54 protein-coding genes (1 of these 54 running past the window's edge) are annotated in these 56510 nt (G+C 74.9%); 31 read left to right on the forward strand and 23 right to left on the reverse strand.

Translation table 11 applies throughout. The features are described 5' to 3' along the window. Window positions 1-513: 513 nt before the first annotated feature. From ACI789_RS15100 to ACI789_RS15125, 6 genes are all read left to right on the forward strand, one after another. The gene (locus tag ACI789_RS15100; protein WP_457010198.1) at window positions 514-1338 is read left to right on the forward strand and encodes a glycerophosphodiester phosphodiesterase; all 825 of its coding nucleotides are present in this window, start codon (window positions 514-516) and stop codon (window positions 1336-1338) included. Between the two features lie 134 nt (window positions 1339-1472). Next, the gene (locus ACI789_RS15105) at window positions 1473-2858 is read left to right on the forward strand and encodes a cytochrome ubiquinol oxidase subunit I (RefSeq protein WP_457010199.1); all 1386 of its coding nucleotides are present in this window, start codon (window positions 1473-1475) and stop codon (window positions 2856-2858) included. After that, window positions 2855-3898: a cytochrome d ubiquinol oxidase subunit II gene (locus ACI789_RS15110; RefSeq protein WP_457010200.1), complete on the forward strand. Its 1044-nt coding sequence runs from the start codon at window positions 2855-2857 to the stop codon at window positions 3896-3898. Before ACI789_RS15105 ends, ACI789_RS15110 begins: the two co-directional genes overlap by 4 nt. A gap of 118 nt (window positions 3899-4016) precedes the next feature. Next, complete coding sequence (locus ACI789_RS15115; protein WP_457010201.1) at window positions 4017-5165, forward strand: zinc-dependent alcohol dehydrogenase; 1149 nt, start codon at window positions 4017-4019, stop codon at window positions 5163-5165. A gap of 13 nt (window positions 5166-5178) precedes the next feature. Further along, window positions 5179-5766: a hypothetical protein gene (locus ACI789_RS15120; protein WP_457010202.1), complete on the forward strand. Its 588-nt coding sequence runs from the start codon at window positions 5179-5181 to the stop codon at window positions 5764-5766. Between the two features lie 122 nt (window positions 5767-5888). Further along, the gene (locus ACI789_RS15125) at window positions 5889-6755 is read left to right on the forward strand and encodes an oxygenase MpaB family protein (RefSeq protein ID WP_457010203.1); all 867 of its coding nucleotides are present in this window, start codon (window positions 5889-5891) and stop codon (window positions 6753-6755) included. Here the strand turns inward: ACI789_RS15125 and ACI789_RS15130 are convergent. Continuing rightward, the gene (locus ACI789_RS15130; RefSeq protein ID WP_457010204.1) at window positions 6739-7782 is read right to left on the reverse strand and encodes an AAA-type ATPase lid domain-containing protein; all 1044 of its coding nucleotides are present in this window, start codon (window positions 7780-7782) and stop codon (window positions 6739-6741) included. The two genes, ACI789_RS15125 and ACI789_RS15130, sit on opposite strands and share 17 nt — an antisense overlap. Further along, a complete protein-coding gene (locus ACI789_RS15135) occupies window positions 7698-8201 on the reverse strand; it encodes a hypothetical protein (protein ID WP_457010205.1) in 504 nt (167 codons plus the stop codon). Before ACI789_RS15135 ends, ACI789_RS15130 begins: the two co-directional genes overlap by 85 nt. 179 nt (window positions 8202-8380) lie before the next feature. Here ACI789_RS15135 and ACI789_RS15140 point away from each other — a divergent pair, with 179 nt between their 5' ends. From ACI789_RS15140 to ACI789_RS15150, 3 genes are read left to right on the forward strand one after another with little or no spacing between them, the layout of a single operon-like run. Then, window positions 8381-9424 carry an amidohydrolase family protein gene (locus tag ACI789_RS15140; RefSeq protein WP_457010206.1) on the forward strand — a complete coding sequence of 348 codons (1044 nt, stop codon included), beginning with the start codon at window positions 8381-8383 and terminating at the stop codon, window positions 9422-9424. A gap of 10 nt (window positions 9425-9434) precedes the next feature. Next, on the forward strand, window positions 9435-10202 hold the full coding sequence (locus ACI789_RS15145) for an iron-sulfur cluster assembly protein (RefSeq protein WP_457010207.1): 768 nt from the start codon (window positions 9435-9437) through the stop codon (window positions 10200-10202). Then, on the forward strand, window positions 10199-11224 hold the full coding sequence (locus ACI789_RS15150) for an NAD(P)-dependent alcohol dehydrogenase (RefSeq protein ID WP_457010208.1): 1026 nt from the start codon (window positions 10199-10201) through the stop codon (window positions 11222-11224). The genes ACI789_RS15145 and ACI789_RS15150 overlap by 4 nt, the downstream gene beginning before the upstream one ends. 44 nt (window positions 11225-11268) lie before the next feature. On the opposite strand, the gene ACI789_RS15155 is transcribed toward ACI789_RS15150, so the two are convergent. Both ACI789_RS15155 and ACI789_RS15160 read right to left on the reverse strand, forming a co-directional pair. After that, a complete protein-coding gene (locus ACI789_RS15155) occupies window positions 11269-11685 on the reverse strand; it encodes a GlcG/HbpS family heme-binding protein (protein WP_457010209.1) in 417 nt (138 codons plus the stop codon). 53 nt (window positions 11686-11738) lie between these two features. Beyond that, window positions 11739-12695, reverse strand: coding sequence for an alpha/beta hydrolase (locus ACI789_RS15160; protein ID WP_457010210.1), 957 nt, complete (start codon window positions 12693-12695; stop codon window positions 11739-11741). A gap of 188 nt (window positions 12696-12883) precedes the next feature. Here ACI789_RS15160 and ACI789_RS15165 point away from each other — a divergent pair, with 188 nt between their 5' ends. The 12 genes from ACI789_RS15165 to ACI789_RS15220 all read left to right on the forward strand — a co-directional run bounded on the left by ACI789_RS15165 (window position 12884) and on the right by ACI789_RS15220 (window position 26352). After that, complete coding sequence (locus ACI789_RS15165; protein ID WP_457010211.1) at window positions 12884-13540, forward strand: GntR family transcriptional regulator; 657 nt, start codon at window positions 12884-12886, stop codon at window positions 13538-13540. A gap of 381 nt (window positions 13541-13921) precedes the next feature. After that, on the forward strand, window positions 13922-15352 hold the full coding sequence (locus ACI789_RS15170) for an MFS transporter (protein ID WP_457010212.1): 1431 nt from the start codon (window positions 13922-13924) through the stop codon (window positions 15350-15352). A 24-nt stretch (window positions 15353-15376) separates the two neighbouring features. Beyond that, the gene (locus tag ACI789_RS15175) at window positions 15377-16252 is read left to right on the forward strand and encodes a transketolase (RefSeq protein ID WP_457010213.1); all 876 of its coding nucleotides are present in this window, start codon (window positions 15377-15379) and stop codon (window positions 16250-16252) included. Continuing rightward, window positions 16249-17292 (forward strand): transketolase family protein, encoded by a 1044-nt coding sequence (locus tag ACI789_RS15180; RefSeq protein WP_456920060.1) that lies wholly within the window; start codon window positions 16249-16251, stop codon window positions 17290-17292. Before ACI789_RS15175 ends, ACI789_RS15180 begins: the two co-directional genes overlap by 4 nt. A gap of 35 nt (window positions 17293-17327) precedes the next feature. Beyond that, window positions 17328-18089 carry an SDR family NAD(P)-dependent oxidoreductase gene (locus ACI789_RS15185; protein ID WP_457010214.1) on the forward strand — a complete coding sequence of 254 codons (762 nt, stop codon included), beginning with the start codon at window positions 17328-17330 and terminating at the stop codon, window positions 18087-18089. A gap of 199 nt (window positions 18090-18288) precedes the next feature. Further along, window positions 18289-21663: a pyruvate carboxylase gene (locus ACI789_RS15190; RefSeq protein WP_457010215.1), complete on the forward strand. Its 3375-nt coding sequence runs from the start codon at window positions 18289-18291 to the stop codon at window positions 21661-21663. 115 nt (window positions 21664-21778) lie between these two features. Next, a complete protein-coding gene (locus tag ACI789_RS15195) occupies window positions 21779-22765 on the forward strand; it encodes an intradiol ring-cleavage dioxygenase (protein ID WP_457010216.1) in 987 nt (328 codons plus the stop codon). A 77-nt stretch (window positions 22766-22842) separates the two neighbouring features. Further along, entirely contained in the window at window positions 22843-23199 is a 357-nt protein-coding gene (locus ACI789_RS15200; RefSeq protein ID WP_456920064.1) for a thioredoxin family protein, read from the forward strand. Between the two features lie 99 nt (window positions 23200-23298). After that, window positions 23299-23997 (forward strand): HdeD family acid-resistance protein, encoded by a 699-nt coding sequence (locus ACI789_RS15205; RefSeq protein ID WP_457010217.1) that lies wholly within the window; start codon window positions 23299-23301, stop codon window positions 23995-23997. 209 nt (window positions 23998-24206) lie between these two features. After that, window positions 24207-24575 carry an STAS domain-containing protein gene (locus tag ACI789_RS15210; protein ID WP_457010218.1) on the forward strand — a complete coding sequence of 123 codons (369 nt, stop codon included), beginning with the start codon at window positions 24207-24209 and terminating at the stop codon, window positions 24573-24575. Between the two features lie 82 nt (window positions 24576-24657). Beyond that, window positions 24658-25884 carry an MFS transporter gene (locus ACI789_RS15215; RefSeq protein ID WP_457010219.1) on the forward strand — a complete coding sequence of 409 codons (1227 nt, stop codon included), beginning with the start codon at window positions 24658-24660 and terminating at the stop codon, window positions 25882-25884. Window positions 25885-25929: 45 nt separating this feature from the next. Continuing rightward, a complete protein-coding gene (locus ACI789_RS15220; protein WP_457010220.1) occupies window positions 25930-26352 on the forward strand; it encodes a nuclear transport factor 2 family protein in 423 nt (140 codons plus the stop codon). A gap of 48 nt (window positions 26353-26400) precedes the next feature. Here ACI789_RS15220 and ACI789_RS15225 read toward each other — a convergent pair whose 3' ends face one another. The 3 genes from ACI789_RS15225 to ACI789_RS15235 all read right to left on the reverse strand — a co-directional run bounded on the left by ACI789_RS15225 (window position 26401) and on the right by ACI789_RS15235 (window position 30398). Continuing rightward, a complete protein-coding gene (locus ACI789_RS15225; protein ID WP_457010221.1) occupies window positions 26401-28065 on the reverse strand; it encodes an MDR family MFS transporter in 1665 nt (554 codons plus the stop codon). Continuing rightward, window positions 28062-28700 carry a TetR/AcrR family transcriptional regulator gene (locus ACI789_RS15230; RefSeq protein WP_457010222.1) on the reverse strand — a complete coding sequence of 213 codons (639 nt, stop codon included), beginning with the start codon at window positions 28698-28700 and terminating at the stop codon, window positions 28062-28064. Before ACI789_RS15230 ends, ACI789_RS15225 begins: the two co-directional genes overlap by 4 nt. A gap of 66 nt (window positions 28701-28766) precedes the next feature. After that, window positions 28767-30398: a glycoside hydrolase family 13 protein gene (locus ACI789_RS15235; protein WP_456920071.1), complete on the reverse strand. Its 1632-nt coding sequence runs from the start codon at window positions 30396-30398 to the stop codon at window positions 28767-28769. A gap of 187 nt (window positions 30399-30585) precedes the next feature. Between ACI789_RS15235 and ACI789_RS15240 the strand changes: the two genes are divergently transcribed. Next, the gene (locus ACI789_RS15240; protein ID WP_456920072.1) at window positions 30586-30807 is read left to right on the forward strand and encodes a hypothetical protein; all 222 of its coding nucleotides are present in this window, start codon (window positions 30586-30588) and stop codon (window positions 30805-30807) included. Between the two features lie 36 nt (window positions 30808-30843). Here ACI789_RS15240 and ACI789_RS15245 read toward each other — a convergent pair whose 3' ends face one another. The 4 genes from ACI789_RS15245 to zwf all read right to left on the reverse strand — a co-directional run bounded on the left by ACI789_RS15245 (window position 30844) and on the right by zwf (window position 36134). Next, entirely contained in the window at window positions 30844-31659 is an 816-nt protein-coding gene (locus tag ACI789_RS15245) for a succinate dehydrogenase/fumarate reductase iron-sulfur subunit (protein WP_457010223.1), read from the reverse strand. 150 nt (window positions 31660-31809) lie between these two features. Beyond that, window positions 31810-33606: a fumarate reductase/succinate dehydrogenase flavoprotein subunit gene (locus ACI789_RS15250; RefSeq protein ID WP_457010224.1), complete on the reverse strand. Its 1797-nt coding sequence runs from the start codon at window positions 33604-33606 to the stop codon at window positions 31810-31812. Continuing rightward, window positions 33606-34436 carry a hypothetical protein gene (locus ACI789_RS15255; RefSeq protein WP_457010225.1) on the reverse strand — a complete coding sequence of 277 codons (831 nt, stop codon included), beginning with the start codon at window positions 34434-34436 and terminating at the stop codon, window positions 33606-33608. The genes ACI789_RS15250 and ACI789_RS15255 overlap by 1 nt, the downstream gene beginning before the upstream one ends. A 207-nt stretch (window positions 34437-34643) precedes the next feature. Then, on the reverse strand, window positions 34644-36134 hold the full coding sequence (gene zwf, locus ACI789_RS15260) for a glucose-6-phosphate dehydrogenase (protein WP_457010226.1): 1491 nt from the start codon (window positions 36132-36134) through the stop codon (window positions 34644-34646). Window positions 36135-36272: 138 nt separating this feature from the next. Between zwf and ACI789_RS15265 the strand changes: the two genes are divergently transcribed. Further along, window positions 36273-37001: a glutamine amidotransferase gene (locus tag ACI789_RS15265; protein ID WP_457010227.1), complete on the forward strand. Its 729-nt coding sequence runs from the start codon at window positions 36273-36275 to the stop codon at window positions 36999-37001. A gap of 278 nt (window positions 37002-37279) precedes the next feature. On the opposite strand, the gene ACI789_RS15270 is transcribed toward ACI789_RS15265, so the two are convergent. Together ACI789_RS15270 and ACI789_RS15275 are read right to left on the reverse strand one after the other, a co-directional pair. After that, the gene (locus tag ACI789_RS15270; protein WP_457010228.1) at window positions 37280-38512 is read right to left on the reverse strand and encodes a DUF222 domain-containing protein; all 1233 of its coding nucleotides are present in this window, start codon (window positions 38510-38512) and stop codon (window positions 37280-37282) included. Between the two features lie 142 nt (window positions 38513-38654). Then, on the reverse strand, window positions 38655-39110 hold the full coding sequence (locus ACI789_RS15275; RefSeq protein ID WP_457010229.1) for a DUF1707 SHOCT-like domain-containing protein: 456 nt from the start codon (window positions 39108-39110) through the stop codon (window positions 38655-38657). 149 nt (window positions 39111-39259) lie between these two features. Here ACI789_RS15275 and ACI789_RS15280 point away from each other — a divergent pair, with 149 nt between their 5' ends. The 3 genes from ACI789_RS15280 (at window position 39260) to nhaA (ending at window position 45006) form a co-directional block, all read left to right on the forward strand. Further along, window positions 39260-40762: a sensor histidine kinase gene (locus ACI789_RS15280; RefSeq protein WP_457010230.1), complete on the forward strand. Its 1503-nt coding sequence runs from the start codon at window positions 39260-39262 to the stop codon at window positions 40760-40762. 111 nt (window positions 40763-40873) lie between these two features. Continuing rightward, window positions 40874-42379 (forward strand): MFS transporter, encoded by a 1506-nt coding sequence (locus ACI789_RS15285; protein ID WP_457010231.1) that lies wholly within the window; start codon window positions 40874-40876, stop codon window positions 42377-42379. Then, window positions 42376-45006, forward strand: coding sequence for a Na+/H+ antiporter NhaA (gene nhaA / locus ACI789_RS15290; protein ID WP_457010232.1), 2631 nt, complete (start codon window positions 42376-42378; stop codon window positions 45004-45006). Before ACI789_RS15285 ends, nhaA begins: the two co-directional genes overlap by 4 nt. A 310-nt stretch (window positions 45007-45316) precedes the next feature. Here nhaA and ACI789_RS15295 read toward each other — a convergent pair whose 3' ends face one another. The 3 genes from ACI789_RS15295 to ACI789_RS15305 form a co-directional block, all read right to left on the reverse strand. Next, entirely contained in the window at window positions 45317-46345 is a 1029-nt protein-coding gene (locus ACI789_RS15295) for an acetamidase/formamidase family protein (protein WP_457010233.1), read from the reverse strand. Further along, complete coding sequence (locus ACI789_RS15300) at window positions 46342-47799, reverse strand: APC family permease (RefSeq protein WP_457010234.1); 1458 nt, start codon at window positions 47797-47799, stop codon at window positions 46342-46344. Before ACI789_RS15300 ends, ACI789_RS15295 begins: the two co-directional genes overlap by 4 nt. 79 nt (window positions 47800-47878) lie before the next feature. Continuing rightward, entirely contained in the window at window positions 47879-48952 is a 1074-nt protein-coding gene (locus tag ACI789_RS15305; protein ID WP_457010235.1) for an ABC transporter substrate-binding protein, read from the reverse strand. 20 nt (window positions 48953-48972) lie between these two features. Here ACI789_RS15305 and ACI789_RS15310 point away from each other — a divergent pair, with 20 nt between their 5' ends. Beyond that, complete coding sequence (locus tag ACI789_RS15310; RefSeq protein ID WP_457010236.1) at window positions 48973-49425, forward strand: MarR family winged helix-turn-helix transcriptional regulator; 453 nt, start codon at window positions 48973-48975, stop codon at window positions 49423-49425. A gap of 3 nt (window positions 49426-49428) precedes the next feature. Here the strand turns inward: ACI789_RS15310 and ACI789_RS15315 are convergent, their stop codons facing one another. Together ACI789_RS15315 and ACI789_RS15320 are read right to left on the reverse strand one after the other, a co-directional pair. Then, window positions 49429-49737, reverse strand: coding sequence for a hypothetical protein (locus ACI789_RS15315; RefSeq protein ID WP_457010237.1), 309 nt, complete (start codon window positions 49735-49737; stop codon window positions 49429-49431). Between the two features lie 63 nt (window positions 49738-49800). Then, complete coding sequence (locus tag ACI789_RS15320) at window positions 49801-50385, reverse strand: hemerythrin domain-containing protein (protein ID WP_457010238.1); 585 nt, start codon at window positions 50383-50385, stop codon at window positions 49801-49803. Between the two features lie 129 nt (window positions 50386-50514). Here ACI789_RS15320 and ACI789_RS15325 point away from each other — a divergent pair, with 129 nt between their 5' ends. Next, the gene (locus tag ACI789_RS15325) at window positions 50515-50778 is read left to right on the forward strand and encodes a hypothetical protein (RefSeq protein WP_457010239.1); all 264 of its coding nucleotides are present in this window, start codon (window positions 50515-50517) and stop codon (window positions 50776-50778) included. Window positions 50779-50787: 9 nt separating this feature from the next. On the opposite strand, the gene ACI789_RS15330 is transcribed toward ACI789_RS15325, so the two are convergent. The 3 genes from ACI789_RS15330 to ACI789_RS15340 form a co-directional block, all read right to left on the reverse strand. Next, window positions 50788-51969: an acyl-CoA dehydrogenase family protein gene (locus tag ACI789_RS15330; protein WP_457010240.1), complete on the reverse strand. Its 1182-nt coding sequence runs from the start codon at window positions 51967-51969 to the stop codon at window positions 50788-50790. 40 nt (window positions 51970-52009) lie between these two features. Beyond that, window positions 52010-52516, reverse strand: coding sequence for a mycothiol transferase (locus tag ACI789_RS15335; protein WP_457010241.1), 507 nt, complete (start codon window positions 52514-52516; stop codon window positions 52010-52012). A gap of 158 nt (window positions 52517-52674) precedes the next feature. After that, window positions 52675-53883, reverse strand: a complete 1209-nt coding sequence (locus tag ACI789_RS15340; protein WP_457010242.1) for a serine/threonine-protein kinase — start codon at window positions 53881-53883, stop codon at window positions 52675-52677. Between the two features lie 184 nt (window positions 53884-54067). Between ACI789_RS15340 and ACI789_RS15345 the strand changes: the two genes are divergently transcribed. Further along, window positions 54068-54592 (forward strand): universal stress protein, encoded by a 525-nt coding sequence (locus ACI789_RS15345; protein WP_457010243.1) that lies wholly within the window; start codon window positions 54068-54070, stop codon window positions 54590-54592. Between the two features lie 53 nt (window positions 54593-54645). Then, window positions 54646-55059 carry an N-acetyltransferase family protein gene (locus ACI789_RS15350; protein ID WP_457010244.1) on the forward strand — a complete coding sequence of 138 codons (414 nt, stop codon included), beginning with the start codon at window positions 54646-54648 and terminating at the stop codon, window positions 55057-55059. A gap of 7 nt (window positions 55060-55066) precedes the next feature. On the opposite strand, the gene ACI789_RS15355 is transcribed toward ACI789_RS15350, so the two are convergent. After that, the gene (locus ACI789_RS15355) at window positions 55067-55570 is read right to left on the reverse strand and encodes a DUF2505 domain-containing protein (protein ID WP_457010245.1); all 504 of its coding nucleotides are present in this window, start codon (window positions 55568-55570) and stop codon (window positions 55067-55069) included. 63 nt (window positions 55571-55633) lie between these two features. Continuing rightward, on the reverse strand, window positions 55634-56242 hold the full coding sequence (locus ACI789_RS15360; RefSeq protein ID WP_457010246.1) for a hypothetical protein: 609 nt from the start codon (window positions 56240-56242) through the stop codon (window positions 55634-55636). 172 nt (window positions 56243-56414) lie between these two features. Between ACI789_RS15360 and ACI789_RS15365 the strand changes: the two genes are divergently transcribed. Next, on the forward strand, window positions 56415-56510 hold the 5' end (the start) of the coding sequence (locus tag ACI789_RS15365) for a thioredoxin family protein (protein WP_457010247.1). 942 nt of this gene lie beyond the right edge of the window; the window shows 96 of its 1038 coding nt (coding positions 1-96); it begins with the start codon at window positions 56415-56417; the stop codon falls past the right edge of the window.

A 56510-nucleotide genomic window follows, 5' to 3' on the forward strand; every position in this document is an offset into this window, starting at 1 on the left:
CCCCCCCCCCCCCCCCCCCCCCCCCCCCCCCCCCCCCCCCCCCCCCCCCCCCCCCCCCCCCCCCCCCCCCCCCCCCCCCCCCCCCCCCCCCTCGGCGTCTCCACGCTCGCCACGAGCGTGCGAGTGGTGAGGAGGACGGCGTCCTTCCTCAGTCGCAGTCGCCGTCGTGGCAGTTGCAGCCGCACTCGCCGGTGCAGAAGGTGTGGTTGCCGTGGTCGCACGGGGTCATCGAGAGGGCTCCTCGGGCGTCGTTGCCGGTGGGTGCGCGCCGGCACCTCCGGCGAACGGAGTGTGGCGGCCGCCACACCGTACGTGCCGGACCGGCGTTCCGCCTGACGAGCGGACCGAGTCCCGGTGGCGTGTCGCGGGCCCTGCCATCGCCGCCGGTCGTCGACCAGACTGGAGGGGCGACGAGCGGAGGCGACGCTCATGACGCGTCCGTCGAACCGAGGACCAGGAGGCCCCGCACGCGCGGGCCGGCCACCGAGGGGATGGCCGCCGGGTCGGAGCGCGGTGTTCTCCGACGGCCCGGTCGTCATCGGCCACCGGGGCCTCGGGTGCGGCGTCGTGTCGGGGCTCCGCGAGAACACGCTGGCGTCGTTCGCCTCCGCGGCCGCGCTCGGGATGGCCTGGGTGGAGGCCGACGTCCGCCGGACCCGGGACGACGTCCTCGTCGTCGAGCACGACGAGGCGTACCCGGACGGCACCCGGCTGGCCGACGTCCCGGCGGCCGAGACCGACCGGCGCGGGACCCTGCGGCTGCAGGCGCTGCTGGACGGGCTGCCCGCAGGGGTGGGGCTGGACCTGGACCTCAAGTCCTGCATCGAGGACGGCCTCCGGGAGCCGGCCCGCACCACCGCGGGGCTGCTCGGGCCGGTCGTGGCCGCCGCGGCCGACCGGCGCAGCCTCGTCGTATCCTCGTTCGACCCCGCCGCGCTGACCCGGCTGCGCGCGGTGGCACCGCGGGTCCCGCTGGCCTGGCTGACCTGGCGATCGTTCCCGCTCGGGGCGGCGGTCGCCGGGTGCGCGCACATGGACGTCGACGTCCTGGGGTTGCACGTGGGGTCCCTGGGCGGGGACCCGGGCAGCGGTGCGGTCGACCCCACCGCGGTGGCGCGCGCGGTGGAGTACGTGCACGGGGCCCGGCGCCGGCTCATGGTCTGGTGTCCGGCGGTCGCGCCGGCGCGCGCTCTCGTGGCGGCCGGCGTCGACGCGGTCGTCGTGGACGCGGTGCCCGGCGCTCTCGACGTGCTCAGCGCCGACGTCCTCAGCGCCCACGTCCTCAGCGCCCACGTCCGCCGGTCCACGGGGACGCGCCCGGACGCGCGGTCGGCATAGCGCGGTCGGCGCAGCGCGGTCGGCACAGCGCGGTCGGCGCAGCGGGGCCAGCACAGCGCGGTCGCGCCGCGCGCCGTTGCGGGCGCTCGCGGCCCGGCCCATGCTGCTGCCACCCGGCTCGAGCGGAGACCCGCGTGGACGCTGTCGACGTGCTCGCCGACGCGGTGGAGAACCTCTACCCCGCGCGGATGCAGATGGCGCTGTCACTGGGCTGGCACATCATCTTCTCCTGCTTCGGGATCGCCTTCCCGCTGCTCACGGTGTTCGTGGAGTGGCGCGGCCACCGGCGCGGCGACGAGGTGCTGCTCGGCCTGGCGCGCACCTGGTCGAAGGCGATGGGCGTGCTGTTCGCCGCGGGGGCGGTGTCCGGGACGCTGCTCTCCTTCGAGATGGGCATCCTCTGGCCCGGCCTGATGGACCGCTTCGGGGAGGTCTACGGCTTCCCCTTCGTGCTCGAGGGGTTCGCCTTCTTCATCGAGGCGATCTTCGTCGGCGTCTACCTGTTCGGCTGGAACCGGCTGTCCCCGCGGGCGCACGTGCTCAGCGCGCTGCCGATGATCGTCTCGGGCATGGCCGGGGCGTTCTTCGTCGTCGCGGCGAACGCGTGGATGAACAACCCCACCGGCTTCCGGCTCGACGCGCAGGGGCGGGTGGTCGACGCCGAGCCCTGGGCGGCCATGTTCGGCCCCTCGACCTGGCCGCAGGTCGTGCACATGCTGCTGGCCGCGTACATGGTCACCGGCTTCACCGTGGCATCGGTCTACGCCGTGGGCATGCTCCGCGGCCGCCGCGACCGGCGGCACCGGCTGGGGCTGCTCGTACCGCTGGCGATGGGCGCCGTGGCCGCTCCGGTGCAGCTCGTCGTCGGTGACTGGATCGCCGCGACCGTGGCCGAGAACCAGCCGGCCAAGCTCGCCGCCATGGAGGGGCTCTACGAGACCACCGCCGGCGCTCCGCTCACCATCGGCGGCTGGTTCTCCGACGACCGGATGCGCTGGGGCCTGGAGATCCCGAACGGGCTGTCGCTGCTGGTGCACCGCGACCCCGACGGGGTCGTTCCCGGCCTGGCGGAGTTCCCGCCCGACGAGCGGCCGCCGGTCAACGTCGTCCACCTGGCCTTCGACACGATGGTCGGCCTCGGGTCCGCGCTGCTGCTGCTGTCCCTCTGGTTCGGCTGGGTGTGGTGGCGGCGACGCCGGATCCCGGACACCCCGTGGTTCCTGCGGGCGGTCGCGGTCTCCGGCGTCGCGGCGGTCGTGGCGCTGGAGGCGGGGTGGGTCACCACCGAGGTGGGCCGCCAGCCGTGGATCGTCTACGGCATCCAGCGCACCGCCGACGCGGTCAGCCCCGCCCCCGGGCTGTACCTCGGCTTTTACGCGGTGGTGGTCGTCTACCTCGCGCTGACCGCCCTCACCGTGTACGTGCTGCGGCGGCTGGCCCTCAGCGCCGACACCCCCGCGCCGCAGGAGGTGGGCGCCCGGCCACCCGATCCGCACAGCGGCGAGGTGGCGGTCCGATGACGCTGGCCGACGTGGTGCTCAGCGTCATGTTCGTCGGGCTGGTGGCCTACGGGCTCTTCGGCGGCGCGGACTTCGGCGCCGGCATCTGGGACCTGCTGGCCGGCGGGACCCGCCACGGCGCCCGCCAGCGGGAGCTCATCGAGCGGTCCATCGCCCCGGTGTGGGAGGCCAACCACGTCTGGCTGATCTTCGTCCTCGTCGTCCTGTGGACGGCGTTCTCCGGGGCGTTCGCCGCCGTGGTGACCACCCTCTACGTCCCGCTCACCCTCGCCGCCTTCGGGATGATCGCCCGGGGGGCGGCGTTCGCCTTCCGCAAGAGCATCAGCACCCTGGGCATGCGCCGGTTCCTCGGTGCCGGCTTCGCGCTCTCGTCGCTGCTCACCCCGTTCTTCCTGGGTGCCGTGGTGGGCGGGGTCGCCTCCGGCCGCGTACCGCCCGGCATCGCGGCCGGCGACGTGGTCACCAGCTGGCTGAACCCGACGTCCGTGCTCGGCGGGGTCCTCGCCGTCCTGGTCTGCGCGTACCTCGCCGCGGTCTTCCTCTGCGCGGACGCCCGGCGCGAGGGCGCCGACGACCTGGTCGCCCAGTTCCGCACCCGCGCCCTGGGGACGGCGGCGGTCACCGGCGCCGTCGGCATCGCCGGCCTCTTCGTCCTGCGCGCCGACGCGCCGCAGCTGTTCGAGGGCCTCACCGGGCGGGCGCTGCCCGTGGTGCTGCTGTCGGTGGTCGCCGGCCTGGCCGCGCTGGTGTTGCTCTGGACGCGGCGGTACGTGCCCGCGCGGGCGGCCTCCGGAGTCGCCGTGGCGGCGATCATGTGCGGCTGGGCGGTCGCCCAGTACCCCTACGTCCTGGTCCCGGACCTGACCATCGAGCAGGCCGCCACCGGCCGGGCGACGCTGGTCGCGATGCTCGTCGCGCTGGTCGTGGGCTCGCTGGTCCTGCTCCCGGCGCTGGTCTACCTGTACTGGCTCTTCCAGCACTCCGAGCGCCGCGGCGGCGAGGCCGGGCGGGCGCCGGCCGTGCGGACCGGCGCCTCCTGAGGCCGGGTCCCCGGTCCTCCGCAGCGGACGCGGGGTCTCCGGGCGGACGCGGGGTTTCCGGCCCCGCCCGTCCGGGGCAGACCCCGGCCGTCGGGACGGCTCGGCGAGAGGAGGCCCGATGCGGGCGATGGTGTACCGGGGGCCCTACAAGGTGCGCGTCGAGGAGAAGGACGTCCCGGCGATCGAGCACCCGAACGACGCGATCGTGCGGGTCACGCTGGCCGCGATCTGCGGCTCGGACCTGCACCTCTACCACGGGCTGATGCCCGACACCCGGATCGGGCACACGTTCGGCCACGAGTTCATCGGCGTGGTGGAGCGGGTCGGGTCCTCGGTGCAGAACCTGCAGGTCGGGGACCGGGTGATGGTGCCGTTCAACATCTTCTGCGGCTCGTGCTGGTTCTGCACCCGCGGGCTCTACAGCAACTGCCACAACGTCAACCCGAACGCGACCGCGGTCGGCGGTATCTACGGCTACTCGCACACCACCGGCGGCTACGACGGCGGGCAGTCGCAGTACGTCCGCGTGCCCTTCGCCGACGTCGGCCCCACGCGCATCCCCGACTGGATGCACGACGAGGACGCCGTCCTGCTGACCGACGCCGCCGCGACCGGGTACTTCGGCGCGCAGCTCGGCGAGATCGCCGAGGGCGACACCGTCGTCGTCCTCGGCGCCGGGCCGGTCGGCCTGATCGCCGCCCAGTCCTCGTGGCTGATGGGGGCCGGCCGGGTCATCGTCGTCGACCACCTGCCGGAGCGGCTGGAGAAGGCGCGGACCATGGCGCACGCCGAGACCCTCGACTACGACGAGTACGACGACATCGTGGTCGAGCTCAAGAAGCAGACCGACTTCCTCGGCGCCGACGTCGTCATCGAGGCCGTGGGGGCCGAGGCCGACGGCAACCTCCTGCAGCACGTCACCGGCACCAAGCTCAAGCTGCAGGGCGGGTCACCGGTGGCGTTGAACTGGGCCATCGACGGGGTGCGCAAGGGCGGCACGGTCTCGGTCGTCGGGGCCTACGGGCCGATCCCCAACGCGGTGAAGTTCGGCGACGCGCTCAACAAGGGGCTCACCCTGCGGATGAACCAGACGCCGGTGAAGCGCCAGTGGCCGCGGATGTTCGAGCACGTGCGCAACGGTCACCTCACCCCGCGGGCGATGGTCACCCACCGGTTCCCGCTGGAGCACATCGCCGAGGCCTACCACGTGTTCTCGGCCAAGCTCGACGGCTGCATCAAGCCGCTGGTCCTGCCCGACGCGGCCTGAGGGAGAGCTCTCGATGACCGACCCCGACATCCCCAGTGCCTACGTCCGGGACAAGCGCGCCCCGCGCGAGACCCCCGAGCAGCTGCGCGCCCGGATCCCCGGCTGGGGAGCCGACCTCGACCCGGCCGACCGGCCGTCGTACCCGAAGCTGCAGTACCCGGCCGACACCGGGGCGCACTGGGACTTCCCGGACCGACAGCCGGAGACGCGGCCGCGGGAGCGCTCGATCGAGCACGCCTTCGTGACCCCGGTGTTCGGCACCGCGCAGCCGCTGCGCGGGGTGTCCGGGGCGATCCGCGGGCTGGCCTACCGGCGCTTCAGCGAGGGCCGGCTGGCCCACTGGCTGCTGCTGATCGTCGGCGACCGGGTCGACGCCTGGGGCAGCCACCTGCGCTCGTTCGGCACGCTGCGCCCTGACAACCCGGTGACCGAGACCGGTGTGCGCAGCGAGCTCACCTCCGGCGGGCTGCGCTCGCGGCGGGGGCGCAGCGACGCCCGGCACCACGTCCTGGACCCGGTCGTCGTCGCCGGACCGTGGGTCCTCGCCGGGGTCGGCGCCTGGGCCGGGCTGCGGCGACTCGCGCGGGCCGTGCGGGGGTGAGCCCGCTCCCCGGCCGCGGGGTGTTGTCCGCCTGGCACCGTGCGGGCGGAAGCTCGCTGACCGGCCTGCCCGAGGCCGTGCGGACCCGGTTCCGGGCACGGGTCTCCGGCGACCCCACCGGCGTGCCCGGCTGGGTCCGCGACATCGGGCGGGTGGGGGAGGGGCCCGGCTGGTTCGAGCCCGGCGGCGTCGTCTGGTGGGTCCACGGCGACCTCTCCACGCTCGTCGGCGGGATCGCGGCGCTGCTCGGGCAGGCCGCGCACCCGCTGGCCCTGGCCGGGGTGCGCCGCCACTCGGCCTACCTGGCCGACCCGTGGGCGCGGCTGGCCGGCACCGCCCGCTGGCTGGTGGTCACGACGTTCGGGTCGGCGGAGCTGGCCGAGCGGGAGGCCGCCCGGGTCCGCGGCCTGCACGCGCGGGTGCGGGGCCGGGCCGAGGACGGCCGGGCCTACTCCGCCGGGGACCCGGAGCTGCTGCGCTGGGTGCACCTGGCGTTCACCGACGCCTTCCTCGCCGCGCAGCGGGCCGTCGGCCGACCGCCGGAGGGGCGCTTCGGCCGTCGCTGGCCCGACACCTACGTGCGCGAGTGGGCCGCCAGCGCGCAGGCCCTGGGCGCCGGCGACCTGCCGGGGACCGAGGCGGAGCTGGCCGAGGCGCTGGCGGCCCTCCGGCCGGCACTGGAGCCGGTGCCGGCCGAGCTGCGGGCGTTCCTCACCGCGCCGCCCGGGCTGGCCCCGGCCGAGCAGGTCTTCTACCAGGGGCTGGCCTCCGCCGCGGGCCTGGTCGTGTCGCCGGCGCTCGCGCCGTTCGCCGGGGTGCCAGGGCGGGGGAGCGGCGTCGTGCGGCTGCCGGTGACCCGCGCGCAGCTGCGGGCGCTGCAGGTGCTGCTCGGGCCGCGCAGCCCCTCGGAGGAGGCGGCGCGCTGGCGGCTGGGGACGGGTCCGGCGCCGGCGTGGGCCGCCGACCGCGCGGTCAGCGCGGCAGGGTGATCTTGTACTGCGCCATCTTGCGGTAGAGGGTGGCGCGGCCGATGCCGAGCTCCTCGGCGGCCCGGGTGATCGTCGTCCCGGGTTCGGTCAGGCAGCGGACGATCTCGTCGCGCTCGAGCCGCTCGAGCCGGGTGAGCGACCGGCCGCCGGCGTCGAGCACCTCCGGCGGCAGGTGGTGGACGTCGACGAGGTCGGCGCGGGCCGCCGCGTCCCGGACCACCCGCCGCAGCTGGCGCACGTTGCCCGGCCAGGAGCAGGCGGTCAGCGCGCGCTCGGCGCGGTCGGTGAAGCCGACGGCGCGGTGCCGCTCCTGCTCGGCGAACCAGCGGGCCAGCGGCACCACGTCGTCGGTGCGGTGCCGCAGCGCGGGCACCTCGACGACGGTGTCGACCAGCGTGGCCAGCTGACCGGGCACCGCGGTGAAGTCGGCCGCGGTGAGCACGAACGGCTGCGGCCGGCCGGTGCGGCGGACCGCGCCCAGGATCTGCCCCAGCTCGTCGGCGGCCCAGGCCGGCAGGTGCGGCAGCCCGGAGACGACGACGAGGGTGTCGGGGTCGCGCAGCTCCGGCGTCCACAGCTCCAGCCAGGCCGCGACGTCCCCGCCCTCCGGCGCCCGGGCGTGCAGGACCCGCTGCCGGGGCGCGACCCGCCGGCGGGCCAGGGCGGCCAGCGCCGCCTTGCCCGCACCCGGCTCGCCGACGACCGCGGTGACCCGGTCGGCCGCCGCGGCGGCGTCGGCCAGCGCCGTCCGCCAGCCGGCCGACACGCACGGGTCGCCGGTCTCGGCGGCGCGGTGCCTGCCGACGACGTGGAAGACCTCGCCGCGCGGGGCCGGCCGCACCGTCCGCCCGCCGGCGCGGACCAGCATCAGCGCGCTGGTGGCGCTCGCCGCCGCCTGCGCCAGGCCGAGCAGCAACTCGGAGGAGGAGTCCGACCAGGTGGTCAGGTTGATGCTGCCGGCGAGGTCCCGCTGACCGGGTCCACGACCGGCACCGCGGCGCAGGTGAACCCGCGCAGCTCGGCGCACCAGTGGTCCTCGGCCCGGACCAGCGAGGGGGCGCGGTCGGCGAGGGACAGGCCCAGCCCGTTGGTGCCGGCGTTGCGCTCGGCGTAGGAGAACCCCGGCGCGAGGTGCACCCGGTCCAGCGACCGCAGGATGCCCGCGTCGCTGCACAGCCGGGCGAGCACCAGCCCGTCGGCGTCGGCGACCATGAGGCTGACCGGCTCGTTCGGGATGGTCGCCTGCAGGTCGGTGAGCACCCGGTGGGCGCACTCGTACAGCAGCGAACCGGTGTCCAGGGAGCCGGTGAAGACCGGGACCACCTCGTCGGGGGTGACCCCGTAGCCCTGGCTGCGGCGCCACGAGGCCCGCAGCCGGGACGGCGCCGGCCGGGCTGCCAGCCCGGGGTCGGCCAGGGGACCGGGGGCGGCCCGGGGCACCTCCACGGGACACCTCCTGGGCGGGACGAGAACCGGTCGTTGTGGCCCGCGCCACAGCAATGTATCCCCGCAGGGCGCCGTCCGGGGGGCGTTCCAAAGTGAGACACCGACCGGCTTCTGCCGCCGTCCGGCGCTGCCTAGCGTCGCTGGCACCAGCGTGACCGGCGCCACAGAGAGGACCGGAGATGTACACCAAGGACGGCGAGAAGTACTACGTGGTCGACGCCCACATCGCGCTGTGGGACGGGCGCCCGGAGAACCAGCGCAACATCCACGGCAAGCAGTTCATCGACTGCTTCTACGACTACCACCGCAACCTCAGCCCCGAGTCGGAGGTCTGGGGGTACGAGGAGTACCTCTACCAGGGCGGCGAGCGGCTGATGCGGGACGTGTTCGTCGACGGGATCGTCGACCACGCGATCTTCCAGCCGGCCCGGCTGGCCGAGTTCTACCACCGGGGCTTCGGCCAGACCGACGAGGCGTTCGCCCTGACCCAGGCCCACCCGGACAAGCTGACCTACAACCACTACTGGGACTCCCGCGACGGCGAGAACGGCCTGAGGCAGCTGCGGGCCGACGCCGAGCGATTCGGCCTCAAGGGCGTGAAGCTCTACACCGCCGACTGGCACGGGGAGTCCCGCGGCTGGAAGCTCGACGACCCGATGGCCTACCGGTACTTCGAGCTGTGCCGCGAGCTCGGGATCACCAACATCCACATCCACAAGGGCCCGACGATCCGGCCGCTGGACCGCGACGCCTTCGACGTCGCCGACGTCGACCACGTGGCCAGCGACTTCCCCGACCTGACCTTCGTCGTGGAGCACTGCGGCCTGCCGCGGCTGGAGGACTTCTGCTGGATCGCCACCCAGGAGCCCAACGTCCACGCGGGCCTGGCCGTCGCGATGCCGTTCATCCACACCCGGCCGCGGTACTTCGCGCAGATCATCGGCGAGCTCGTCTACTGGATCGGCGAGGACCGCATCCTCTTCTCCAGCGACTACGCGCTGTGGACGCCGAAGTGGCTGGTCGAGCGCTTCGTGGACTTCCAGATCCCCGAGGACATGACCGAGTACGCGCCGCTGACCACCGCGGTGAAGAAGAAGGTGCTCGGCCTCAACGCGGCGCGGCTCTACGACCTGCCGGTGCCGCAGGAGCTGCAGCTGCCCGAGGCGGGGGAGCCCGCGACCGGCCCGCGCGAGCCCGGTGCCGCCGACCTGGCGATGGCCTGAGGGCGGCGCGATGACCGCGGTCCTGCCCGACCTCGCCGTTGAGGTCCGCAGTGCGCTCGGCGCCGTCGTCGACCCCGAGCTCGACGAGCCGATCACCGACCTCGGCTTCGTCCGCTCGGTGTCGGTGGACGGGGCCGACGTCGAGGTGCACCTGCGCCTGCCGACGTCGTTCTGCGCGCCCAACTTCGCCTGGCTGATGGTCTCCGACGCCCGGGAGGCGGTTGCCGCCGTCCCCGGGGTCGCGCGGGTCGTGGTGGCCCTCGACGACCACTCCGACTCCGACCTCATCAACCGCGGGCTGGCGGCGGGCGCCGACTACCGGACCACCTTCGCCCACGAGGCGGAGGAGTCCCTCGACGAGCTGCGGGCCACCTTCACCCGCAAGGCGCACACCGCGGCGATGGAGCGGGCGCTCACCGCGCTGCTGCGCGCCGACCCGTCGCGCTCCGAGGCCGACGTCGCCGGCGTCACCCTCGCCGACCTGCCGGCCGACGCCCCCACCACCGCGGCGCTGCTGCGCCGCCGGGCCGCCCTCGGGCTGCCGGTGGACGGCGACGCTCCGGTGCTGGTCGGCGAGGACGGCAGCCGCCCGGACCCCGCGCAGGCGCCCCTGGTCCTGCGCCGGGCGCGGTCGGTGCGCATCTCCGTCGACGGCAACGCGCACTTCTGCCGCGGCCTGCTGGCCACCCGCTACCCGGGCGCGGAGGCCGACCAGGTGCCCCGCCCCGAGGACCGCCCCCTGCTCCCGCTCACCGTCTCGAAGGGAACCCGCCCGTGAAGGCCGTCCGCGTGCACGAGTACCACGCCGACCCCACGATCGACGACATCCCCGAACCGCAGATCCAGGGCCCGCTCGACGTCATCGTCAAGGTCGGCGGCGCCGGGGTGTGCCGGACCGACCTGCACATCCTCGAGGGCCAGTGGGCCGATCTGCAGAACCCGGACCTGCCCTACGTGATCGGGCACGAGAACGCCGGGTGGGTGCACGCGGTCGGGGAGGGGGTCACCAACGTCGCCGTCGGTGACACGGTGATCCTGCACCCCCAGCCCAGCTGCGGCCTGTGCACCGCCTGTCGCGCCGGCCGGGACATGCAGTGCGACAACGCCTTCTTCCCCGGGCTGTCGAACAACGACGGCGGCATGGCCGAGTACCTGCGCACCACCGCCCGCGCGTGCGTGAAGCTCGACCCGTCCACCAACCCCGCCGACGTCGCCGCACTCGCCGACGCCGGCATCACCGCCTACCACGCCGTGCGCAAGGCCCTGCCGCTGCTGCACCCGGGCACGACGGCGGTCGTGCAGGGCGCGGGCGGCCTCGGCCACATCGGCGTCCAGTGCCTGGCCGCCCTGTCGGGCACCCGGATCATCGTCGTCGACCGCAACCCCGACGCCCTGGAGCTCGCCCGGCAGATCGGCGCGGACGAGACGGTGGTCGCCGACGGCAACCAGGTGCAGGCCGTCCAGGACCTGACCGGCGGGGGTGCCAACGTCGTCCTCGACTTCGTCGCCGAGCAGGGGGCGGAGATGGACGGCTGGCACATGACCGGCCCGGCCGGCTCGTACTTCGTCATCGGCTACGGCGGCGAGCTGCGCATCCCGACGCTGGACTTCGTCGCCGGCGAGAAGAACATCGTCGGCAACATCGTCGGCACGTACACCGACCTGGCCGAGCTGATGGTGCTCGCGCAGGCCGGCAAGGTCACCCTGCACACCCAGCAGTACCCGCTCGACCGGGCCGTGGACGCGCTCCGCGACCTCGACGCCGGGAAGGTCCGGGGCCGGGCGATCCTCGTCCCCTGACGAAGGGACCTCCCTGCCCCTGTGCTCGCCCGGGCCGGCCTTCGTCAGGCCCGGGCGAGCACGGCCACGGCGGCCTCGGCGCAGGTGGTGTCCTCCTGCGGCGTCGCGCCGCTCACGCCGACGCCGCCGACGACCTCGCCGTCGCGCAGGACCGGCAGGCCGCCGCCCAGCGTGGTCGGGCGGAAGCCCAGGTGCTCCCCGGCGGCGAGCAGCACCTCCGGGCGGCGCTCGGCCACCTCGGCCAGCTCCCAGGAGGGACGGCGGAACGCGGCGGCCGTGGCCGCCTTGGACCGGGCGATCCCCGGCGTGAACCCGGGGGTGCCGTCGCCGCGCGCGACGGCGACCTCGTGGCCGGCGAGGTCGACCACGGCGACGCTCACCCGCACCCCGATCTCGGCCGCGCGCGCCAGCGCGGCCTCCGCGGCCGCCCGTGCCTCCTCGTACCGCATGCCCTGTCCCATCCCCGTGCTCCTCGTCTCGGTCGTCCGGAGGCCCACCCTGCCCGACGCCGGTCTCAGGTGCGCCGGGCCAGGGCGGCCGACTGTTCCGCGCAGAGCTCGGACAGGGCCTGCGGCGCGGCGCGGCAGACCCGCGGGAAGCTCAGGTAACCGTGCGGCATCGCGACGTACCCGGTCAGGCGGACCGGGACGCCGGCCCGGCGCAGCGCGGCGGCGTAGCGCAGGCCGTCGTCGCGGATCGGGTCGTGCTCGGCCACCTGGACCAGTGCCGGCGGCAGCCCGGAGAGGTCGTCGGCGAACAGCGGCGAGGCGTAGGGGTGGGTCGGGTCCTGGCCGCCGAGGTAGTGGTCGCGGAACGACAGGCAGTCGGCCTTCGTGAGGATCGGCGCGTGCGCGTTCTCCTCGATCGAGGGGCTGCTCATGGTGAGGTCGACCGCCGGGTAGACCAGTCCCTGGTGGGCGATCCGCGGACCGGAGCGGTCGCGGGCCATCAGGCTGACCACGGCGGCCAGGTTGCCCCCCGCGCTGTCACCCATGACCGCGACGCGGCCGGGGTCGGCGCCGAGCTCCGCCGCCCGGTCCACCACGTCGACGAGGGCGCCGTAGCAGTCCTCGGCGGCCGCGGGCCAGCGGTGCCCGGGCGCCAGCCGGTAGTCCACCGAGACGACCACGGCGCCGGTGGTCACCGACACGTGGCTGCACAGCCAGTCCGCCATGTCGAGCGAGCCGATCGTCCAGCCTCCGCCGTGGAAGTTGACGACGAGCGGCAGCCGTCGGTCGGCGGCGCGGGTGGGGCGGTAGACCCGGATCGGCACCGGCCCGACCTCACCCTTCGCCGTCCCGTCCTCGAGGGACACCCCGCCGGCGACGGCGCCGAACAGCAGGTCGGTGACCGGGTTGTGGCCCATGTGCTGCTGCTGCGCCCGCCGCAGCCGGTCGTCGTCCATCGAGGCGACCGAGGCCAGTCCGGCCAGCCGGCCGAGCAGCCGCACGCGCAGGTCCATCCGGGTCATGCGGCCATCCTCTCCCTGCGGGGCGCAGCACGCTGACCAGCGGGTCCGTCGGCGTGCGCGACGGGTACGTCACCGGATTGCCGCCCGCGCCGGGACCGAGGGGCCTGCTCCCGTGGGGTGGTTGTCGACTGTCGCCACCCCGATGTCGACAGCCGCCGGATACCATGCGGCGGACGAGGAGGTGCACGGTGGACGTCGAGCCCCTGGCCAGCCTGGACCGCAGCACGCTGCGGGAGCGCGCCCTGGAGGTGCTCCGGTCGGCCGTCCTCTCCGGCCGCTACCGCCCCGGCGACCACCTCGGCGAGGTCGAGCTCGCGTCGTCGCTCGGGGTCAGTCGCGGCACCGTGCGCGAGGCCCTGCGCCACCTCCAGCAGGAGGGCCTGGTGACCGCCGGCAACCGGGGGATGCTGCGGGTCAACAGCCTCACCCCCACGGAGGTCCGCGAGCTCTTCCAGGTCCGTGCGGCGCTGGAGGGCCTGGCGGTGCGGGACATCATCGGCTCGCCCCGGCGGGAGGACGCCGTGACGGCGCTCCGGGCGGCCCTCGAGCAGCTGTCCGACGAGGAGGACCCGGCCGCGCGGATGGCCGCGGACCTGGCCTTCCACCTGCTGCTGTGCCGGCTGTCGGGCAACTCCATGCTGGTGGAGGCGTGGCAGCGGCTGGAGGGCCGCATGCGGGTCGCCATCCTCAACGGCGCGTCCTGGCAGGCGCCCATGATGGCGCGCGACCGGCACGCCCCGATCGTCGACGCCATCGAGCGCGGCGACGTCGACGCGGCCGTCGAGGTGGTCGACGAGCACATGGCCGCGGCCGCGGAGCACTTCGCCCAGGCCACGTCCGCCTGACCTCCCCGCGCAGGCGGGCTACGTGCGCCTGACGTCCCGACCGGCGACGGCCGCACCGGGCTGACCGGCCCCCCTGACGTCCCCACCGGGGCTGATCCGCCCCCCCGACGGCAGTCGCACCGGCCTGACCGGCCACCGACGGCAGCCGCACCGGCGGCCCCGACCCGCGCGGCCGGCGCCGCCGTCGAGGGCCGCGCGACCCCGGAGCCCTCCGCCACGGCTCCTTCCTGGCTCGTACTGGGCCGGCGCGCGCAGCTCGTCAGCCGGCTCAGAAGTGACCCTTGACACCGTGACGCACGCCACCCACACTCGGTCGGGAGTTGACTGTTAACAGTCAACGGAGAACGGGGAACACGGCCCATCGCTCACCCGGAGACGACCATGACCGAACGGCACCCACCCGTCCGCGACCCGCACCTCGAGGAGGTCGCCGCCTGGCACCCGATCGAGGGCACCCCGACCAAGAAGAGGGTCGCGGTCGGCTGCTCCGTCGGGGCGACGATCGAGACCTACGACTTCATCGGCTTCGGCATCGCGGCGGCGCTCTACTTCAACACCGCCTTCTTCCCCGCAGATGACCCGCTGTCGGGCACGCTGCTCTCCTTCGCCACGTTGGGCATCGGCTTCGCGGTGCGCCCCCTCGGCGGGATCATCGGCGGCTACCTCGGCGACCGCATCGGCCGCAAGCCGGTCCTCGTCGGCTCCCTGCTGCTCATGGGGATCGCGACGGTGCTCATCGGCTGCCTGCCCACCTACCAGCAGGTCGGCGTCTGGGCCGGGGTCCTGCTGGTCGTCGTCCGGGTCGTGCAGGGGCTCGCGTTCGGCGCGGAGTGGGGCGGGGCCATCCTCATGTGCTTCGAACACGCCCCGTGGCGCAAGAAGGGGCTCTACACCGGCGTCACCCAGGCCGGCTTCCCGGTCGGGCTGCTGCTGGCCAACCTCGCCTTCCTGGCCAGCGTCCCGCTGGGCGGGTCGTGGGCCTGGCGGGTGCCGTTCCTGCTCAGCGCCGTCCTGATCGTCGTGGGCATCGTGATCCGGCTGAAGGTCGAGGAGTCGCCCGAGTTCGAGGAGCTCAAGGAGGAGGGCGAGATCTCGAGGAACCCGCTCCTCGAGGTGCTGCGCGACGACTGGCGCAACATCCTGCGCGCCTTCTGCCTGCGGATCACCGAGACCGCCGGCTACGCGGTGTCGGTCACGTTCATGCTGTCCTACGTCGCCGCGGAGGGACTGGCCGACCGCTCGGTCACCCTCACCGCGACGATGATCGCCGCCGGCATCGGCATCTTCGCGACCACGTACTGGGGCGCGCTCACCGACCGCGTCGGGCGGCGCCCGGTGTACCTGCTGGGCACGGCGCTCCACCTGCTGTGGGGCATCCCGCTGTTCCTCGTGGTCAACACCGGCGCGGCGGTGGCGATCGTGTTCGCGTTCGTCATCAGCTACGCGGTCCTGCAGAACTGCCTGGCCGGGGTGCAGGGCGCCTGGTTCTCGGAGCTGTTCGCGACCAAGACCCGCACCACCGGCGCGTCGCTGGCCTACCAGATGTCGGCCGTCGTGTCCGGGTTCACCCCGCTCATCACCACCGCGCTCTACGCCGGCTACGGCTGGATCGGCCCGGCGCTGCTCTTCAGCGGCTACGGCCTGCTCGGCCTGGTCGCCGCGCTGCTGACCCGCGAGACCTGGGGGCGGGCCGAGCGCGACGAGGTCGCCGCCCTCGAGCGCAGCCTCCGGACGCCGGCTCCCGACGGGGTCCCCGCGCCCCGCACCCGGCTGGACGCCACCCGGCCGACGGCCGACTCGGCCACCGACTGACCCGACGACGAGGAGGAACACGTCATGACCTCGCTGACCACACCCCGACCGGCCGGGACCCCGGTCGACCGCACCGAGCGGATCACCCGCATCCGCCAGGCCGCGTACCGGATCCGCCGCAACGCCCTCGACATGGGGGAGGTGCAGGGCCAGGGCTACATCGGGCAGGCGCTCGGCGTCGCCGACGTGCTCGCCGCCGTCTACACCGACCAGCTGCGGTACCGGCCCGAGGACCCGCACTGGGCCGACCGCGACCGCTTCCTGCTCTCCATCGGCCACTACGCCATCGCCCTCTACGCGGCGCTGGCCGAGGCCGGGACCATCCCGCTGGAGGAGCTGGAGACCTACGGCTCGGACGACTCCCGGCTGCCGATGTCGGGGATGGCCTCCTACACCCCCGGCATGGAGATCTCCGGCGGCTCCCTGGGCCACGGCCTGGCGGTGGCCACCGGGATGGCCCTGGGGCTGCGGCACCTCGGCAACCCCGCCCGGGTGTTCAACCTGCTCTCCGACGGCGAGCTGGACGAGGGCTCGACCTGGGAGGCCGCCATGGCCTGCGCCCACCACGGCCTCGACAACGTCACCGCGATCGTCGACGTCAACGCCCTGCAGGCCGACGGCCCCACGGTCGGCGTCCTGCGGACCGAGCCGGTCACCGAGAAGTGGCAGGCGTTCGGCTGGCACGCCCTGCGCGTGGACGGCAACGACGTCGGGGCGCTCGTCGACGCCCTCGACGAGATCCGGGAGCACCGCGGCTCGCCCTCGGTGCTCATCTGCGACACCCGCATCGGGCGCGGGGTGCCGCTGCTCGAGAACCGGGAGAAGGCCCACTTCATGCGGGTCGAGGAGCACGAGTGGCAGATCGCCCGCGACCAGCTGCAGGAAGGACAGGACCGATGACCAGCACGACCCCCCGGAAGAAGCTGACCACCTCGGCGATGATCGCCTCGTTCGCCGACCCGGGTCAGCGCACCACCAGCGCCCCGTTCGGGCACGCGCTGAACCGGCTGGCCGAGGAGCGGCCCGAGATCGTCGGGCTGTCGGCCGACCTGGCCAAGTACACCGACATGCACGTGTTCCGCGACGCCCACCCGGACCGGTTCTTCCAGATGGGCATGGCCGAGCAGTCGCTGCTCGGGACGGCGGCCGGGCTGGCCGAGGTCGGGCTGGTGCCCTTCGCCTCCACCTACTCGGTGTTCGCGACCCGCCGTGCCTACGACTTCCTCTGCCTGGACATCGCCGAGCCCAACCTGAACGTCAACGTCGTCGGCGCGCTGCCCGGCCTCACCACCGGGTACGGGCCGAGCCACCAGGCCACCGAGGACCTCGCGATCCTGCGCGGCTGCCCGAACCTGACGATCGTCGACCCCTGCGACTCGGTGGACATCGAGCAGGCCGTGCCGGCCCTGGCGGCGGCACCGGGACCCACCTACCTGCGGCTGCTCCGCGGCGCGGTGCCCACGGTGCTCGACGAGTACGACTACCGCTTCGAGCTGGGCAAGGCCGCCGAGCTGCGCACCGGTCGGGACGTCGTCCTCATCTCCACCGGCCTGATGACCATGCGGGCGCTGCAGGCCGCGGCCCGCCTCGAGGCCGACTCCGTCGACGTCGCCGTGCTGCACGTCCCGACCATCAAGCCGCTGGACACCGAGGCGATCCTGCGGGCGGCGCGGACCGACCGGCTGGTGGTCACCCTGGAGAACCACACCGTCGTCGGCGGGCTGGCCGAGTCGGTCGCCTCGACGCTGGCGTTCGCCGGCGTGGGGACCCGCGTCGTGCCGATCGCCCTGCCCGACGAGTTCCTCGCCGCCGGCGCCCTGCCCACCCTGCACGACCGCTACGGCCTGTCCACCGACGCCGTCGTCGCCCGGGTCAAGGCCGAGCTCGGCGGCCGCGCGCACGCCCCCTGGGCCGCCGACCCCGCCCCGGCCACCGCCTGACACCCACCCGCCCCGTACCCCCCTGGAGGACCCCCATGACCGTCACCGACAAGACCGCCGTCATCACCGGCGCCGGCTCCAAGCGCGGCATCGGCCGCGCCACCGCCCACGCCCTCGCCGCCGCCGGCTGGAACGTCGCCGTCCTCGACCTGGACGAGGCCAGCGCCAAGGACGCCGCGCACGAGGTCGCCGAGCGCAACGGCGTGCAGGCCGTCGGCATCGGCTGTGACATCACCGACGAGACGTCGGTGGACAACGCGCTGGCCGTCCTCGACGGCGCGCTGCCCCCGGTCGGCGCCCTGGTCAACAACGCCGGCATCACCTCGCCCACGCCGTTCCTCGAGGTCACCGGCGGCGAGTGGGACCGCATCTTCGCCGTGAACGTGCGCGGTGCCTTCAACGTCACCCGGCGCCTGGCGCCGGGGATGGCCGAGCGCGGCTTCGGCCGGATCGTGTTCCTCTCGTCGGTGTCGGCGGAGCGGGGCGGCGGCGTCTTCGGTGGGGTCGCCTACTCCGCCGCCAAGGCCGCCGAGCTCGGCTTCACCCGGGCGCTGGCCCGCGAGCTCGGCCCCTCGGGGATCACGGTCAACGCCGTCGCCCCCGGGCTGATCGACACCGACATCACCGGCGGGGCGCTGGAGGGCGAGCGCAAGCAGGAGCTGGTCGCCGGGATCCCGGTGGGCCGCAACGGCCGGGTCGCCGACGTCGCCGACCTGATCACCTACCTGTGCCGGGAGGAGACCGGCTACGTCACCGGGGCCACCTACGACGTCAACGGCGGCTCGCACATCCACTGAGGGAGGGCCTCCCGGCAGGGTGCCGCACGCGCAGGCTCGCGGCCGGGACCCTGCCGGGACCCGGCCGGCGGTGCGCCGTCCCGATCTCCGGACCGGGCGTGAGTGACACCACCGGCCGGTCGTGGTCCAGTAGGCGCAGTCCACGCGGTCACCGCACCGGCCGCGCACCCGGAATCGACGACAGGCAGGTAGGGACGAGATGTTCAGCAAGGTCCTGGTCGCCAACCGCGGGGAGATCGCCGTCCGGGCGTTCCGCGCCGCCTACGAGCTGGGCATCGGCACGGTCGCCGTCTTCCCCTGGGAGGACCGCAACTCGGTCCACCGGCTCAAGGCCGACGAGAGCTACCAGATCGGCGAGGTGGGCCACCCGGTGCGTGCCTACCTGTCGGTCGACGAGGTCGTCGGGGCCGCCCGGCGGGCCGGGGTGGACGCGGTCTACCCCGGCTACGGGTTCCTGTCGGAGAACCCCGAGCTCGCCGAGGCGTGCGCCCGGGCGGGGATCACCTTCGTCGGCCCGCCGGCGGACGTGCTGACCCTGACCGGCAACAAGGCGCGGGCGATCGCCGCCGCCCGGGAGGCCGGGCTGCCGGTGCTGGCCTCCACCGAGCCGAGCGCGGACGTCGAGGCGCTGCTGGCCGCGGCGCAGGAGCTGCCGTTCCCGGTGTTCGTCAAGGCCGTGGCCGGCGGCGGCGGGCGCGGCATGCGGCGGGTCGAGGACCCCGCGGAGCTCTCCGCGGCGGTGCAGGCGGCCATGCGCGAGGCGGAGTCGGCGTTCGGCGACCCGACGGTCTTCCTCGAGCAGGCCGTGGTCGACCCTCGGCACATCGAGGTGCAGGTCCTCGCCGACGGCGAGGGCAACGTCGTCCACCTCTTCGAGCGGGACTGCTCGGTGCAGCGCCGCCACCAGAAGGTCATCGAGCTGGCCCCGGCGCCCAACCTCGACCCCGCGCTGCGGGAGCGGATCTGCGCCGACGCGGTCGCCTTCGCCCGCCACATCGGGTACGTCAACGCCGGCACGGTGGAGTTCCTCCTCGACCGCGAGGGCCGGCACGTGTTCATCGAGATGAACCCGCGCATCCAGGTCGAGCACACGGTCACCGAGGAGGTCACCGACGTCGACCTGGTGCAGTCCCAGCTGCGCATCGCGGCGGGGGAGACCCTCGCCGACCTGGGCCTGTCCCAGGACACCATCCGGCTGCGCGGCGCGGCCCTGCAGTGCCGGATCACCACCGAGGACCCGGCCAACGGCTTCCGCCCGGACACCGGCCGGATCACCGCCTACCGCTCACCCGGCGGCGCCGGCATCCGGCTGGACGGCGGTTCCTCGCTGGGCGCGGAGGTCGGCGCGCACTTCGACTCGATGCTGGTCAAGCTGACCTGCCGCGGCCGGGACTTCGGCATCGCGGTGGCCCGCGCCCGGCGCGCCGTGGCGGAGTTCCGCATCCGCGGCGTGGCCACCAACATCCCGTTCCTGCAGGCGGTGCTCGACGACGAGGACTTCCGCGCCGGGCGGGTGACGACGTCGTTCATCGAGCAGCGGCCCGAGCTGCTGACGGCCCGCAGCTCCGCCGACCGCGGCACCAAGCTGCTGACCTACCTGGCCGACGTCACGGTCAACCGGCCGCACGGCGAGCGGCCGCACCTGGTCGACCCGCTGGAGAAGCTGCCCCCGGTCGACCTGCGCGCCACCCCGCCGGACGGGTCCCGGCAGCGGCTGGTGGCGCTGGGCCCGGAGGGGTTCGCCGCCGACCTGCGGGCGCAGACGGCGCTCGCGGTCACCGACACCACCTTCCGCGACGCGCACCAGTCGCTGCTGGCCACCCGGGTGCGCACCAAGGACCTGCTGGCCGTCGCCGGGCACGTGGCCCGCACCGCGCCGCAACTGGTCAGCCTGGAGTGCTGGGGCGGGGCCACCTACGACGTCGCGCTGCGCTTCCTGCACGAGGACCCGTGGGACCGGCTGGCCGCGCTGCGCGAGGCGGTGCCCAACATCTGCCTGCAGATGCTGCTGCGCGGGCGCAACACCGTCGGCTACACGCCCTACCCGGAGGCGGTCACCGACGCCTTCGTGGCCGAGGCGGCGAAGACGGGCATCGACGTGTTCCGGGTGTTCGACGCGCTCAACGACGTCGCCCAGATGCGCCCGGCCATCGACGCGGTCCGGGAGACCGGGACGGCGGTCGCGGAGGTCGCGCTGTGCTACACCGGCGACCTGTCCGACCCCGGCGAGACGCTGTACACCCTCGACTACTACCTGCGGCTGGCCGAGCAGATCGTCGACGCCGGCGCGCACGTGCTCGCGATCAAGGACATGGCCGGCCTGCTCCGCCCGCCGGCCGCCGCGACGCTGGTGACCGCGCTGCGCGAGCGGTTCGACCTGCCGGTGCACCTGCACACCCATGACACCGCCGGCGGCCAGCTGGCCACGCTCCTGGCCGCGTGGCAGGCCGGGGTGGACGCCGTCGACGGCGCGGTCGCCTCCATGGCCGGCACCACCAGCCAGCCGCCCCTGTCGGCCATCGTGGCCGCGACCGACGCCACCGAGCGGGCCACCGGCCTGGACCTGACGGCCGTCAACGACCTGGAGCCCTACTGGGAGGCGGTGCGCCGGATCTACGCGCCGTTCGAGTCCGGCCTGCCCTCGCCGACCGGCCGCGTGTACACCCACGAGATCCCCGGCGGGCAGCTGTCCAACCTGCGCCAGCAGGCCATCGCCCTGGGCCTCGGGCAGCGCTTCGAGGAGGTCGAGGACGCCTACGCCGCCGCCGACCGGCTGCTCGGCCGGCTGGTCAAGGTCACCCCGAGCTCCAAGGTCGTCGGCGACCTGGCGCTGCAGCTGGTCGGCTCCGGCGTCTCCGTCGACGACTTCGCCTCCGACCCGGGCAAGTACGACCTGCCCGACTCGGTGATCGGCTTCCTCCGCGGCGAGCTCGGCGACCCGCCCGGCGGCTGGCCCGAGCCGTTCCGCAGCCGCGCCCTGGAGGGCCGCCGGGAGGCCCAGCCGCCCGCCGAGCTGACCGACGACGACCGCGAGGGGCTGGCGAAGGAGCCCCGGGCGACGCTCAACCGGCTGCTGTTCCCCGGCCCGACGAAGGAGTTCCTGGCGCACTCCGAGCAGTACGGCGACGTGTCGGTGCTGCCCACCAAGGAGTTCCTCTACGGCCTGCGGACCGGCACCGAGCACGCCGTCGACCTCGAGCCGGGCGTCACCCTGCTGATGGGCGTCGAGGCGGTCTCCGACGCCGACGAGCGCGGCCTGCGCACCGTCATGTGCACCCTCAACGGGCAGCTGCGCCCGGTGAGCGTGCGGGACCGGTCGATCGAGGCCGCGGTGAAGGCCGCCGAGAAGGCCGACCGCAGCGACCCGCGCCAGGTCGCCGCGCCGTTCGCCGGCGTGGTCACCCTGTCGGTGAAGGAGGGCGACACCGTCGAGGCCGGCCAGGGCATCGCCACCATCGAGGCGATGAAGATGGAGGCGGCCATCACCGCTCCCCAGGCCGGCACCGTCTCCCGCGTGGCGATCAGCGAGGTGCAGCAGGTCGAGGGCGGCGACCTGCTCGTCGTCCTCGGCTGAGCCGGCGCGCGGCTCCCGGGTCCGGGACTCCCAGGCGATCCCCAGGGGAGTCCCAGGCCCGGCCCCGGTCGGGCGCCCAGCATCGGTCCTCCCACCGCGAGAGGACGGAGAACGCATGGCACCCGACCGGGCAGCGACGTACGAGGGGCGGCCCCTGCCGCGACCGCAGGAGGAACTGGTCGACCAGGGGCTCGGCTTCGACGTCGGCACGCTGCTGAGCCGGCGCCGGCTGCTGGCGCTGCTCGGCCTCGGCGCGGCGGGCGCGGGACTGGCCGCGTGCGGCGCGGACGGCGGCGGCTCGTCGGCATCGAGCTCGGCGTCGGCGGGCCGGACGGGGTCGGCGGGGGAGATCCCCGACGAGACGGCCGGCCCCTACCCGGGCGACGGCTCCAACGGGCCGGACGTGCTCGAGCAGAGCGGCATCGTCCGCAGCGACATCCGCTCCAGCTTCGGGGAGGCCACCGGGACCGCCGAGGGCGTGCCGATGACCCTGGAGCTGACCGTCACCGACCTCGCCAACGGCGGCGTCCCGTTCGAGGGGGTGGCCGTCTACGTCTGGCACTGCACCCGCGAGGGCGGCTACTCGATGTACTCGTCCGGCGTCGAGGACCAGAACTTCCTGCGGGGCGTGCAGATCGCCGACGCCGACGGGAAGGTCCGCTTCACCAGCATCTTCCCGGCCTGCTACAGCGGGCGGTGGCCGCACGTCCACTTCGAGGTCTACCCCGACCAGGCCTCGATCACCGACTCCACCACGGCGCTGGCCACCTCCCAGGTCGCCCTGCCGCAGGAGGTCTGCGACACGGTGTACGCCCAGCCCGGCTACGAGGCCTCGGTGGGCAACCTCGCCCGGGTCAGCCTGACCAGCGACAACGTCTTCGGCGACGACGGGGGAGCGAGCCAGCTCGGCACGGTCACCGGCGACGTGACCGCCGGGTACACGGTCACCCTCGCCGTCGGCGTGGACACCACCACGGCGCCCACCGGCGGGCAGCTCGCCGGGGACGGCGCCCCGTCCGGCGCCCCGGGTGGCGAGCCGCCGTCGGGGGCGCCGGGTGGCGCGCCGCCGTCCGGCGGCCCCGGCGGCTCCCCGCCCAGCTGACCCGGCGGGTCGCGAGGACTCGCCGCCCGCCGCCCCGGGTACCGGGGCGGCGGGCTCCGCCGCACCCGGGAGGGACGATGGCCACGCTCAGCCTCTCCGCCGCCGACTTCGCCGACGCCGTCACCGCCGAGGGCATCGTGCTGGTCGACTTCCGCGCCTCCTGGTACCGCCCCAGCCGCTCCTTCGCGCCGGTGTTCGCCGCGGCCGCCGAGCGGCACCCCGACCTGGTGTTCGCCACCGTCGACACCGAGACCGAGCGAGAGCTGACCGCGGCGGTGGGCGTGCGGTCGGTGCCCACCCTCATGGTCTTCCGCGACGGCGTCCTGGTGTACGCCGAGCCCGGCTCGCTGCCCGGCGACTCGGTGGACCTGCTCATCGCCACCGTCCGGGACCTCGACATGGCCGCGGTGCGCGAGCAGTTCCCGCACGGGTGACCTCTGGCCGTGGTCCGCCCGCCCGGCGCGGGGCCACGCTCGCCCCGGCGGACACCACCGGCACGCCGCCGGTGCGCCGGGCGAGGAGTGGGAGGAGCCATGGAAGCCGGAGGACGCACGGGCCTGGACGAACCGGCCCGGATGCTGCTGCGGGGCACGGCCCGCTACTGGTGGGTGATGCTGGTCGTCGGAGTGGCCTGGCTGCTCCTCGCGTGGGTCGTGCTGCGGGCCGACGTCGGCTCCCTGGCGGCGGTCGGGGCGCTGCTGGGCATCGTCTTCGTGGCGGCCGGGGTGAACGAGGCCGCGCTGGCGAGCCTGGTGACCGGCGGCTGGAAGGTCCTGCACTACGTGCTGGGGTTCCTCTTCGTCCTGGCCGGGCTGTGGGCGTTCATCCGCCCGGTCAACACGTTCTTCGCGCTGGCCTCGGTGCTCGGCCTGGTGCTGCTGTTCGCCGGGACGTTCGACATCGTCCGCGGCGTCGCCTCCCGGGGGGAGACCCCGTACTGGTGGACCGGCCTGGTCAGCGGGGTGGCGCTCCTGCTGCTCGCGCTGTGGGTGTCCGCCGACGACCCGACCGACACCCTCGCGCGCCGCACCTTCCTCATCCTGTTCTGGGTCGGCGTCATGGCGCTGTTCCGCGGCATCTCGTCGATCATGCTGGCCTTCACGCTGCGGCAGGTCGGGCGGACCGCGGCCGGCGAGGTCCCCGGCGGCACGGGCAGGGTCGACGTCACCGACGTCGTCCCGCCCCAGGAGCGCCGCGCCCCGGCGCCCTCGCCGGAGGTGCCGCGGACCTGACCCGGCAGGTGCCGCGGACCTGACCCGGCGGCCGGCCACCGTCGGCCTCACCCGGCGGCCGCCTCACCTGGGGCAGAGCCCTACGTCCCTGGCCGGAACGAAGCCGTTCCGATACACTCCCCGTCGGGTCCAGACGGCGGCCTGTGGCTCCTCGCGAGCGGACGCGCCGGCCCGGTCGACGGTTGGTCTCCCTCGCCGTCGAGGTGATGATGTCCAGCCAGCCTCCTTCCCCGGCCGGCCCCGGGGCGCCGTTCCGCATCGTGGTGGACCCCGCGGCCGGCCGAGCCGTGCTGTCCGGCCGGCTCGACCGCCGGACCGCCTCCCTGCTGGGCGACGCCGTCTCGGCACTGCTCGCCGGCGGCTGCCCCGAGTGGATCGTGGACGCCTCCGGGCTGACCGTGGCCGACCACGCGGCCCTGCGCGCCATCGGCGCCGCCTACCGCCGGGCGATCCGGCACGGCCGCCGGCTGACGATCCTCGGGACGTCCCCGGCGTTGCACGCGGCGCTGACCCGGCTCCGGCTGGACCACCACGTGCTGGGCGCCCGCGACCGGTCGCCGGTGCCGATACCGGCCTGAGGGGCCGGGTCCCGGTCCGAGGCGCTGAGCCCGCCCCGGGGCCGCCGCGCGGTGGGCCCCGTCATAGGCGCACAGTCGGGCCGTGGACCCGCGACCGCCCGACCACCAGGGGCACCGGGCCGGCGAGCGGGGGTTCCGCCGCGCCTCCCTGGCGATCTTCCTGGCGGGGATCGCGGTGTTCGCGATGCTCTACCTGCCGCAGGTCCTGCTGCCCGAGCTCACGCGGTCCTTCGGCATCTCGCCGGCGGCCTCCACCCTCGCCGTCTCCGTCGCCACCGCCGGCCTCGCCGCCGGGCTGCTGGTGCTCGGTCCGCTGTCGGACCGGCGCGGGCGGACGACGCTGCTGCACGGCAGCCTGGCGGCCTCGGCGCTCCTGGCGGCGCTGGTCGCCCTCGCGCCGTCCTGGCCGGTGCTGCTGGTGCTGCGCGCGCTGCAGGGCTTCGCGCTGGCCGGGCTGCCCGCGGTCGCGGCGGCCTACCTGCGGGAGGAGCTGCACGCCTCGGTCAGCGCGCGGGCGATCGGCCTGTTCGTCAGCGGCAACGCGATCGGCGGGCTGACCGGCCGGCTGCTCGGCGGGCTGCTGGTCGACCTCGGCGGCTGGCGGACGGCGGCCGGCGGCATCGCGGCGCTGGGGGTGGGCTGCGCGGTGGCGGTCCGGCTGCTGCTGCCGGCGTCCCGCCGGTTCGTGCGGGTGCCGCGCTCGGTCCCGGTGGTGCGCCAGCTGCTCGCCGGCTTCACCGACCCGGTGCTGCTGGGCCTCTACGGCCTCGCGGCACTGCTCATGGGCTCGTTCGTGGCCGTCTACAACGCCGCCACGTTCCGGCTGGAGTCCCCGCCGTACGGGCTGGCCCCCGCGCTGGCCGGCCTGGTCTTCCTCGCCTACCTGCTCGGGTCGGCCAGCTCCGCGGTCGGCGGCGAGCTCGCCGGGCGGTTCGGGCGGCGGCCGGTGGTGCCGGTGGCGGTGGCCGTGATGGCCGGCGGGGTGGCGTTGACCCTGGCCGCGCCGCTGGCCTGGTTCGTCGTCGGCCTGTGCGTGCTCACCGTCGGCTTCTTCGCCGCCCACGGCGTGGCCAGCGGCTGGGTGGCGCTGCGGGCGGCGTCGGGCGGCCGGGCGGTCGGTCAGGCGGCCTCGCTGTACTCGTTCTGGTACTACGTCGGCTCGTCGCTGGGCGGCACGCTGGCCGGCGTGGCCTGGGACGGTGGCCGCTGGCCGGCGGTGGTGCTGCTCGCCGGCGGGCTGACCGTGGCCGCGCTCGTCCTCTCCGTCGTCCTCGGCCGCACCGCGACGCTGCAGCCCGATCCCGGCTGACGCAGGACCCTGGTGACCGGCCGGGCGGGCTCCCACCCTGATCCCGTGGCCTTCGACGTGCAGCGGCTGCTGCGGCTGTGGAGCGACCCGCTGCCCGACGACCCCGCGGCCGCGTTCCGGGAGCTCTACGCCGACCCGGTGCGGGTCAACGGCGTGCCGGTGGCCGTCGAGGACCTGGTGACCCGGGCCCGCGCCGTCCAGGGGACCTTCGACCGGCTGCACGCCGACGTGCTGGCGGTGGTGGACGGCGGGGCGCAGGTCGCCGTCGCCTTCCGGATGTCCGGTCGGCAGGTGGGGCCGTGGACGACGACCGCGGGGGTGCTCGAGCCGACCGGCCGCGAGCTCGTGCTGCGGGTGGTCGACGTCCTCACCCTGGACGGCGGGCGGATCACCGGGATCGTCATGGTCGCCGACGAGCTGGGGGCGCTGACCGCCCTGGACGCCGTCGCGCTGGTGCCGCCGTCCTGACCGGGGACGGCTCCGGCGCCGGGGACTCCCCGGCGCCGGAGCCGGCGGTCAGCTCGGGACCGCGGAGGACTCCTCCTCGTCGGCCGCGCGCCGGGCGGGCACGGCGGCCGCCGGCTCGTCGTCGGCGCGGGCGGACCCGCGCAGCGACGGGTCCTCGACGGCCTCCCCGCGGGCCACCATCCCGGCGACGTCGGACAGCGGGATCTCCTTGAGCAGGAACGCCAGCACCAGCGCGATCGCGAACGCCGGCAGCAGGTAGGCGAACACCGGCGCCAGCGCGTCGGCGTAGGAGTCGACGATCGCGGTGCGCAGCGGCTCGCCGGCCGCCTTCACCGCCTGCGGCACCAGGCTGTCGGGCGAGGTGATGCCCGCCGTCACCGCCTGCTCGGCGTTGGCCTGCAGGGCGCCGCCGAGGTTCTCGGCGAGCCGGCTGGTGAAGATCGTCCCGAAGATCGCCACGCCGAGGGTGGCGCCGACCTCGCGGAAGTAGTTGTTGGTGGCGGTGGCCGAGCCGAGGTCCGACGGCGGGACGGCGTTCTGCGCCACCAGCACCACGATCTGCATGATCAGGCCGAGCCCCAGGCCGATGACGAACAGCATCGCGCAGATGGTGAACAGCGAGGTCTGCCCGGAGAGGCTGGTCATCCACACCATCGCGGCGGCCACGATGAGCACGCCGGCGATCGGGAAGGCCTTGTACCGGCCGGTCTTCGTCGTCGCGATGCCCGAGCCGATCACCGTGATGAACAGACCGCCCATCATCGGCAGCATCAGCAGGCCGGAGTTGGCCGCCGAGGTGCCCGAGGCCATCTGCAGGAACGTCGGCATGAAGGCGATCGCCGAGAACATGCCCAGGCCGACGGCGGCGCCGAGGGCCGTGGTGACGACGAAGGTGCCGTTGCGGAACAGCGACATCGGGATGATCGGCTGGGCGGCCCGGTGCTCGACCAGCACGAAGAGGAACGCCGAGACGACGAACGCCGCCATGAGCGCCAGCGTCCACGGGTCGGTCCAGCCCCAGTCGCCGCCGAAGTCGGTGAAGAAGATCAGCGAGGTCGTCGCGGCCGACAGGGTGACGATGCCGGCGTAGTCGACCGGCTCGGTGTTCCGCTTCCGCGGCAGGCTCAGCGCGAACCAGCCGATGAGCAGCGCGGCGACGCCGACCGGCACGTTGATCCAGAAGCACCACTGCCAGCCCAGGCTCGGCGAGTCGGTCAGCCAGCCGCCGACCAGCGGCCCGGCGACGGCGGAGAGGCCGAAGACGGCGCCCAGCGGGCCCATGTACTTGCCGCGCTCCCGGGCGGGGACGACGTCGGCGATGATCGCCTGCGACAGGATCATCATCCCGCCGCCGCCGAGGCCCTGGACCCCGCGCCAGATCACGAACCAGGTGAAGTCCGGCGACAGCGCCGCCCCCGCGCTCGCGACGGTGAACAGGCCGATCGCGAGCAGGAAGAGGGTGCGGCGGCCCCACAGGTCGCCGAACTTGCCGTAGATCGGCATGACCAGCGTGCTGGCCAGCAGGTAGGCGGTGGTCACCCAGGCCATGTGCGAGACGCCGCCGAGGTCGCCGACGATCGTGGGCATCGCCGTGGAGACGATCGTCTGGTCGAGGCTCGAGACGAGCATGCCGGCGACGAGGGCCGAGAAGATGAGGTTGATCCGGCGCCGGGTCAGGACGATCGGCGCCGAGTCGGTGGTCGGGGTGGTCAACGTGCTCCCTGCTCCGGTGCTGGTGCCGAGTCCGTCGGCGCGGTGTGCAGGGCGGCGAGGAAGGCGGTCCTCGTCCCCTGGAGTGCGTCGTGCAGCGGGGTGCCGTCGTCGGCGTCGAACCAGGCGCGGGCCGCCGTCCGCACGAGGGCCTGCGCGGCCGCCGCCGTCGCCGTGCAGCCGGTGTCGGGCGCGGCCAGCCCGCGCCGGCGGGCCAGCAGGCCGGCGATCTCCTGCTCGGAGGAGACCTCCCGCGCGATGTGGGCGGCCAGCAGCCGCGGCTCCCGCTCGGCGAGGGCGACGACGGTCTGCAGGCCGGCCCGGCCCACCTCGTCGAACTGCGGCGTCGGGTCGAGCAGGTCCAGGAGGTCGGCCAGCAGGTCCCCGGTGGGGCCGCCGGCGACGAAGGCGGCCCGGCCCTCCGGCGTCCCGACCTGCGGCTGCGGGCCGAGGACGGCCTGCTCCTTGGACTCGAAGTAGTTGAAGAAGGTCCGCAGGGAGACGCCGGCGCGGCCGCAGACCTGCTCGACCGTCACGCCGTCCAGGCCGTGGGTGAGCACCAGCTCCCGGGCCGCCTCGGTCAGCCGGCGCCGGGTGTCGGCCTTCTTGCGCTCCCGCAGCCCGCCCTCATCGTGCACGCCGTGCAGCTTTGCACACCGTGCACGAAAACGCGCGCGCCTGTGGGCGAGTCCACAGGCGCCGGATCAGTCCTCCAGGACCCAGACGGCGCTGTTCGGCGGCAGGACGACGCTGTCGCCGGACTGCCGGACGCCGGTGGTCGAGGCCAGCAGCACGCTGCCCGGGCAGGCCGTGAGCGCCGACTCGGCGCCCATGTTGACCACGCACCGCACGGTCTCGCCGGACCCGGTGCTGCGCACGGTCAGGACGTCGCCCTGCGTGGTGACCGTCGCCTCGCCGGAGCCGAACGCGGGGTGGGCCTTGCGCAGGGCCAGCGCCCGCCGGTGCAGCGTGAGCGCCGACCCGCCCTGGCCGGCCTGCAGCGACACCGCGTGCCGGCGCCAGTCCCGGGGGATGGGCAGCCACGGCTCGGCGGCGCCCCCGGCGGAGAACCCGACCCCCGGGGTGGTGTTCCACGGCATCGGGACGCGGCAGCCGTCCCGCCCGGCCCGGGCGCCGCCGCTGCGGAAGAAGATCGGGTCGCGCTTGGCCTCGTCCGGGACGACCGCCTGCGGCAGGCCCAGCTCGTCCCCGGCGTAGAGGTAGGCCGACCCGGGCAGGGCCAGCAGCAGGAGGGCCGCGGCGCGGGCGCGGGTGCGGCCGATCGTCCCGCCGCCGAAGCGGGTGACCTGGCGGTCCTTGTCGTGGTTGCCCAGCACCCAGGAGACCGGCGCGCCGACGCCACCGAACGCGTCGAGCGCGGAGGTGATCGCCTCGGCGAACGACCCGGTGTCCCACGGCGACTTGAGCAGCCGGAAGGACAGCGACTGGTGCATCTCGTCGGGCCGCGAGTACAGCGCGACCTGCTCGAGGTCGGCCAGGCAGACCTCGCCGACCAGCATGGTCTCCGGGTACTCGTCGCAGATGGCCCGCCAGCGCCGCCACACGTCGTGCACCTCGGGCTGGTTCCAGGTCATGGCCTGCTCGGGGCCGTGACCGAACAGCGTGGGGGAGTAGGCCCCGGGGTTGTCCCGCAGCTGCGCGTCCTTGAACAGCCCGTAGGCCACGTCCACCCGGAAGCCGCTGACCCCGCGGTCCAGCCAGAACCGCAGTGTCTCCTCGAAGTCGGCGGCGACGGCCGGGTCGCGCCAGTTCAGGTCGGGCTGCTCGGGGGCGAACAGGTGCAGGTACCAGCGCCCGTCCGGGGTGCGCGACCAGGCCGGCCCGCCGAAGAGCGACTGCCAGTTGTTCGGCGGCTCCTCCGACGGCGGCGCGAAGTGGTAGCGGCCGGCCTCGGGGCAGTCCGGGTCGGCGAGCGCCGCCTGGAACCACCGGTGCCGGTCGGAGGTGTGGTTGGGGACGACGTCGAGCACGACCCGCAGGCCCAGCCGGCGGGCGTCGGCCACCACGGCCTCGAGGTCGGACACGTCGCCGTAGTCGGGGTCCACCGCCCGGTAGTCGACGACGTCGTAGCCGCCGTCGGCACCCCCGGAGGGGTAGTGCGGGTTGATCCAGACCGCGTCCACGCCGAGCCAGGCCAGGTAGGGCAGTCGCTGGCGCAGGCCCCGCAGGTCGCCGATCCCGTCGCCGTCGCTGTCGGCGAAGGAGCGCAGGTACACCTGGTAGACGACCGCGTCCCGCCACCACGGGGCGGGGGCCGATGCGGGGGCGACCCGGGGCTGGGGTGCGGTACGCGCGAGGGAGAGGCGGCGTGCCATGACCGCACTATCGGCTTCCGCCCCCCGGGAACTGTGCGTCAGGTCCCACGAAGTGGTGAGGCTCCGCTGGCAGGTCTCGCCAACCGCCCAGGTCGGCTGTGACGGCTGTGACCAGGGGGATCATCCGGTTCGGAGCCGGGTACGCACCGGGCGGCCAGCGAGGCACGCACCCGACGGAGGACGCGTGATGGAACCCGATCCCCGGCCCGGTGAAGAGGACGTCGACCGCGACGACGCCGAGGCGCTGACGCGGGCGCAGGGCGGTGGGGACAGCGACGCCCCGGACGCCGGCAGCACGACGGGCACGGGTGCGGCCGGCGGCTTCGTCGGCCGCGTCGCGGGGGGCGACGACCCCGGGGACGCCGGTGAGAGCGGCGCCGAGCGGCGGGCGGCCGCGGGGCAGGACTGACTACTCGCGGGCGCTGTCTCATCGCGCGGGCGCCGCCTACTCGCGCGGGCGCCGCCGGATCCTCGATCCGAGCCAGGTCAGCGGGTCGTACTTGCGGTCCACCACGCGCTCCTTGAGCGGGATGATCCCGTTGTCGGTGAGGTGGATGCCCTCCGGGCAGACCTCGCTGCAGCACTTGGTGATGTTGCAGTAGCCCAGCCCGAACTCCTCCTGCGCGGCGTTGCGGCGGTCGCGCACGTCCAGCGGGTGCATGTCCAGCTCGGCCAGCCGGATGAGGAACCGCGGCCCGGCGAAGGCGCGCTTGTTCTCCTCGTGGTCGCGGATGACGTGGCAGGTGTCCTGGCACAGCCAGCACTCGATGCACTTGCGGAACTCCTGCGGGCGCTCGACGTCCACCTGCTGCATGCGGTGGTTGCCGTCGGGGTCGCGGGGCCGCGGGGTGAACGCCGGGATCTGCGCGGCCTTCTCGTAGTTGTAGGACACGTCGGTGACCAGGTCGCGGATCACCGGGAAGGTCCGCAGCGGGGTGACGGTGACCGTCTCGTCCTCGGCGAAGGTGCTCATCCGGGTCAGGCACATCAGCCGCGGGCGGCCGTTGACCTCGGCGCTGCAGGACCCGCACTTGCCGGCCTTGCAGTTCCACCGGACGGCGAGGTCCCCGGCCTGGGTCGCCTGCAGCCGGTGGATGACGTCGAGGACCACCTCGCCCTCGTTGACCGGGACGGTGAAGGTCTGCAGCTCCCCGCCGGACGCGTCGCCGCGCCAGACCCGGAAGGTGGCGTCGTAGCCGCCGCTGCTCTGCTGCCCGCCCTCGTCGATCGCCCTCACACTCGGCTCGGCCGTCTCGGTCACGAGTCCTCCTCGCTGGCGCTCGTCGGACTCGTGTCCGGCGGTGCTGCGTCTCTGCGTGACCTCGCGAGCTCGGTCACGTGTCCTCCTCGCTGGCGCTCGTCGGACTCGTGTCCGGCGGTGCTGCGTCTCTGCGTGACCTCGCGAGCTCGGTCACGTCTGCTCCTCGAAGATCTCGGCGAGCTCGGGCGGCATCTCCGGCAGCGCCTGCCGGGTCACGGTCACCCCGCCGTCCGGCGTCCGGGTGCAGACGAGGTTGGTCCGCGCCCACTCGGCGTCGGCGGCGGGGAAGTCGTCGCGGGTGTGCCCGCCGCGGCTCTCCTCGCGCGCCAGCGCCGCCCGCGCGATGCACTCGCTGACCACCAGCATGTGCGGCAGGTCCAGGGCGATGTGCCAGCCCGGGTTGTACTGGCGGTGGCCCTCGACGGAGAGCGCGGCGACCCGCTGCTTGAGCGCCGCGATCCGCTCCAGCGCCTGCTCCATCTCCGGCTCGGTGCGGATGATCCCGACCAGGTCGTGCATCGTCTGCTGCAGCTCCTGCTGCACCGTGTAGGCGTTCTCCCCGCCCTCCCGCTCGAAGGGCGCGAGCGCCGCGGTCGCCGCGTCGGCCAGCGCCGCGTCGGCCAGCTGCACCAGGCCGGCCCGCTTGTGCGCGTGCTCGGCGGCGGCCACCCCGGCGCGCCGGCCGAACACCAGCAGGTCCGACAGCGAGTTGCCGCCCAGCCGGTTCGAGCCGTGCATGCCGCCGGCGACCTCGCCGGCCGCGAACAGGCCCGGGACCCGGGCGGCCGCGGTGTCGGGGTCGACCTCCACCCCGCCCATCACGTAGTGGCAGGTGGGCCCGACCTCCATCGCCTCGGCGGTGATGTCGACGTCGGCCAGCTCCTTGAACTGGTGGTACATCGACGGCAGCCGCCGGCGGATGTAGTCGGCCGAGCGGCGCGAGGCGATGTCGAGGAAGACGCCGCCGTGCGGGGACCCACGGCCGGCCTTGACCTCGCTGTTGATCGCGCGGGCCACCTCGTCGCGGGGCAGCAGCTCCGGCGGTCGGCGGTTGTTCTTCTTGTCCTCGTACCAGCGGTCGGCCTCGTCCTCGGTCTCCGCGGTCTCCTTGCGGAAGAAGTCCGGGATGTAGTCGAACATGAAGCGGTTGCCCGACGAGTTCTTCAGCACGCCGCCGTCGCCGCGGACGCTCTCGGTCACCAGGATCCCGCGCACCGACGGCGGCCAGACCATGCCGGTCGGGTGGAACTGCACGAACTCCATGTTGACCAGCGAGGCGCCGGCCTGCAGCGCCAGGGAGTGGCCGTCGCCGGTGTACTCCCAGGAGTTCGAGGTGACCTTGTACGCCTTGCCGATCCCGCCGGTGGCCAGCACCACCGAGGGCGCCTGCCAGGCGACGAAGCGGCCGGACTCCCGCCAGTAGCCGAACGCGCCGGTGACGCCGTCGGGGTCGGTGAGCAGCCGGGTGACCGTGCACTCCATGTAGACGTCGATGCCGAGCGCGACGGTGCGCTGCTGGAGCGTGCGGATCAGCTCGAGCCCGGTGCGGTCGCCGACGTGGGCGAGGCGGGCGTACCGGTGGCCGCCGAAGTCGCGCTGGCTGATCAGCCCGTCGGGGGTGCGGTCGAACAGCGCGCCCCAGTCCTCGAGCTCGTGCACCCGGTCGGGCGCCTCCTGCGCGTGCAACTGGGCCATGCGCCAGTGGTTGAGCATCTTCCCGCCGCGCATGGTGTCCCGGAAGTGCACCCGCCAGTTGTCGTCGGGCCAGGCGTTGCCCATGGCCGCGGCGATCCCGCCCTCGGCCATCACCGTGTGCGCCTTGCCCAGCAGGGACTTGCAGACCACGGCGGTCCGCGCGCCCTCCTCGTGGGCGGCGATGGCGGCCCGCAGCCCGGCCCCGCCGGCGCCCACGACGACGACGTCGTAGTCGTGCCTCTCGAGCTCCATCAGAAGAACCTCAGATCCGAGATCGTGCCGGTGGCCAGGAGGAAGACGTAGAAGTCGGCGAAGGCGACGCCGAACAGCGAGATCCACGCGTACTTCATGTGGTTGCCGTTGAGCCGCGAGACGAGCGTCCAGGCGCGGTACCGCAGCGGGTGCCGGGAGAAGGAGTTGAGCCGGCCGCCCACGACGTGCCGGCAGGAGTGGCAGGACAGCGAGTACAGCCACAGCAGGGCGGCGTTGGCCAGCAGCACCAGCGTGCCCAGGCCCATGTGCCCCCAGGCGCCGGTCTCGTCCCGGAAGGCCAGGACGGCGTCGTAGGTGAGGACGACGTTGAACAGCAGGCCCAGGTAGAAGAAGTACCGGTGCACGTTCTGCCCGATCAGCGGGAAGCGGGTCTCGCCGGTGTAGCGCCGGTGCGGCTCGGCGACCGCGCAGGCCGGCGGGGAGAGCCAGAACGAGCGGTAGTAGGCCTTCCGGTAGTAGTAGCAGGTCAGCCGGAAGCCCAGCGGGACGACGAGGATGTAGATCGCCGGCGAGATCCACGACGGCCCGGTGAACAGCTCGGGGAACGTGTCGCCCTCGCAGCCGGTGGTGATGCACGGCGAGTAGAAGGGCGAGATGTAGGGCTCGCTGAAGTAGTACGCGTTCTGGAAGGCGCGGAACGTCGAGTAGACGACGAACAGCAGCAGCGCGACGACGGTGATCGCCGGTTGCACCCACCAGCGGTCGGTGCGCAGCGTCCGGGCCGCGATCGACGCGCGGCGCGGAGCCGGTCCGCCGTTGCCGTTCCCCGGGCTCACCGACCCGGTGCCGCGGGGCGCGGTGGCGGTCACGGCGCCGTGCGGTCCGACCCGGCGCCCGCGCGCGCGGCGGTGCGCCTGCGCTCCCCGACCTCGATCGGCTCCCCGACCTCGAGCTGCTCCAGGGACATCGCTGCCTCCAGGTGCTGGTGGCCCGCCGGCGCGGCGGTGGAGCGCAGTCGACCACGGACGCGCTGCCGGGGGAAGGCCTTTGTCGGCGTCCGTCGTCGGTGCTGCTGCTCAGCCCAGCCGCCGCCAGGTGCGACCGTGCCGGGCGATGAGCGCGGCTGCCTCGGGCGGGCCCCACGTGGCCGCTTGGTACAGCGGGATTGGCTGCGGGTCGGCCTCCCAGTACCGCAGCACCGGGTCGACGATCCGCCACGACCGGCCCACCTCGTCGGCCCGGGTGAACAGGGTCGGGTCGCCGATCAGGGCGTCGAGGATGACCCGCTCGTAGGCGTCCGGGGACTGCTCCTCGAAGCTCTCGTAGGAGAAGTCCATGGACGCCTTCTGCACCCGGAACGCGTGCCCGGGCACCTTCGCCCCGAACCGGAGGCTGAGCCCCTCGTCAGGCTGCACGCGGACGACGAGCGCGTCGGGCTCCAGGTGCGCGGCGGTCCCGGGGAACAGCGGCAGCTGCGGTGGCCGGCGGAACTCGATGGCGACCTCGGTGACCCGTGCGGGCAGCCGCTTGCCGGTGCGCACGAAGACCGGCACGCCCGTCCACCGCCAGTTGTCGATGTCCAGCCGCAGCGCGACGAAGGTCTCCGTCGAGCTCAGCGGGTCCACGCCCGGCTCGTCCCGGTACCCGGGCATCAGGTCCTCGCGGGTGCCCCCGCGGGTGTACTGGCCACGCACCGCGTTGGCGGCGATGTCGGCCGGGTCCTCCAGCGGCCGGATGGCGCGCAGCAGCTTCACCTTCTCGTCCCGGATCGCCTCCGCGCGGAAGGAGGTCGGGGGCTCCATGAGGAACAGGGAGAGGACCTGCAGGACGTGGTTCTGGACGATGTCGCGCATCGCCCCGGCCGTCTCGTAGAAGCCGCCGCGGCTGCCGACGCCGATCGTCTCGGCGACGGTGATCTGCACGTCGTCCACCCAGGTCCGGTTCCAGATCGGCTCGAACACGGAGTTGGCGAACCGCAGCGCGAGCAGGTTCTGCACCGTCTCCTTGGCCAGGTAGTGGTCGATGCGGAAGATCTGCTCCTCGTCGAACGCCGAGGTCAGGTCCGCGTACAGCGCCCGGGCGCTGTCCTCGTCCCAGCCGAACGGCTTCTCGATCACCGCGCGGACGAAGTCGCCGTTCGCGGGCCGGCTCAGCCCCGCCTTGCCGAGGCTGGTCGCGATCGGGCCGAACAGCCGCGGGGGAGTGGCGAAGTAGTACACCCGGTTGCCCGCGGTGCCGCTGTCGCGGTCGCACGAGCCGAGCACCTCCGCCAGCCGGGCGTGGGTCGCGGGGTCGTCGTAGTCGCCGGCGACGTACCGGGCGCCGGCCGTGAGCGCGGCCCAGCGGGCGTTGCCCTCCCCGGGGGCCCGCTCACGGCAGTACGCCCGGAACTGCTCGTCGTCCATCGGCGTCCGGGCGACGCCGACCAGGGACACCTCCGCCGGGAGGGCGCCGTACCGGGCGAGCTGCTCGACCGCCGGCAGGAGCTTGCGCGCGGTCAGGTCGCCCGAGGCGCCGAAGATGACCAGTGCGCAGGGCGGTGACCGCCGGTCGGAGTCGGTCGTCATGGGTGGGGCACCCCCTCCGCGGGGCCGGCGGGGACGGTGCCCGTCGCGCCGGGATGGGGCCGTTTCTACTCCCGGCGCAGGGGGTGCGGAAGGACGGCGGGCTGCTGGGGCAGGGTGTTCGGCATAGCATCCCTGCCCGTGAGGCCCTTCCTGCTGCTGGCCTCACGGGCCGAGGACGTCGCCGCGGACGAGGAGTACGCGGCGGTGCTGCGCCTGACGGGGCTCTCCGAGGGGCAGCTGCGGCGCATCCGCGTGGAGGCCGGTCCGCTGCCGGAGCTCGACCTCGACGACTACGCCGGGATCGTCCTCGGCGGCGGGCCGTTCAACTCCAGCGACCCGGTCGAGGGCAAGTCCGACGTCCAGCGCCGGGTCGAGGCCGAGCTCGCCGCGCTGCTCGACCAGGTCGTCGCCCGGGACCTGCCCTTCCTCGGCGCCTGCTACGGCGTCGGGACGCTCGGCGTGCACCAGGGCGGCGTGGTCGACCGGACCTACGGCGAGCCGATCTCCTGCGTGCCGATCGAGCTGACCCCCGCCGGACGTGCCGACCCGCTGCTGGCCGGGGTGCCGGACGTCTTCGACGCGCTCGTCGGGCACAAGGAGGCCTGCCGTGTGCTGCCGCCGTCCGCGGTGCTGCTGGCCACCTCGGCGACGTGCCCGGTGCAGATGTTCCGGGTGAAGAGCAACGTCTACGCGACCCAGTTCCACCCCGAGCTCGACGTCGCCGGCATCGTCACCCGGGTGCGGGTCTACCAGCACGCGGGCTACTTCCCGCCGTCGGAGATGGACGAGCTCATAGCCCGCCTCTCGCTGGCGGTGGTGAACGAGCCGGGCCGGATCCTGGCCAACTTCGTCGCGCGGTACGCCTGACGACAGCCGGGGGAGCCGCGCAGCGAGGAACGAGCGGGGAGCGGCCTGAGGCGCGGAGTCAGGCAGGTGCGCCTACGAGCCGTCAGCACTGCCTGCCCACGACCGACCGCGGCAGCGCGACGGGCGCCTGACCGACGGCAGCAGCGCGACGGGCACCCGACCCACCGGCCGCACGCCGAGCGGCGCCGCCTCCCTACGGAGGCGGTGCCGGTCGCGTGCGGGCCCCGTGCATCGACCAGGGGCGTGCTGCAGCCAGGCCGCGGCGGGCCCGGGGTGGGTCAGGCGGCGGCGGGGAGCAGCGGGCCGGTGTGGATCGGAGTGCCGTCGGGGCGCCAGGTGCGCCATCGGCCGTCGGGTTGTCGCTCGACGCGGAAGCCGTGGTGGACCTTGGTGTGGTGCCGCTCGCACAGCAGCGCGGAGTTCTCCAGCGACGTGTGGCCGCCGTTGATCCACTCCAGCACGTGGTGCACGTCGCACCACCAGGTGGGAGCGCCGCAGCCGGCGAACACGCAGCCGCCGTCGCGGACCTCCGCGGCGCGGCGGATGTGCGGTGGGACCAGGCGGAGGGTGCGGCCGTAGTCCAGTGGCCGCCCGTCGGGGCCGAGCACGATGCGGGTGAGCTGTCCGTCGCAGGCCAGCCAGCGGGCGCGGGCGGCGGAGAGGGTGGCGCCGAAGCCGGTGTCGGCCGCGCCGCGGCCGGTGCCGGGGTCGACCAGGTCGGCCAGGGCGACCTTGACCAGCACGTGCGGCTTGTGTCCGCGCAGCTGCGGCAGCGACCCGGCGGCCAACTGGTTGTCGCACAGCTGCACCAGCGCGTCGGCCAACTGCTGCGGCCGGGAGCGGTCATCGCCGGCGCACCGGCCGGCCTGCACCACCGACTCCAGCGCCGCGGCCAGCTTCTCCCCGCCCACCGCATCGAGGTCGAACCGGCCGGTGATGCTGCCGTCGGCGTGGCGGGCGATGGCCAGCCGCCGCTCCTCGGTGGGATTGGGCTCGGGTCCGTCGGGGTCGAGGCGGGCCAGGTAGTGGTGCACCACCTGGCGCAGCTCGTCGTGCGGCCGCTGCGCGGCCACGTCGGCCAGCACCGCGTCGACCTCGCCGAGGTCGACTCCGGCGGCGGCCGCGGCGGCCTGCGGCTGCGGGCGGGTGACCGGCTCGATGAGTGCGACCTGGCCCTCGGTCACCGCGCCGGCGGCGAACGCCGCCGCCACCGCCGGCAGGTGTTCCAGCGCCCGGCCGGCGCGGACCACCCGGCCGGCCTCGGCCACCGACAGGTGCCCGTGCCCGCGCAGCCACGACGCCATGCTCTTGAGCCCGTCGAACTCCGCCGCGCCGGTGCCCTCGCACTCGGCCACCGTGCGCGCCACCTCGGCGGCCAGCCGGTTCTGCGCGGCCAGCAGCCCGCGCAGCCGGACCAGCAGCGCCGGCCCGAACAGCGGCGCCAGCTCCTCCCCGCCCAGGGCGTCGAGGTCGTCGGCCAGCGCCCGCAGCGCCTCCGGCAGCTCGTCCACGACACCTCCCCAGCGGTTCGATCAGGCGTTCGAAGCCTACCGCCGCAAGGACCCCGCCGCAGACTGAATCTCCAGGTTAGACGGCTGTCCACAGGGTCTGCCCGGGGCTTGACATGGGCCTGCCGGAGTGCGGATCGGGACCTCAGCCGCGCCCGAAGCCGCCGCGCCCGCCGCCGTCGAACAGCACCTCACCCAACACCCAGCCGAACAGGAAGAGCAGACAGACGGCGGCCGCGACCGCCACCACCACCCGACCCGAGGACAACCGGGCACCCGGGCCGGTCAGGGACGCCCGCAGCTGCTCGACGGCCATGGTCGCCAGGGGTCGCCACCCGGGTGCGGCAGGTGCGGAGGACGCGGGCGGGAGGTCGGCGGTCAGCGGCTCGAGGTCCCGCCGGTGGACGGCGCCGAACGCGGCGGCCATCCGCTCACTGCCCTCGTCCGGGGGGAGCAGCCCGCGGGCGACGGCGTCCTGCAGGACGCCGACCGTGGCGAACCGGTCGGCGTCCGAGGCGCGCATCGCCGGCGCGGACCCGGGCGGGGGCGACGTCGGCGGTGCGGGCGGGACCGAGCCGTCCGTGCCGGTCAGGGGTGGCATGGGCCTGCTCCTCTCGGGGCTGCGACGCAGGAGACGGGCAGCCTGACCCCGCCACCTGTGACGGGCCTGTGAGCCCCGTCGTCCCGGGGTCCAGCGATCTCCATCCCGGCGTCCAGCCGACGTCCAGACCCGCAGCTCACCGTGGGCCCATGACAACCGCGACCGCCCGTCGGCTGTCGCTGCGGGCCCGGCTGCTGGCGGTGTTCCTCGTGCCGCTCGCGGTGGTGGTGGCCGTCGTCGGCGCCGTCGCCACGACCGTGCTGCACGACCAGATGCTCGACCAGGTCGACACCCGGCTGGCCGCCGCCGTCGACCGCTCGGCGCACGCCGACGCGGGCGGGCCACCCGGGGGCTGGGACGACGTCGGCCCGGACTTCCTGGCCACGCCGGGGCAGGGCGACGGCACGCTCGGGGCCCGGGTCGAGGACGGCGCGGTGACCGAGGCCGCGGTGATCACCGCCAGCGGCGAGGCGCGGCTGCTGACCGGACCGCAGCAGGAGGTCCTCGCGGACGTGCCCGCCGACGGCGGGCCGCGCACCGTCGACCTGGGTGCCGACCTGGGGGAGTACCGCGTGGTCGCGACCGCGGGCGCCGACGGGGACGTGCTGGTCACCGGCCTGCCCCTCGGGCCGACGCACAGCGCGCTGCTCCGGCTGGTCGCCGTCGAGGTCGGCGTCGGGCTGCTCGGCCTGCTGGCCGCGGCGGGAGCGGGGTTCGTGGTCATCGGCCGCACGCTGCGGCCGCTGCACCGCGTCGCCGCCACCGCCGGCCGGGTGGCCGAGCTGCCCCTCTCCAGCGGCGAGGTGCGCCTGGCCGAGCGCGTGCCCGCCGCCGACACCGACCCGCACACCGAGGTCGGCCGGGTGGGCACCGCCCTCAACCGCCTGCTGGACCACGTCGAGGAGTCGCTGGCCGCCCGGCAGGCCTCCGAGACCCAGGTCCGGCAGTTCGTCGCCGACGCCAGCCACGAGCTGCGGACGCCGGTCACCTCCATCCGGGGCTACGCGGAGCTGGTGCGCCGCAGCAGCAGCGAGGTGCCCGACGACGTGGCCCAGGCGCTGCGCCGCGTGGAGGCCGAGGCCGTGCGGATGTCGGGGCTGGTCAACGACCTGCTCCTGCTGGCCCGGCTGGACGCCGGCCGGGAGCTGGCCAGCGAGCCGGTCGACCTCACCGCGCTGGTCATGGACACCGTCAGCGACGCGCACGCCGCGGGTCCGGCGCACGCCTGGCGCGTCGACCTGCCCGCCACCGCCGTCCTCGTGCCGGGCGACGACAGCCGGCTGCACCAGGTGCTGGCGAACCTGCTGGCCAACGTCCGCACCCACACCCCGCCGGGCACCACCGCCGTCACCCGCCTGCGGGCCGAGGACGGGACCGCGGTGCTGCAGGTCGTCGACGACGGCCCGGGGATCCCGCCGGACCTGCTCGGCTCGGTCTTCGAGCGGTTCGCCCGCGGGGACTCCTCGCGGTCGCGGACCGCGGGCAGCACCGGCCTCGGCCTGGCCATCGTCCGCGCCGTCGTCACCGGGCACGGCGGAACGGTCACCGTCGACAGCGTGCCGGGCCGGACGGCGTTCACCGTCCGGCTGCCGCACGCCACCGTCGCCCAGCCCGACCTCGACCCCGACCTCGACACCGCCGCCGTCGGCTGACCGCCGCCCCGTCCGACCATCGACCCTGGCCGCGAGCCGGGGCAGACTGCGGGGACACGCGCCGGCCGGCCTCCCGGGAGCCCGGCGCACGCGACGGTGGGAGGCGGCACGATGGCCCGAGCGCCGCTCGCTCCCGAGGGCGGCCTGCGCATGGGCACCGCGCGCGGCCGGTGGGTCCTGCTCGCGACGGTGCTCGGCTCGGGCCTGGCGCTGCTCGACGCGACCGTCGTCAACGTCGCGCTGGAGCGCATCGGCGCCGACCTCGGCGCCGGCTTCTCCGGCCTGCAGTGGACGGTCAACGCCTACACCTTGACCCTGGCCTCGCTCATCCTGCTGGGCGGCTCCCTCGGCGACCGGTTCGGCCGGCGGCGGGTGTTCCTGGTCGGCGTCGTCTGGTTCGCCGCGGCCTCGCTGCTGTGCGGGCTGGCGCCGAACGTGGCGACGCTGATCGCGGCCCGCGCCCTGCAGGGGGTCGGCGGCGCGCTGCTCACCCCGGGCAGCCTGGCGATCATCTCGGCGTCCTTCCACGGCACCGACCGGGCCGCGGCGGTCGGCGCGTGGTCCGGGCTGGGCGGGGTCGCCGGGGCGATCGGACCGTTCGTCGGCGGCTGGCTGGTCGAGTGGAGCTGGCGCGCGGTCTTCCTCGTCAACCTCCCGCTGGCCGTGGGGATCGTCGTCGTGGCCCTCCGGCACGTGCCCGAGACGCGCGACCCCGAGGCCTCGCCACGGCTGGACTGGACCGGGACGGCGCTGGTCGCCCTCGGCCTGGGCTGCCTCACCTACGGGCTGACCGCGGCGGGGGAGCCGGGCAACGGGGCGACGGCGGTGGCCTGGTGCGTCGCCGGGGTCCTGGCCCTCGCCGCCTTCGCCGTCGTCCAGACGCGCACCCCGGACCCGCTGGTGCCGCCGGTCCTCTTCCGCAACGCGCAGTTCACCGCGGCCAACGGGGTCACCCTGCTGGTCTACGCCGCGCTGGGTGCGCTGTGGGTGCTGCTCGTGCTCCAGCTGCAGGTGGTCGCGGGCTTCTCGCCGCTGCTGGCCGGCACCGCGCTGCTGCCGGTGACCGTGCTGATGCTGCTGTTCTCCGCGCGCGTCGGGGCGCTGGCCCAGCGGATCGGACCGCGGGCGCTCATGACGGCCGGCCCGCTGGTCTCCGCCGTCGGCGTGCTGCTGATGCTGCGCATCGGGCCCGACGCCTCGTACCTCACCGACGTGCTGCCCTCCACCGTGGCGTTCGGCGCCGGGCTCACCCTCCTGGTGGCGCCGCTGACGGCCACGGTGCTGGACTCGGCCGCCGACCGGTACGCCGGCGTCGCCTCGGGGGTGAACAACGCCGTCGCCCGGGCCGCCGGCCTGCTGGCGGTGGCGGTCGTCCCGGTGGTGGCCGGGATCAGCGGCGAGGACTACGCCGACCCGGTCGCGTTCACGGCCGGCTTCCGGACGGCGGTGCTGGTCAGCGCCGGGCTGCTCGTCGTCGGCGCGGTGGTGTCGGCCGCGGCCATCCGCCGTCCGCTCGGTGCGGAAGAACGACACGACGACCTGCGGTTGGCGGAGTGTCCGCACTGTGCCGTGACCGGGCCGCAGCTGTGCCCGGTCACCGAGGAGGGAACCCGGTGACCGCCACCGCCGAACGCCAGACCAGCCCCGGCGGGGGCGGCCTGCTCGCCCGCGTGGCCCCGCTGCGCCGGCGGCTGCGCACCGAGGCCGGCAGCGCGGGGCTGCTGCTGCTCGCCACCGTGGTGGCGCTGCTGTGGGCCAACTCCCCGGTGGGGGACAGCTACGACGCCTTCTGGCACACCGAGCTCGCCATCTCGGTGGGCGGCGCCGAGCTCGCGCTGGACCTGCAGCACTGGGTCAACGACGGCCTGATGGTGTTCTTCTTCTTCGTCGTCGGGCTGGAGATCAAGCGCGAGCTGGTGATGGGGGAGCTCACCGACCGGCGGCGGGCGGCGGTGCCGGCGCTGGCCGCGGTCACCGGGCTGGCCGTCCCCGCGGTGGTCTACGCCGCGTTCAACCTCGGCAGCCCGGCGGCGTCGGCCTGGGGCGTGGTCATCTCCACCGACACCGCCTTCCTGCTCGGCGTGCTGGCACTGGTCGGCCCGGCCTGCCCCGCCCAGCTGCGGCTGTTCCTGCTGACCCTGGCCATCGCCGACGACGTCGGTGCGCTCAGCGTGATCGCGCTGTTCTACACCGAGGAGCTCGCCGTCGGCCCGCTGCTCCTGGCCGTGCTCGGCCTGGCGCTGATGGCGGGGCTGCGCTACCTGCGGGTGTGGCGCGGACCGGCCTACCTGGTGCTCGGCGTCGCGGTCTGGGTGGCGATGTACGCCTCCGGCGTGCACCCGACCCTGGCCGGCGTCGTCATCGCGCTGGCCACCCCCGCCTACCCGGCCCGGCGGGCGGAGGTGGAGGACGCCGCCCGCCGCACCCGCGCCTACCAGCAGTCGCCCAACCCCGAGTTCGCCCGGCTGGCCCGGCTGTCCATCGACCGGTCGGTGTCGGCCAGCGAGCGGCTGGAGCAGCTGTGGCAGCCGTGGACCAGCTTCGTCATCGTCCCGGTGTTCGCCCTCGCCAACGCCGGCGTCCCGCTCAACGGCGAGACCCTGCGCGCGGCCGCGACCTCGCCGGTGACCCTCGGCGTCGTCGCCGGCCTGGTCCTCGGCAAGCTCGCCGGCATCCTGCTGGGCACCGGCCTGGCGGTCCGCTTCCGCCTGGGCGAGCTCGCGCCGGGGCTGACCGGCCTGCAGCTGGCCGGCGGCGCGGCGCTGTCGGGCATCGGGTTCACCATCTCCCTGTTCATCGTCGACCTCGCCTTCGACGACGAGCTGCTCGCCGACGAGGCGCGGGTCGGCGTCCTGGCCGCGTCGGTGCTGGCTGCGCTGCTCGGGTGGGCGCTGTTCCGGCTCGCCGACCGGCGCCGTCCCCCCGGGGCCGCCGGCCGCCCGGTGCTGCTGGACCCCCCGGTCGACCCCGAGCGCGACCACGTGCGCGGGCCGGTCGACGCGCCGCTGACCCTGGTCGAGTACGGCGACTTCGAGTGCCCGTTCTGCGGCCGGGCCACCGGCACCGTCGAGGAGCTGCGCGCGCGGTTCGGCGACCGGCTGCGCTACGTCTTCCGGCACGTCCCGCTGGTCGACGTCCACCCGCACGCGGAGCTGGCCGCCGAGGCCGCCGAGGCCGCCGCGGCGCAGGGCCGGTTCTGGGAGTTCCACGACCGGCTCTTCGCCGCCCAGGACCGGCTCACCGCCCCGGACCTGCTCGAGCACGCCGCCGCCGTGGGGCTGGACGTGCAGCGCTTCGCCCGCGACCTGGGGGCCAGCCGGTTCGCCCGCCGGGTCGAGGAGGACGTCGAGTCCGCCGAGGCCAGCGGCGTCGGGGGCACGCCCACCTTCTTCGTCGGCGGACTGCGGCACACCGGCCCGTACGACGCCGACACCCTCGCCGCCGAACTGCTCGCCGCGGCGGGGGAGGACGGCCTGCCCTCGGTGGACGACGGTGTCGCCGGGCTGGCGCTGCCGGTGCTGGGCCCTCGGCGGGGCAGCGACCGGCCCGAGCCGTCGCCGGACGCCGTGCAGCCCGTCCCGGCCGACCTGCCCGTGACCCCCGACCGCGGCGGCGCCTACCCCGAGCTCACCGATGCCCAGCTGGCACTGCTGGAACGCCACGGCACCCGGCGCTGGTGCCCGGCGGGCGACACGCTGTTCCGCGAGGGGGACCCCGGCTACGACTTCCACGTCGTCCTGTCCGGCGCGATCGCGATCGTGGAGGACGCCGGCCGGGCCGACCAGCGGGTGCTCTCGGTGCACGGGGCGCGGCGCTTCCTCGGCGAGCTGGACCTGTTCAGCGGCCAGCCGGTGTCGCTCACCGCGCTCGTGATCCGCCCCGCCGAGACCGTCCGGCTGGACCACGACGGGCTGAAGGCGGCGTTCAGCGCGGACCCCGCGCTCAAGGAGATGGTGCTGCGCGCGTTCCTGCTCCGCCGGTCCATGCTGCTCGAGCTGGCCGCGGACCTGCGCATCGTCGGGCGGTCCGGGTCCCCCGACAGCCGCCGGCTCCAGGACTACGCCCGCGACCGGCGGCTGTCGGCGACCTTCGTCGACCTGGACAGCTCCGGGGACGGCGCGGCGCTGCTGACCGAGCTCGGGGTCTCCGAGGAGGACCTGCCGGTCGTGGTCTGGCGGGGAGGGCGCGTGCTGCGCAACCCGTCCGACGCCGAGGTCACCGCGGCGGTGGAGGCGGGGGCCTGACGACGGCGGTCACGTCGGCGACCAGGCCGGCGGCGGCCTCGATCGCCGCCTGCAGGTCGGCGGGGGTGGTGCCGGGCGAGGCCAGGACGGCGTGCGCCCGGCGGGCGGAGTCCGGGGGCGCTGTCGGCAGCCGGCCGGCCGCGGCGACGGCGCCCTCCTCGTTGACCAGCCAGCGGCCAGCGGCGCCGTGCAGGGCGTGCGCGCACAGCCCGACCGCCCGGAACAGGCAGCCGGCGACGTAGGCGGTGTCCCGCCGCGGCGCCGCCTTGGCCGCACCGTGGCGGGGAGCCGGGGCGCCCCGCCACGGGCCTCAGCGCTCGGCCAGGTAGGCGGCCGCGGTCTCCCGCAGCCGGTCGTGCACGCCGTCCACGGCGACGGCGCCGCCGAGGTACCGCTTGGGCAGCTTGGCGACCATCGTGTAGTTGGTGTCGACGACGTTGCCGGCCGGCGCCAGCCCCGCCTGGCTGACCAGCTGGTAGGCGTCCAGCGGGTCCCAGCCGGTCAGCTGGGACGCCCAGCTCACCAGGTCGTGCTGGCTGATCCGGAACGCGTCCTCCAGCGGCCGGACCGACCCGGTCGACATGAGGAACTCGTCGGTCTCCAGCCGCGGCCACGCGGGTGCCGCGCCGCCCTTCACCAGGTCGACCACGACGACCGTGCGCATCGCCGCCTCCACGGCGGTGCCGCACACCTCGCCCTCGCCCTGCCGGCAGTGCCCGTCGCCGAGGGAGAGCAGCCCGCCCGGGGCGTTGACGCCGAAGTACAGCGTCGTCCCGGCCCGGGCCTCGGGGGTGTCCATGTTCCCGCCGTGCGCGCCCGGGGTGATGCTGGCGAACACCTCCCCGCCGGCCGGGGCGACGCCGATGGTGCCGTGCATCGGGTCCAGCGGGAGCTCGACCTCCGGGCCGCCGCGGCGGGGCCGGAACAGGCAGGTACCGCGCTCCCGGTCGACCTCGTAGACCCAGACCAGCTCGTCGAGGGCCTCGTGCAGCATCGCCGTCGAGTGCGTGGTGGTCAGCGCGCCGAAGTGCGGGAACGTCGTCGACACCGCCCAGTCGCGCACCGGCGCGATCTCCACCAGGTGGACGGCGAGGGTGTCGCCGGGCTCGGCGCCCTCCACCGCGATCGGCCCGGTGACCGGGTTGAGGTAGGGGAACTCGCAGACCCGGCTGGGCAGGTCGTCGACCCCGCGCACCCGGCCGCCGAAGCAGTCCTCGGTGGTCAGCTCGACCACGGTGCCCGGGGCGACGGTGACCAGCGGCTCGCCGCCGCCGCCGAAGGTGTAGCGCAGCTGGTCGGCCGACGGCTCGACGGTGACGACCTCCAGGGCCGCGGTCACAGGCCCTCCTCCGCGCTCAGCTCGGCCTCGCGGCCGGTGGCGAGCAGGACGACCAGCAGGACGACGCCGATGCCGAACCACACGAACCCGAGGGTCTGCGCGGCCACCTGCGCGTTGATGACGACGTACACGAGGATCGCGAACCCGATCACCGGGACGGCCAGGTGCAGCCACCAGTTCCGGCTCTTCCGCCGGACGACGTAGTGCACGACCACCGACACGTGCAGCAGCAGGAACGCCGACAGCGCGCCGAAGTTGACCAGCGTGGACAGCAGCGAGATGCCGTCCTCCCGGCTGCTCATGTACAGGCCCAGCACCAGGGAGACCGCGGCGACCAGGAGCGTGGCGTTGACCGGCACGCGGCGGGTCGGGTGCACCTTGCGCAGGAAGCCGGGCAGCTGGCGGTCGCGCGCCATGGCGAACAGCAGCCGCGACGTGGCGGCCTGCGCGACCAGGGAGTTGGCGAAGCCCCACGCGATGGCGGTGGCGATCGCGGTCAGCGTGGACAGCCACGCCCCGCCGGCGACCTCGGCCGCGTCGTAGAACGCCGTCCCGGCCGCGTCGCCCTGCGCGATGAGGGTGTCGGGGTCGGGGACGAGCAGGGCGGCGACCCAGGTCTGGACGATGAACAGCGTCCCGGCCAGCGCCAGCGCCGCGATCATCGCCTTGCCGATGGACCGGGCCGACTCGCGGTTCTCCTCGGCGAGGGTGGAGATGCCGTCGAAGCCGAGGAAGCTCAGCACCGCGATCGACACCGCGCCGAAGACGAGCTCCAGGGAGAAGGTGTCGCTGTTGTAGATCGGCGAGAAGTCGAAGCCGCGGCCCTCGCCCGAGGCCAGGGCGACGATGCCGATCACCAGGAAGATCGCCAGCACGATCAGCTCGGCGACCAGCATGATCTTGTTCACCCGGGCGGTGAACTCGATGCCGAACCAGTTGACGACGGTGTTGAGGACGACGAACGCGACCAGCCAGACCCAGACCGGCACCGACGCCCAGATGGAGTTCATCGCCACGGCGGCGATCAGGTACAGCAGGCCGGGGACGAGCACGTAGTCGAGCAGGATCATCCAGCCGGCGATGAACCCGACCGGCTGGGCGATGCCGCGCCCGGCGTAGGTGTACACCGACCCGGCCATCGGGAAGGCGCGCGACATCTGCGAGTACGAGGCCGCGGTGAACGCCATGGCCAGGCCGCCGATGGCGTAGGCGAGCGCGATCATCCCGCCGGAGGCCTGGAAGACGCTGCCGAAGATGCCGAACGGCGCGATCGGGACCATGAAGATCAGGCCGTAGACCAGCAGGTCGGTGAAGCTCAGCGAGCGCTTGAGCTCCTGCCGGTAGCCGAAGGCCTCGACGCCGGGGTCGCCGGTCGCGGGGATCGGGCCCCGGGCAGCGCCCGGGAGCCGGCCGGCGGGGTCGCCGGCGTTGGTGGTGGTGCGGGGGTCGCTCACGGCTCCTCCTCTCCTCCGGCTCGGGGGCCGGGCGGGGAGAGAGTAGGCCCCATTTGTTTCCAAGTGGAAGCAAGTGGGGTCAGGCGGTGCGCACCTCGGCGAAGGTGAGCCCCTCGGCGCGGGCCAGCCGGGGCCGCGCGGGTGCCGGCCGGGTCGCCGTCCCCGGCCCGGTCGCCGTCCCCGGCCCGGTCGCCGTCCCGGGCCCGGCGAGGGAGACGGCGAGGCGCACGCCGTCGTAGACGCCGCGGGCGTACGCGCAGACGACCGGCGCGGTGGGGCCGGCCCGCCGCGCGTGCCGCTCCTGGAGCGCGAGCTGTCCCTCGTCGGCGGCGCCGTCGGAGGCGGCGAAGGAGGGCATGCAGGCGAACAGCTCGCCGGTGCGGTCGCCGCCGATGGCGTACAGCCCGTTCTCCTCCAGCGCCCCGGACAGCCGCAGCACCCGGCGGGCGAGCCCGCTGCGGGCGAACTCCCGGTTGAAGGCCACCAGGTCCCGGCCGACGAGGCTGAGCAGCACCGCGTCGGCGCGGGTGCGCCGCACCAGGTCGAGCACCGGGCCCGGGTCGTCGGCGCCGAAGGGCACCAGCCGCTCGCCGACCACCTCGGCGCCGAGCTCCCGCAGCACGACCGCCGCCGCCCGGTGCACCGCCTGCGGCCACACGTAGTCGTTGCCGACCAGCACCCAGCGGCGGGCGCGGTGCGCGGTGACCAGCCAGGCCAGCGCGGCGGCGTGCTGGTCGCGCGGGGAGGAGCCGATCCGCAGCACGCCCGGACGGCGGCGGCCGCCCTCGTGCGGCGGGGTGAAGACGTAGCGCACCCGCCCGGCCAGCGCGGCCTCGAGGGCCCGGTGCACGTCGCTGGTGTGGAAGCCGACGAGGACGTCGAAGGCGCCGGCCTGGTGCAGCGCGGCCGCCTCCGCGGCGACCTGCGCCGGCGGGCGGCCGGAGTCGACGGTCACCAGCTCCACCGCGCGGCCCCGCACGCCGCCGCCGGCGTTGGCCTCGTCCGCGGCCAGGCCGGCCAGGTCGAGGGCGGACGGCGCGGTCAGCGCCAGCGGCCCCGACAGCGGCACGGCCAGCCCGATCCGGACGACGTCCGGACGGCGGGGGAGGAGGGTGGCCTCCCACGCGTCCAGCAGACCGGTCGGCTCGGGCACCCGCTGAGTATGGTGCGGCCATGGCCGTCGAGCAGCAGGCGAGCCCGGTGTCGGTGACCCCGTCACTGGTGGAGCTGCTGACGGTCGCCCAGCGTCGGGTGGCCCGCGGGGTCGCGACCGTGCTGGCCGAGGACGGCGCCACGCTCGACGGCTACCGGGTGATGCGCTGCCTGGCCGCCGGGCCCGGGCGGTCGATGGGCGAGCTGGTCGCGGCGCTCTCGCTGCCGGCGCCGACGCTGACCCGGCTGGTCGACGGGCTGGTCGACGCCGCGGAGGCCTACCGGCTGCCCGACCCGGACGACGGGCGCCGCGTCCGGGTGCACCTGTCCGCGCGCGGGCGGACGCGGCTGGCCCGGCTGGCCGCGCTGGTGGGCGCGCACGAGGCCGCGCTGGCCGAGACGCTGGGGTCGGCGCGGGTCGAGTCGCTCGTCCGCGCCCTCAGTGAGCTCGACGCCGCCGACCAGCTGGCCTGACCCTCACTCGGTCGTCGGCGGGAGCAGCCGGGGCACGAACACCTCGTCGATCGGCCGCGGGCCGACGTACTGCCGGCAGGTGCAGGGCACCCAGGCGACCCCGGAGAAGCGGCCGCGCTTGTCGAAGGTGTCGCGGCGCAGCTCGGCGTAGCAGGTGTTGCTCTCGGTGTCGTGCTGGCTGAGCGTGTGCCCGCACCCGCACAGCGGGGCCGGCAGCGCCGGCGGTGCGGGCTTGGAGCGCCGGCTCAGCCGCCCGCCGAGGAAGCCCACGGCGAGCAGGGCCGCGCCGACGAGCAGGCTGACAGGTTCCACCGCGTGCGCTCCTCCCGGGTCGTGCCTGTCGACGGTAACGCGGGAGGAGCCGGCGGTGTCCCCTCAGTCGGCCTTCTTCCCCCGGCCGCTCACCGCGTCGCGCAGGTGGTCCAGCAGGCTGGCGACCGGCCCGAGGACGGTGCGCACCCCCGGCTCGTTCGGGGTCATCGGGTGCGCCCGCGTGGGGGCCATGGCCTTGACCCGTTCCACCTCCCGCGCCATCTCCACCAGCTCGTCGCGGCTGAAGGTCGCGCGCAGCTCGGTGAACATCCGGCTCTCCTCGTGCTCGACGTGGTGCCGGATCTCGCGGATCAGCGTCGCCACCTCGGTGTCGAACGACGGGTCGTCGGGGTCCATCCGCTCCAGCCGCTTCATCGTCTCCTCGGCCTCGGCGTGCTCGTGCTTGGAGTGCTCGGCCTCCTCCTTGTCGACCTGCTCCTCCACACGCGGGTAGACCCGGGTCTCCTCGGCCACCGAGTGCTTGACCAGGCCGATGGTCACCTCGTCGACGAGTTCCCGCTTGCGCCGCAGGGCGTCGGGTCCCGCCTGTCCGAACAACCCCTCGAGCTCGGTGAAGACGCGGTCGAACTCCCGGTGGTCGGCGCTCAACAGCTCGACGACGTCGCGCTGGTCCTGGGTCTGGGTCATGGCGCGCTCCTCCCTTCGACAGGCCCCTTCGGTTCCCTGCTGCGGGCCTGGTCACACCGATCCGGACACCGCCGTCCGATTCACCCGGCCAGGGAGTTTCGCGGGTGTGATCACGGTTACAGGGATGGCGTGGAGTCGTACGCCGTGGGTTTCGCCCGTCCCGACCGCTGGTCACCGGGACGGCCGACCGAGCAGCGCCGTCCGTGGCACGCCGTGGAGGCGCACCGGCCGCCGTCCGAGCTGGACGGCGAGGTCGAGCTGGCCGTCTGCGGCGCGATCGTGCAGGTGTGGGGGTCGCAGCAGTGGGGTCGCGTCGGGGCCGGGCGCACCGCCTGCCCCGAGTGCCGCCGGCTGACCTCGGCGGAGGCCAGGCCGCTCACCGCCGTCGGGTGAGCCCCGCGGTCAGCGGCGCTCGGGGCGGCGGCCGCTGATCGCCGACAGGCCGGTGATCTCGCGTCCCACGATGAGCGCCTGCACCGAGTCGGTGCCCTCGAAGGTGAAGACGGCCTCCATGTCGGCGTGGTGGCGGGCCACGTGGTTGTCCAGCAGGATCCCGTCGCCGCCGAGGACGTCGCGGGCGTCGGCGACGATCGCGCGGGCCTTGGCGGCGTGGTTCATCTTCGCCAGCGACGCCATGGCGGCGGTCATCCGGCCGGTGTCGGCGAGCTTGGACAGCCGCCAGCACATCAGCTGCATCGAGGTGATCTCGGCCAGCATCCGGGCCAGCTTGTCCTGCACGAGCTGGTAGCCGGCGATCGGCGAGCCGAACTGCTCGCGGCGCAGGGCGTGCGCCAGGGCCAGCTCGTAGGAGGCGGTGGCCAGGCCCAGCGCCCGCCAGGCGACGGTGTAGCGGGTCCGGTCGAGGACCTTCGAGACGTCCTTGAACGACGCGCAGTGGGCCAGCCGGTTCTCCGCGGGCACGCGGACGTCGGTCAGCGTGATCTCGGCCTGCCACACCGCCCGCAGCGCCGTCTTGCCGGTCATGACGGTGGCCTCGTAGCCCGGCGTCCCCTTGTCGACCACGTAGCCGCCCACCGCACCGTCCTCGCCGCGCGCCCAGATCAGCACGTGGTCGGCGATCGACCCGTTGCCGATCCACTTCTTCTGGCCGTTGAGGACGTAGCCGTCGCCGTCCTTCCGGGCGGAGGTCTCCAGGCCGACGGCGTCCGAGCCGTGCCGGGGCTCGGTGAGGCCGAACGCGCCGATCTTCTCCATCCGCGCCATGGCCGGCAGCCAGCGCTCGCGCTGCTCCTCGTCGCCGAGCAGCGCGATCGACTGCATGGCCAGGAAGCTGTGCACGCCGTTGAAGGTGCCGATGCTGCCGTCGGCGCGGGCGAGCTCGGCGGCGACCAGGCCGGCCGAGACCGCGCTCATCCCCGGGCAGCCGTACCCCTGGATGGTGCCGCCGGCGATGCCCAGTGCGGCGATCTTGGGCACCAGCTCGAAGGGGAACTCCGCGCGCTCCCAGTAGTCGTTGATCCGCGGCGTCACCTCCGTCTCGCAGAAGGCGCGCACCCGGTCGCGCAGCTCGACCTCCTCCGGCTCGAGGAGCTCCTCCACGGCGTAGAAGTCCGGACTCGTCACGAGCGCCGACGCTAGGGCAGCAAGGGCCGTTCCGGCCTGGTCACCGGCCCAGCAGCCCCCGCAGGTAGGCGGCCTGGCCGAGGTGCTGGAAGTCGTCGCCGATCACGCTGACCAGGCGGACGCCGAGGGTCACCGGCGGGTCCCAGCGGGTGTCCACGACCCGGTCGAGGTCGTCGTCGTCCACGCCGCGGAGGAACTCCGCCGTCCGCGCGGACACGGCCTCGCCGTAGCCCAGCAGCAGCTCCGCCGACGGCACCCGGACGGCGTCCACCTCCTCGGCGCTCATCCCGTAGCCGGTGGCGCCGCGGTCGAGGGGCAGGCCGAACCGGTCGGCCCAGCCCTGTTCGGTCCACACCTGCTCGGTGCCGGCCACGTCGGCGACGTGGTCGTCCTGCACGCGCAGCAGGTGCCAGGCCAGCCAGCCGATCGGGTTGGCGCCGGGGGCTGGGCGGGCGGCGAGGTCCTCGGCGGACAGGCCCTCGACGGTGGCGGAGAAGGTCTCGGCGATCTGCTCGTAGGCGTAGAGGAGGAGGTCGCGGCTGCGCATCAGTCCTCGTCCCCGCTCTCGGGATCGCTCTGCGCCTCGAGGTCGGCGGCCTGCTCGGGCGTCTCCAGCTCCAGCGCGATGTCGCGTGGCTGGGGCCGGTCGGGGGAGGGCGTCGTCATGTCTGCCGAGCGTGCCGCAGGGAGGCCGCGGCCGCGCGCTCAGAACCAGCCGAGCAGGTACCCGGCCAGGGCGGTCAGGCCGGCGAGCACGGCGAGGGTCAGCAGCAGCAGGGTCACGACAGGGACGACGACCCACCGGCGCTTGAACCGCCGGCGGTGGGGCGGAGGGGCGGGCGGGAGCGGGGCCGGTGCGGGCGCCTGCCGCCCGTGCGAGGAGTCCCGGCGCTCCCGCCGGCGCTCGGCGAGGCGGTGGCCGGCGTCCCGGGCCACCGCACCGAGCGCGGTGGCCGAGGCCGACGCGAGGGCCTTGAGGTCCGCGGCGTCGAACCGCTCCACCCGGCTGCCCTCGGGTTGCGGCCGGTCGGCGGCCGGCCGCGGCGGCGTGGACCGCGGCGGCGCCCAGCCCGCAGGCGTGGCCACCTGCGTCAGCGCGGCCTCCAGGTCCCGGCGCGCCTGCTCGGCGGTCGCGCGCCGGGTGGGGTCCTTGGTGAGCAGCCCGCGCAGCAGGGGCTCGAGCGGGCCGGCGCGCACCATCGGCGCGGGCTCCTCGGTGACGACCGCCATCAGGGTGGCCATCGGCTCGCCCTTGGCGAAGGCCAGCCGGCCCTCGACGGCGGTGTAGAGGGTGGCGCCCAGGGACCACAGGTCCACCGGCGGGCGCGGGTACTCGCCGTTGGCCCGTTCCGGGGCCATGTAGGACGGCGAGCCGATGATCGCCCCGGTCGTGGTGATGGCCGAGTCGCCGGTGGCCGTGGCGATGCCGAAGTCGGTGAGGCAGGCGTGCCCGTCGGGGGCGACGAGGACGTTGGCCGGCTTGACGTCGCGGTGGATGATCTCCGCCCGGTGCGCGGCCTCCAGCGCGGAGAGCACGTCGAGGCCGATGCGGGCCACCGCCTCCCACGGCAGGGGCCCCTGCTGGTCGACGATCTGCTGGAGGCTGCACGACTCGACGTGCTCCATCACCAGCCAGGGCCGGCCGTCCTCCTCCACGACGTCGTAGACCGCGGTGACGCAGGGGTGGTCCAGGCGGGCCGCCGTCCGGGCCTCCCGCAGGGTGCGCTCCCGCAGGACGCGCCGCTCCTCCTCGGACAGGTGCAGCGCGAAGGTGACCTCCTTGACCGCGACCGGTCGCTCCAGCTTCAGGTCGGTGGCCCGCCAGACGACGCCCATGCCGCCACGGCCCAGGACCTCGCGCAGCGCATAGCGCCCCGCGACCACCCGATCCGCTGTGGAGGGCTCCGCAGCCATGGGCGGACGGTACGCCCGGGGCGGCGGTTCCGCCGCTGCGCGGCGAACGGGCCGGGCGGCCGCCCGCCCGGCGACGAAGGTCCCTGTCCGGCTGGGGCGGGGGGTGGACATGCTCGGAGCCGGCCGGCGGACCGCGGCGCACGGTGCCCGCGGCCGGGGCGGCCGGGGCGGCCGGGAGGACGTCATGACCGAGCAGGCCGAGGGGAGTCCGGTCCGCGAGCCGCGGGTCGTCGTCGGCGTGGACGGTTCGGACGGGGCACGGGCGGCGCTGGTCTTCGCCCTGGAGGACGCCGGGCGTCGCGGCGTGCCGGTCCAGGTGCTGACCGCCTACCAGCCGCCGGAGAGCTGGATGGACTTCTACGTCAGCGGCGAGTTCCACACCGACCGCGCCGAGCGTGCCGCCGTCGAGCAGGCCGAGGTCTTCGTGGCCGACGTCGTCCGCACGGTGCCGCAGCCGGCGCCGGAGGTGCGCGTGCAGGCGGTCCAGGGGACCGCCGCCGACGTGCTGGTCCGGGAGTCGGCGGGCGCGGACCTGCTCGTGGTGGGCAGCCGCGGGCACGGCGGCTTCTCGACCATGCTGCTGGGCTCGACCGGCATGCAGTGCGTCCTGCACGCGACCTGCCCGGTGACCGTCGTCCACTCGGCGGAGGCGCACCGCCACCGGCTGCGGCTGCGGCGCGAGCACGCGTCCCGGCACCCGGTCCCCTGACCGGGTCCCGGGTCCGGGCGGCCACGCCGGACGACGCCCCGGCGGTCGCCGCGGTGCACGCGCGGGCGGGGCGCGCCGCCTGGTCGTCGTTCCTCGGGGACGTGCTCGCCGAGCCCGAGGTGGACACCTGGCGGCCACGGGTGGCCGAGCCGGGGTTCCTCGTCGCCGAGCGGGACGGGCGGGTCGTCGGCTTCGCGCGCGCTGATGCCGGGACCGGTGAGGTGGCCTACCTGTACGTCGAGCCCGACGAGCAGGGGCGGGGGACCGGGCGGCTGCTGCTGGCCGCCGTGCTCGACCGGTTGCGGTCGGCCGGCCACCGGCGAGCGCGGCTGCGCACCGAGGAGCGCAACACCGGACCGCGCCGCTTCTACGAGTCCGGCGGTTGGCGGGCCACCGGGGAGGTGCTCGAGCGCGAGTGGCGCGGCCACCGGCTCCGGGAGGTCTGGTACGCGCGGGACCTCCCCTGACCGGGCGCTACCGGTCGGGGTCGCCCAGCCAGCGCCGCAGCACCTCGTCCTCGCGCCGCAGCACGACCAGCGCCAGCTCCCGGACGGCGGCCTCCGCCTGCCGGCCGAGCAGCGGTGCGTCGACCTCCGCCTCCCCGGTCACCGTCGAGCGGGTGCCGCCCGCGACGGGGGACAGCCGGCGCTCGGCGCGGATGACCGCGGTCCGGCCGAAGACCTCCGCGCTCACGTGCAGGACGCCGCGGTGGCCGCTGTCGCCGTCGGCGGTCCAGACCCGGCGGTCGACGACGGGGACCTCGCGGCCGACGAACCGGGTGAACACCGCCGGGATGCCCGTGGTGGGGGCCAGCAGCCGCACCGTCGTCCGGGGTCCGTCGTCCTCGGTCGCGGTGTCGACCTCCTCGAGCCGGGCGCCCAGGGCCTGCGCGTAGTCGCGGAGGAAGGACTCGTCGGTGAGGACGGCGAGGACGTCGTCCGGGCCGGCGGGATAGGTGGCGACGTGGTCGATGGGCACGCCGAATCCTCGGCCGTCCCGCGCCGCGGCGCTCGTCGAGCGGCCGGGCCGGCCGTCGGCGGCTCAGCCGGGGGTGCCGTCGACCCAGGTGACCGCCCGGCCCATGAACCGGCCGCGGGTGATCGCCCGGTCCACCTCCTCGACGACCAGGTCGACCAGCCAGCGCACCGGTCCGGTGTGCTGCAGCAGCTCCTCGGTCGGCAGCGCCCGGGGCGTGGACAGCAGGCCCAGGGTGCCGGCCACGGCGGCGAGCGCGGCGTTCTCCGGCGTCCACCCGCGGTCCGGGGGCGCCTCCTCGGCTCGCTCGTCGGCCGTCGTCCGGTCGGCGCGGGTGTCGGTGTAGCGCGTCCCGGGCCACCGCCGGCGCAGCGTCCACGACCCCCGGCGCAGGTGCTCGGCCGCGAGGTCCTCCTGGTCGACCGGGCCCCGGCGCAGCAGCTCGGTGAGCGAGGGGGCGCCGTCGGCCAGCAGCCGGTCGGCCGGCGGGAACCCGGTGGGTCCGTCGTCGAACTCCACGGCGTCCTCGGTCTCCCGCACGCGGCCGCGCAGCGCGAGGTCCACCAGCAGGGTCCCGCGCACCGCCAGCGCCGTCACCAGGTCGTCGGTCAGCCGCCCCCGGTCCAGCGCCAGGCAGGCCAGCCGCATCGAGACCGACTCGTCCCAGTCGTCCATCCGCGCATCCTCGGGCATCGCGGGCCGGCGGTGCTGCGCCTGCTGCACCGGGGGCCCGAACGGTCACCGGCCGTCCCGACACACCACGGCAGGCCCTTCGTCTCTGCTCCCGCCCGGGGAGAACCGGACGAGGCTGGTTCCCCGGCTCCGCACCCGCATCGAGGAGCGCGTCATGGCGTCCGACAGGTCCCTCCTCGCCGCCGTCCGCGAGGCGATCCGCGGCCCCGGCTGGGCGCCCGGGCGGCGTCCCGCCGAGGGGTCGATGCCG

The organism is Geodermatophilus sp. SYSU D00965 (genome assembly GCF_054050075.1).

What these genes read in the sequence shown, in the direction of transcription:
- ACI789_RS15145 (WP_457010207.1), top strand. Translation starts at nt 9,435, where the DNA reads ATGACCGCGGTCCTGCCCGACCTCGCCGTTGAGGTCCGCAGTGCGCTC.
- ACI789_RS15280 (WP_457010230.1), top strand. Translation starts at nt 39,260, where the DNA reads ATGACAACCGCGACCGCCCGTCGGCTGTCGCTGCGGGCCCGGCTGCTG.
- ACI789_RS15170 (WP_457010212.1), top strand. Translation starts at nt 13,922, where the DNA reads ATGACCGAACGGCACCCACCCGTCCGCGACCCGCACCTCGAGGAGGTC.
- ACI789_RS15175 (WP_457010213.1), top strand. Translation starts at nt 15,377, where the DNA reads ATGACCTCGCTGACCACACCCCGACCGGCCGGGACCCCGGTCGACCGC.
- ACI789_RS15205 (WP_457010217.1), top strand. Translation starts at nt 23,299, where the DNA reads ATGGAAGCCGGAGGACGCACGGGCCTGGACGAACCGGCCCGGATGCTG.
- ACI789_RS15360 (WP_457010246.1), bottom strand. Translation starts at nt 56,242, where the DNA reads ATGGACGACTGGGACGAGTCGGTCTCGATGCGGCTGGCCTGCCTGGCG.
- ACI789_RS15285 (WP_457010231.1), top strand. Translation starts at nt 40,874, where the DNA reads ATGGCCCGAGCGCCGCTCGCTCCCGAGGGCGGCCTGCGCATGGGCACC.
- ACI789_RS15275 (WP_457010229.1), bottom strand. Translation starts at nt 39,110, where the DNA reads ATGCCACCCCTGACCGGCACGGACGGCTCGGTCCCGCCCGCACCGCCG.
- ACI789_RS15185 (WP_457010214.1), top strand. Translation starts at nt 17,328, where the DNA reads ATGACCGTCACCGACAAGACCGCCGTCATCACCGGCGCCGGCTCCAAG.
- ACI789_RS15110 (WP_457010200.1), top strand. Translation starts at nt 2,855, where the DNA reads ATGACGCTGGCCGACGTGGTGCTCAGCGTCATGTTCGTCGGGCTGGTG.
- ACI789_RS15345 (WP_457010243.1), top strand. Translation starts at nt 54,068, where the DNA reads ATGACCGAGCAGGCCGAGGGGAGTCCGGTCCGCGAGCCGCGGGTCGTC.
- ACI789_RS15155 (WP_457010209.1), bottom strand. Translation starts at nt 11,685, where the DNA reads ATGGGACAGGGCATGCGGTACGAGGAGGCACGGGCGGCCGCGGAGGCC.
- ACI789_RS15120 (WP_457010202.1), top strand. Translation starts at nt 5,179, where the DNA reads ATGACCGACCCCGACATCCCCAGTGCCTACGTCCGGGACAAGCGCGCC.
- ACI789_RS15250 (WP_457010224.1), bottom strand. Translation starts at nt 33,606, where the DNA reads ATGGAGCTCGAGAGGCACGACTACGACGTCGTCGTCGTGGGCGCCGGC.
- ACI789_RS15200 (WP_456920064.1), top strand. Translation starts at nt 22,843, where the DNA reads ATGGCCACGCTCAGCCTCTCCGCCGCCGACTTCGCCGACGCCGTCACC.
- zwf (WP_457010226.1), bottom strand. Translation starts at nt 36,134, where the DNA reads ATGACGACCGACTCCGACCGGCGGTCACCGCCCTGCGCACTGGTCATC.
- ACI789_RS15340 (WP_457010242.1), bottom strand. Translation starts at nt 53,883, where the DNA reads ATGGCTGCGGAGCCCTCCACAGCGGATCGGGTGGTCGCGGGGCGCTAT.
- ACI789_RS15310 (WP_457010236.1), top strand. Translation starts at nt 48,973, where the DNA reads ATGGCCGTCGAGCAGCAGGCGAGCCCGGTGTCGGTGACCCCGTCACTG.
- ACI789_RS15180 (WP_456920060.1), top strand. Translation starts at nt 16,249, where the DNA reads ATGACCAGCACGACCCCCCGGAAGAAGCTGACCACCTCGGCGATGATC.
- ACI789_RS15115 (WP_457010201.1), top strand. Translation starts at nt 4,017, where the DNA reads ATGCGGGCGATGGTGTACCGGGGGCCCTACAAGGTGCGCGTCGAGGAG.
- ACI789_RS15160 (WP_457010210.1), bottom strand. Translation starts at nt 12,695, where the DNA reads ATGACCCGGATGGACCTGCGCGTGCGGCTGCTCGGCCGGCTGGCCGGA.
- ACI789_RS15210 (WP_457010218.1), top strand. Translation starts at nt 24,207, where the DNA reads ATGTCCAGCCAGCCTCCTTCCCCGGCCGGCCCCGGGGCGCCGTTCCGC.
- ACI789_RS15195 (WP_457010216.1), top strand. Translation starts at nt 21,779, where the DNA reads ATGGCACCCGACCGGGCAGCGACGTACGAGGGGCGGCCCCTGCCGCGA.
- ACI789_RS15190 (WP_457010215.1), top strand. Translation starts at nt 18,289, where the DNA reads ATGTTCAGCAAGGTCCTGGTCGCCAACCGCGGGGAGATCGCCGTCCGG.
- ACI789_RS15240 (WP_456920072.1), top strand. Translation starts at nt 30,586, where the DNA reads ATGGAACCCGATCCCCGGCCCGGTGAAGAGGACGTCGACCGCGACGAC.
- ACI789_RS15335 (WP_457010241.1), bottom strand. Translation starts at nt 52,516, where the DNA reads ATGCGCAGCCGCGACCTCCTCCTCTACGCCTACGAGCAGATCGCCGAG.
- ACI789_RS15320 (WP_457010238.1), bottom strand. Translation starts at nt 50,385, where the DNA reads ATGACCCAGACCCAGGACCAGCGCGACGTCGTCGAGCTGTTGAGCGCC.
- ACI789_RS15235 (WP_456920071.1), bottom strand. Translation starts at nt 30,398, where the DNA reads ATGGCACGCCGCCTCTCCCTCGCGCGTACCGCACCCCAGCCCCGGGTC.
- ACI789_RS15140 (WP_457010206.1), top strand. Translation starts at nt 8,381, where the DNA reads ATGTACACCAAGGACGGCGAGAAGTACTACGTGGTCGACGCCCACATC.